Genomic DNA, 48191 nt, shown 5'->3' on the forward strand with positions numbered 1-48191 from the left:
CTACGGAACCAGAATTACTACTCCCTACTTCCTATTCCCAGTTAAGTGTTCCCTGTTCCCTAAAACCAAGGAATTTTGTATCTCACCAGTATGGGAATTGCTATAATATACCCTAAATATTGACAAAAATTTCCTTTAATATACCCCATTGGCGATTATTTTAAATACTTGTAATATTTAACTTTATCTATATCTAGCAACTATTCAGCTATATCGGAATCATATCTGAGTTTTTTGATAAATTAAGCAAGGTTTTTTTGAGAATAGTTATATTAACTGAAGAGCCACTTATTTATGCTAAAAATTATCTCAAATATATCAATAATAATTTATTATTTCAAGACAATACGAGCCTAATTATAATAACTGCGAATAACCCAGTTCCTACCCAGGAGGCAAGCTAAAAGCTAACTACTGTTAGCTCCGCATTCCGCAGGAAATACTTACCTTATCTATAATAATTCTGATGTTTTTTCGGAAAATATTTATTGATTAGTACATATCTGTGGTAATTTAAAATTAATCAAGACTTACGCACTAGAACCCAGAAACCCGGTTTTTTTTGAAGATGTCTATTGTTCAAACCAATTATTTTTCCTAGCAACCGAGTTTCTTTGCGTAAGTCCTATTAATATTAGGTACTATGGGGGGATTTAGAAATTATGGCTCTACAACTGCGTGTTTATGTCCCACCCCATCCATTGGTAAAGCATTGGTTGGGTGTAGCTCGTGATGTTAATACACCCTCAGCACTGTTTCGCTCTGCAATTACAGAATTAGGTAGATGGTTAACTTATGAAGCGATTCGAGATTGGTTGCCTGTGGTAGAAACAACAGTACAGACTCCTTTAGGTGAATGTTCTGCCACTTTTGTCAATCCTCAAGCTCCCATAGTAGTAATACCTATCCTCCGAGCTGGTCTGGGATTATTAGAAGGCGCTCAAACTGTTTTACCCTTGGCATCTATCTATCATTTGGGTATGATCAGGAATGAAGAAACTCTTGAAGCTAGTTGTTATTTGAATAAGTTACCCCCCCAATTTGACCCTAATGTTCGGGTTTTGATTTGCGACCCAATGTTAGCTACTGGTGGCACAATTATGCAGGCAATGGCTGAATTAACTCAGCGTGGAGTTGACCCCACTGCTGTAAGAATCATTTCTGTAGTAGCTGCTAAACCTGCTCTACAAAAACTAGGTACTGCTTATCCGAGCTTGGCTATTTATACAGCAACTATTGATGAGATTGTAAATGATGTTGGTTATATTGTACCAGGCCTTGGTGATGCGGGCGACCGAATTTTTGGTACTTAGGACTTGGTAAAAATAACGTGAAAAATTTTTGTCTCGAAGCTAGATTTCATATCATGTCCGTTAGTATGGTTTGTGTAAACTCTTGGGAAATATCTACCTAAGTTTAAGTAAGTTTTTTTCTCCTTTGAAGCCTTAATCCCTCTCTCCTAGATAATTAAAGCCTTCTTCGTCAACCTTAGTGTATAATTTTGAAATTTTATTAGTAATATGTTATGTTTTAGTAAAAAAAAATACTATAATAACTATAAAGACTTACGCATACAAACCCACTAAACCTTGTTTTCTTGTAGATTTCTATTCTTAAAACTAAAGATTTCTCCTATAAACTGGATTTTTGTGGGTAAGTCCTCAAGTAAATAGAATCTAAATAATTAGCTGTTTGCTAAATATGAGTAATAAAAATGGTTTTGCAAGTGGTTTGATGGCAGGTGTAGCAGTTGGTGGCCTGGTAGGTGGATTATTCGGAATTTTAATCGGAGCAAGGATATCTGATGATACTGATGTAGCAGAAAATTTATTGGATAGCCAAGATTCTGAAAAAGAAAAATCCACCCAAGAAACAGAAGCTATAGAAGAGACTCGCCAAAGTTTGGAGGGTAAAATAGCACAGTTGAATCAAGCAATTGATGAAGTTCGCCAGCAAATAGGCGCTGTAAATGGATCTTTGGAAAAGACAGATCGCTAGCTCTGTGAGTGAAGAATGAGTATATTGTGTAGATTTTAGAGATAGCTCTGGGTCGCTAAATAGGACAAAGCTATGCTAAACTCTAATTATATAACTTATTGGTTGTTTGTAGTTTCAGAATAATAATATTTATGAATGCTTCCATAGGACTATTAGCCCAGACATTATCAACTTTTGTGAGCTTCTATTTGGTTTTGATGTTCATTAGGATTTTGTTAAGTTGGTTCCCTAATGTTAATTGGTATGACCCACCATTTTCCGTATTGAGTCAGTTGACAGATCCTTATCTCAATATATTTCGTTCTATTATTCCACCCCTGGGAGGTATTGACTTTTCTCCCATAATTGCTATCTTTGCTCTCCAGTTTGTAGCTCAAATTTTAACTGGATTATTAGGTAGTCTGGCTGTTTATTAAAATCCATTACATTAAAAAACTTTGGGGCAGATTGAGAAATAGGTATTTATTCCTATAACTATATCTGCCTTTAAATATTAAAATCCCTCAAACTCTTCAATAGTTTGCTCCCACCGAACTTTACTAGGAAAGCCAGATGATTTAAACTGCTTAAGTTTTAAGGGAGTAGGTAGATTTGCTGGTATAGAAACTCTAATTTCAAAATCAGTCGTAGTAAGTGCTGGAACTTCTGGAATTGAACCAAGTCTGGTACGATTTTGCATGACGTTATTGTTATTAGCATCATAAATACGTCCATACACATCAGCATCATACACATTTTTACCAGAAGCATTTTGGGCTTTTCCACTGATGATAAAGCAGTTAGCTCCCATACTAGAACCACTGCTGATAATTCCTGTTGATAGACTGGGGGGACAATCTTTGTAGTCTATATTATATAGTTTAATTGGAATTAATGCCCAAGCAGGGCTACTCCACAACCAAGTTACTATGGCAATTAAGCCGCAGATAATAATATTAGTTGACATCCTTCCTCGCCTAAAGGAACGGGGATTCCTTCCGGCGAGCCGAAGATCCTCGGTGGGTTGACGTTTCACAGGCTGCTGCTCACTATACGCAAGTCTTAGGCTTGCCTCCACGTCCATTTTTTTTCTCGGACTGCCCGTCTGCGACCAATAACAAAAATATAACATATCTATATCTATAAAAAAAAACAACTAAAAAGTCGCCCGCTTATAGGCGAGGATTTAAACCCAATTTTTCGGTAAGAATCACGATCGCATATAAGTGACATCCTCAGATTGAATAGTAATTAGAACAAACCACCCCATCGCTTTTTTGAGGGTTCTTACTTGGTTAACAACAAAACCGTCAGGTATTGGACGATGTAGGTTGATTTGGACAATTCCCAGTTTTGGGAGTTTGACTTGCCATCCTGTAATTAGATTGACTGTGAATTGAGGAAACAACATGGACTTTATTTGTCCGTACTTTTTGAACAGGGGAAATCCATAACCTCTTTTTTAGAAAAAGTCCCAAGCATCATGCAATCTTCGGATAGTTGTCTGCAATACCTGAGAAGGAAGCGCAGCTAGTCGTACGAAACTCTTTCTTAGCCTTGGAGAGGTTGTTTTGCTGTTCCTGATATCCAGGGAATGGATAATCAGCACTTATGATATATTCACACTCCAAACTACACCTATCTATTGGACATTTTCACCGAAGCAATCTAATCCTTGAGTTCTCCAAGAGCATAATTATAAACATAATAACAAGTTTCGAGCCATTCATTCAATAACTCGACCTGTTGGGTGGTTGGGATAAATTCGATAAGTGTAGTTGAGGGTGAGCATAGCTAGAATGATACCATAAAAGGGAATTACAGTAAATGCTGATTTGACCAAGAAATAAGGTCCATAGCCTCCTCTTTCAAGGGGAAAAAAGTCGTCGTTTAGGCTATCCCCGACATGAAAAGCAGAGCTTTCAGTAGTAGGTTTTTTTACCGAATAATTAAGGTTTAAAGCTTCTCCTTTAAAGGAGAAATAAGCAGTCGAGGGATGGCGAGGAAACCTCGCTAGCCTCCAATCGACCAAGAGAGCGGTCGGAAAGCGGAGCATGAAGTAGGATGGGATGGGTAGGAGACCTCGACATATCCAATCTCCCCTTGATCAGAAAAAATTTTCACGCTCCGCGTCAATCCAATCCGTTTTAGGGAGAGGTAATTATCCATTAATGAACCACAATTTTAGTCTATACAAGCCACTACGCTTATTGCAACTACAAGTTTTGCACTTTTGAGCAGAGCTAATAATTAATTATTAATTAACTATATGACAGAATCTAATAAGACTCCTCAACCCCAACCCAACCAAAATTTCCCACCTACAAGCTTCGTGGTAGGTATTGGCGCATTAGCAGGTGGACTTCAAGCCATCGAAGCCTTTTTTAGTAGTTTGCTACCTGAGCCTGGTGCGACCTTTATCGTGGTGCAGCACCTATCGCCAGACTATCGCAGTTTAATGGTAGAGCTGCTACAGCGACGCACTACACTGCCAGTTTACCCGATCGAGAACGGCATGGCCATTGTCCAGAATAGCATATATGTGCTGCCCCCAGGGTTCGTGGTCAGGTTACAGGGACAACAATTGTGGTTAGAAGAGCGTCAGGAGAAACAAATTGATTATCCTATTGACTATTTCTTTTTGAGTCTAGCTCAGGAACGAGGCGATCGCTGTATCAGTATTTTGCTATCTGGTACGGGGCACGACGGTACTGAGGGCCTCAAAGCTATTAGCAGGGCGGGGGGTGTAGCCCTCGTACAGTCCCAGGATACAACCCAATTCGGGGCTATCCCCAGTAGCTCCCTCAGTTCAGGGCTGGTGGATGAAATCCTCTCTCCAGAAGAATTAGCTCAGGCAGTGTGTGATATAATTAGTTACACCCGTACCCAGGAATCTCTGACTAGAAATTCTACAACGCTACTGCTTCCTGAGCAACTGACCGAAATTCTAGATATTTTGCAAAAGCAGGAAAATATTGACTTTTCCTTGTACAAACCAGGGACTCTGAACCGTCGTATCATCCATCGGTTACTGCTCTCTAAAGTCAATACAATTTCTGAATACATCACTTACCTGAATGAGAATGTAGAAGAAGTTAAAAATCTGCGACAAGATTTGCTGATTGGAGCTACCCGTTTCTTCCGCGATCCTGAGATGTGGTATTTGCTGCAAACAGAAGTGCTACCCTCCCTACTGGAAACCTTGGAGCCAGGCAACCCCCTCCGGCTTTGGGTGACCGGATGTTCCACTGGGGAAGAAGCCTATTCTCTAGCCATTGTTGTTGATGAGGTAATGCAGAATATGGAGGAAAAACATCCGGTAAAGCTGTTTGCTACTGATATCGACCAGGAGGCTTTGGCTATTGCTTCTCAAGGGATTTATAGTGACAATATTGTTCAAGATATAGGAACAGAACGGCTGGAATCTTACTTTGTTGCTGAAGGTTCAACTTATCGGATCAAAAAGTCTATTCGTTCCCAGGTCGTTTTTGCCTCCCATGATTTGACGAAAAATCCAGGCTTTTCTCAGATGCACCTTGTTAGTTGCCGTAATTTACTAATTTATATGCAATCTGTTTTGCAGGAACAGGTGCTAATGCTGCTGCACTTCTCCCTAGCAAGAAGCGGGGTTTTAATCCTTGGACCTGCGGAAAATTTGGGAATCATACCCCACGCATTTGATTCCATTAACCAGCAGTGGAAAATCTTCCGTAAACGCGAGGATGTTCAACTACCGGTCAGTCGGATCGTCAAATCTGCTACTATTCAGCCTGTGACCATGTACAAACCAGTAAAATCAGGGCGACCTATTTACGAAACCTGGCTGAAATCTGTTTTTAAGCTGCGCTTTGGCGAGCAACCAGTCACTTGTGTGGTAGTCAATCAAAATCATCAGATTATGCATATATTGATTAACACTGCTAGGTTCCTGGAACTTCCCCTGGGAGAAATCAGTACAAATATATTAGATATTGTGCCACCAAACATCAAGATACCCTTGAGTACGGCTTTGCATCGTGTGAAGCGGGATCGGCAGTCGGTAGTCTACAACGACATCCAGGTATCGGAGTTGGAGTCTCAGCAAAGGATTAATCTTTGGGTAGGGAAAGTGGAGGAGGATGATACCAGCTCGGAAATTCAGATAATTGTGCTGTTGGAACTGGTGACCCCCACTGAGTCTATGGCAGCCTCGACAGATTTAGATTTTGATCCTAATTCAGCTATGTCTATGCAAATTCGAGAGCTGGAATTTGAACTGCAGCAGACTCGCGAAAATCTGCAAACCACCATTGAAGAGCTAGAAACTGCTAACGAAGAACAACAGGCGACTAATGAAGAACTGGTGGCTTCCAATGAAGAACTACAAAGCACCAACGAAGAACTGCAATCAGTTAATGAAGAACTCTACACCGTTAATGCTGAAAATCAGGAACGCATTGAAGAGCTGACCGAACTCAGCGCCGATATTGATAATCTACTGCAGAGTACCGATATTGGTGTTGTGTTTCTAGACGCGGATTTTAATATCCGTAAATATACGCCTGCTGCTGCCAAAGTATTTAACTTTCGTGTGGGGGATATCGGCAGACCCCTGACCGAACTGGTGAATTACCTGGATATCAATAATTTAATATCTCTAGTTCAGCAAGTCGCCAAAACTCAAAATTCTCAAGAAATAGAAGCTACCAATCTCAACACAGAAGATAGCTTACTACTAAGGATTTTGCCTTATTTGCGGGAAGATGGCACAAGCAATGGTGTCGTACTCACCTTGGTTATCGTTAATGACCTGAAGAATCTTCAAAACGATCTGCAACGTCAAGCATTTTTTGATACATTAACCGAGTTAGCTAATAGAGCCTTTTTCTTGGAAACTCTCAAATTGTCGATCGCTCGTATCAGTCGCGATACTTCTTATCAATTTGCTCTGCTATACCTAGATATAGATGCCTTTAAAGAAGTAAACGATACCCTAGGCCATGCTGCTGGCGACCAACTGCTGGTGGAAGTCGCGCGACGCCTCAATAATACTGTTCGCCCAGGGGATATTATATCTCGCTTAGGGGGAGATGAGTTTGCCATTTTGCTAGCAAAAACTGCTAGTTCAAAAGTAGTAATGGAGGTGGCATCTCGCATTCAATCAGCGATCGCTGCACCCCTAACTATTGGCAATTCCCAATTATCCATCACCGTCAGTATTGGTATTGCCTTTTATTCTCCAGACCATCAGTGGCAGAGTGACACAGTTATCTTAGAAAATGCCGACATAGCAATGTACGAGGCTAAACACCAAGGACCGGGAAATATAGCGCTCTTTCATCCTTCCATGCGGTCTAAACGGGAAAGCCAAGCAGAACTGAAGGCAAGCTTATACCAGGCGTTAGAGCAGGAAGAGTTTGTCCTGTATTATCAACCGTTGATAGATTTTTCGAGTCAGTCGTTGAAGGGGTTTGAAGCCTTGATACGTTGGCAGCATCCTCAGCGAGGATTACTTGCTCCCATAGAATTTTTACCCGTTGTTGCAACTTCCCATCTTATGCCAGCATTAGAAAGTTGGATTTTTAAGGAAGCTTGCCATCAGATGAGTCAATGGAATCAGGAATTTGATTTCAACAAAGCATTTCGGATGAATATCAATATTTCCCCTGATTTTCTCCTGCACCCGAACTTCATCAATAACGTAAATTTAGCCATTAGTGAATCAGGTGTCAACCCCGAGCAAATTTGCCTTGAATTGACAGAAAGCTCCTTTATCGGCCATAGCAGTGATGTTGAGACCTTACTATTAAGTATCAAGAGACTAGGGATAAGTATTGCTCTTGATGATTTTGGCACTGGGTATTCATCCCTGTCCTACCTACATCGTCTTCCCATAGATAAGATTAAAATTGACCAGTCTTTTGTGCAGTCTTTCGATTCAAGTTCGTCCCTAGTGGGTATCACTAGGGGAATTATCAGTTTAGCACGCCAGCTCGAACTTAATGTAACTGCTGAGGGGGTCGAAACCTTAGAACAATTCAGACAAGTGAAAGAATTCGGTTGTGACAATGGTCAAGGGTACTTTTTTTCTCACCCCGTTCCGGCGACAGAAGCGAAGCAATTAATAGAAAATCCAGAGTTTTGGGAAAATTTATTTTAGCAGAAAGAGAGCCCCCCCAATGATATAATGCAGATTCATTAGCTATGTCGGTCTAGTAAAAATTTTGCACTATTGTTGTTGGGTTTCCGTTCCTCAACCCAACCTACTGGCGCGTCAAGCTTAATTTGTTGGGTAAGTTTCAGCAACCCGGAAGACCTCTCCCCCGACCCCTCTCCTGCAAGGAGAGGGGGGAAATATTCTCCCCCTTCCCTTTTAGGGAAGGGGGTTGGGGGGTTAGGTTTTTTTACCCACATTTTCAAGCTAGACGCGCTACTACGCTGACTAATTTTTTATTTACTCAAACCTAAATGTTCACACAAAGAATCACGCATAACATCCACAGGTACAGACTGTTGTAACCATAATTCTAAAGCAGTAGCCCCTTGTTGAACCAACATTTCTAAACCATCAATAGCGATCGCTCCCCTCACCTGAGCTTGCCGAATAAATTTAGTTGGGTTAGGAATATAAATTAAATCATAGACTATTGCTCCAGGAGACAAGTTGTCAAAAATAGCTTCATCCACTGGAGACTCCTGAATATTGGGGTACATTCCTATAGGAGTCGTATTCACTAACAAATCTGCCTGTGCAATTAAGCTTGACAATTCATCCCACTTATGTATTTTCAGATTTACTGGCAGAGGAGAATTAACCCAACTTTGCTGAAAAGCAGTTAATTTATCTTCCGAACGACCAACAACATGAATCTCTGCAAAACTTAACTGAGCGCAACCCGCCACAACTGCACGAGAAGCACCACCATTACCCAAAATTACCGCAACTTTTTGATGCCAATTCCAATTATAGGTTTGTAGTGGAGCAAGAAATCCTGCTACATCTGTATTCGTCCCTACCCATCCTTTATTTGTTCGATAAACAGTATTAACAGCTCCCACTACCTGAGCAATATCCGACACTTCTGATAAAAGTGGTATTATTGCTTGTTTATGAGGAATAGTAATATTAAAACCATGAACGCCAATAGCAGAAAATCCAGCAATAGCTGTGTTTAAATCTTCCGGTTTAATTGGAAAAGGTAGGTAAACATAATCAATTAAACTTTGTTGATCTTGTTGATTATTTATTGCTTGAATTGCAGCATTGTGCATAAGCGGAGACAGAGAATGTTCAACAGGATAACCAATGACTCCTAATAATTTTGTTTTACCTGTAATCATAATAAAATAGGGAGTAGGGAGTAGGGACTAGCGGAGTAGTGGAGTAGGGGAGATTGAATGGGGAAATATTTTTCCAACTATTCCCTGTTCCCTATTCCCTATTCCCTGCTATAAGAAAAAATACGCCTGAGTCATCCCAGACGTATTCACAATAGAATTCTCAACAGTCGTGCTATCGTCAGACAAATACAAAGATTCTTTGACAACTGATAACTGATAACTGATAACTGAAGAAAGAATTGCTATAGAGCATTAGCACCACCTACAACCTCAAGCAGTTCTTGAGTAATAGCAGCTTGCCGAGCTTTATTATAAGAAAGAGTTAATGTACCAGCTAATTCACTAGCATTATCACTAGCATTACTCATTGCAGTCATCCGACATGCTAACTCACTAGCAGATGACTCTTGCCATGCTCTCAATAACTGGTTAGTCAAAAATAATGGCAAGAGAGCCTCTAAAATTTGAGTTGGCTCTTGCTCAAAAATCATGTCGCGGGGTAAACTTTTAGTAGGTACAGAGACAGTTTCTCGTGATACTTCAAACTCACCACCTTTAGTAGTTAAACGGAAGATTTCATCATCCTGAACTTCTAAACCTTGAGGATCGAGAGGTAAGAGAGTTTGAACTACAGGTTTAGAGCTAATTAGTGAGATAAACTTAGTATAAATTAACTCTACTCTATCTATTGATCCTGAGAGAAAAGCAGCAAGCATCTCATCAGAAACCCCTGAAGCGTTCTCAGCGGTTGGGATTTTTTCAGGGTTATCATAAGTATTTAAAATTGGAGCTTCTCTACGTTGGAAATATTGAATTGCTTTACGCCCTACCAATATATATTTATAATCAATTCCTTGTTGTGTGAGTTCACGCGCCCTAGTTTCTGCCCGTTTAATAATACTGCTATTATAACTACCACACAGACCACGATTTCCAGAAATTACTAATAACCCGACTGTTTTGACTTCTCTTTGTTGGAGTAGAGGTAAATCTACACTTTCAAACTGTAAACGTTCGGCAAGTCCATATAAAACTCGGGCAAGGCGGTCGGCGAAAGGACGAGTAGCAATTACTTGCTCTTGGGCACGACGCACTTTAGCTGCTGCCACTAGACGCATTGCTTCTGTAATCTTTTTCGTGTTTTTGATCGACTTGATACGATCGCGAATAGCTTTTAAATTAGGCATTGTTTTTAAATAAGGAAGAAGGAAGGAAGAAGGAAGGAGGAAGGAAGAAGGAAAAACCTTGACTTTTTCTTCTAGGTCAACTAGATTCAACTTTCTTTATTCCGTAAATCCATCTTAATTTAAGACCTAAGCAGAAACCGGGTTATCAACAAAATTTCCTGAGAGTGAAAAACAATAATTAGGGAAATAAACCCGGTTTCATGTTTGGGTGCGTAAGTCCTATTATTAATAAATAATCAGTGGCTAATTGTCTGTTTACTATTAACAACTAACCACTAACTATCTATGCTTCGGAGCAACTAATTTACTAAGCTGACACCAAAAATGTCTGCTTATATTCAGTGATACCCTCTTTTAAGAGAGTTTGTGCTTCATCGGTAAGTACCTTTTCAGTTTTGATGATTTCACCGAATTTAGGCTTACTGTTGTTCAAGTAATCTAGTAAACCAGAAATAAATCTAGTCACCTTTTCAAGGGGAATATCATCCAAGTAACCATTAATACCAGAATAAATCACTGCTACCTGGTTATCAAGTGGGCGAGGTGAGTTTTGATCTTGTTTCAAAATCTCCCGCAAGCGCTGACCTCGTGCGAGTTGGTTTTGGGTAGCTTTATCCAGGTCAGAAGCAAACTGAGAAAATGCTTCTAATTCAGCAAACTGAGCTAGTTCTAGCTTAATTTTACCAGCAACTTTTTTAATTGCTTTAGTTTGAGCCGCAGAACCCACCCTGGATACAGAAATACCAGCATTCACCGCCGGACGGAAACCTGAGTTAAATAGGTCACTAGATAAGAAAATTTGACCGTCAGTAATAGAAATTACATTAGTGGGGATGTAAGCTGAAACGTCACCTGCTTGAGTTTCAATAATTGGTAGGGCAGTCATACTACCTGCACCGAGTTTGTCACTGAGTTTAGCAGCTCTTTCTAGGAGACGGGAGTGGAGATAAAATACGTCTCCTGGATATGCTTCACGACCTGGTGGACGACGTAGTAGTAAGGATACCTGACGATAAGCTTGAGCTTGCTTCGAGAGGTCATCATAGATTACCAAAGTTGCTTTGCCTTTGTACATAAAGTATTCGGCAATAGAAGCACCAGTATAAGGAGCTAAGTATTGTAGAGTTGCAGGGTCACTAGCATTAGCAGCTACTACAACCGTATAATCCAGTGCACCTTTTTCTTCTAGAGTACCTACTACCTGAGCTACTGTGGAAGCTTTTTGACCAATAGCTACATATACACAAACAACATCTTCACCTTTTTGGTTAATGATAGTATCAATGGCGATCGCTGTTTTACCTGTTTGTCTATCACCGATAATCAGTTCTCGCTGACCTCTACCAATAGGAATCATGGAGTCAATCGCCGTAATACCTGTTTGCATTGGTTCATGAACAGAACGGCGATCGATAATTCCTGGAGCTGGTGATTCCAACAGGCGACTGTCAGTAGTTTGAATATCTCCTTTACCGTCAATTGCGCGACCGAGGCCATCAACCACTCGGCCAATCAACCCATCTCCTACTGGCACCTGGGCAATTCTACCTGTAGCGGTTACAGCAGAGCCTTCTTGAATTTCCCTGCCTTCACCCATTAATACTGCACCTACGTTATCCTCTTCTAGGTTTTGGGCAATACCTACAGTACCATCTGCGAACTCTACCAGTTCTCCAGCCATTACTTTGTCTAGCCCATAAATACGGGCAATACCATCACCTACTTGAAGAACAGTACCAACATTAGATACTTTTACATCTTGCTCATACTGTTCTATCTGGTCGCGAATAATTTGGCTAATTTCGTCAGGTCTGATTGATACCATTTTCTTTTTCTGTTGTCAAGTTGTTTTACAAAAATTGAGCGAGTATTATTAGGACATTCTCGCTCCTCTCAAAAATACTCACAGCAAGAATCTAATTTCTGAATTGAGAATTCTGAATTCTTAATTCTGCTATACTGCTTTAAGGCTAATACCAATTCGACGCAGTTGTCCTTGTAGACTAGAGTCAATTATCTGAGAACCTATTTTGATAATGACACCACCCAATAAATTTGGGTCTATTTTAGTTTCGATTTCTACTTCCCTTGCACCAGTCATTGATTTGACTCGTTCGCAGACTGTATTTTTTTGGTCTTCGTTTAATTCTACTGTCGAGGTCACTTCTGCTAAAACAGTTTGATTCAGTTCCCGCAATAATGCTAGGTATTGTTTCCCAATCTGTTCTAAAAAAATAATCCGACCTCTATCAATTAGCAGCATTAAAAAATTACGCATAAAGGGATCTACCTGCTCTCCCACCATGCGTTGTACCACTGCTTTTTTATCATCTGGCTTAATAACTGGATTTCCCATAAATTGCTTCAATTCTGGGGATTCATCCATAATATTAATCAGGCCACGCACATCTTCAGCAAATCTCTCAGTCAACTCTTTTGATTTAGCCAAGGACATTAGAGCTGCTGCGTAGGGTTCTACAATTTCACCAGCAATTACACTCATAATTGACCTCCTAATAGCCCCATGCTACGATCTATTAATTGTTGCTGGGCATTCTCATCTAAAGTTTCTTTGAGCCGAGTTTCTACTTGTGCCAATGCTTTAGATGCCACAATTGAGCGCAGTTGAGCAATTGCCCTATCCCTTTCAGAATCCATTTCTTGGTTAGCAGTAGCTTTCATCCGTTCCACATCTTGTTCGGCCTGCAGTGCAATTCTTTCCTTGACTTCCTGCGCCCTTGTTTCAGCAGTAGCCAGAATTTTTTCTGCTTCTGCTTGAGCTTGGGTCAAATTTTGTTGTTGCTCTGCTAATGCTGCTGCTGCTTCTTGTTGACGCTGTTCTGCTTCTTTGATGGCCTGTTCAATAGTAGCGCGTCTTTCCTTGAGAATTTTCCCGATAAACCCTGGCGCAAAATACAGCAAAACTGCAATTAGAATTCCTAAATTAATCAAGTTTGTGTCTAAAAGATCCAGGTTTAGACCAAAACCTTCTTCTGCACTAGCTTCTGTGGCTAGCAATAAAACATTTAGCATGATATTTTGTGATAGTTAGCCGATACGATTTTGCTAACATTTGTTAACAATGCACAATAGAAGTATCTACTGAGGGGGTATATCCCAATGTTTGTGAAAAATTCTCACAAACCCTTTCATTATTTGCTGCCTCCATCGGCATCTTCAAAAAAGAAGATTATTGGCTATCTGACCAATTCTGGTCCTAATAGTTTTTCTAGAATTTGGCGACTGAGAGAGTCTACCTGTTCTTCTAACTGTTGTAAAGCTGTTTGCTTTTGCTGTTCTATTTCTTGAGCTGCTTGTTCTCTTTTCGCTTGTGCTTCTTGTTGAGCTTCAGCAACTTTTGTGGCTGCTATTTTCTGAGCTTCTGCTTGAGCTGTAGCAATAACTGCCTGAGATTTTTTACGGGTTTCTGCTAACTCTTGCTCGTATTGTTCGGCTAATTGTTTAGCCTTTGCCAAACGTTCTTCTGCTTTTAGTTGATTGTCGCGAATATAATCTGCACGAGAATCTATAGCTTTACCCAGAGGCTTATAAAAAATTTTGTCCAAGACAAAAGCCAGAAGTAGAAATTGAATTGCCATTAAGGGTAGAGTTGCGTTTATGTCAAACAAACCACCCTTTTCTGCTACTTCTTCAACAGCTAGTAAAATTGTCCAATTTATCATTTTCTCTAATCTTTGGTGGTTCCCATAGCTTTTGATTTTAGATTTTCGAGATCCAAAATCTAAAATCCGTTCTACTAAACTTACCCAAACTTACTCAAAACATCGGAATTGAGATTTGGAGCTAGTTTCCTGCTTAACGCAAGAATCACTGACCGCAGTCTGTAACCTTTTTATCTCGACAGGCTTAAAATCGGTGGGAACTCCACCTACTGATACACATAGTTTTCCTTTGTTCACAGATGACTAAGTTCGGGACGGATTGATTCTATCTGTCCTTCAGTTTCCCATAGTCTTGACTACTCTCCGGACTAAAGTCACGGGGATTCTAAGTTGATACTACGCAACAGCGATTTATCCGTGTTGCTCCGTCTTTTCTTAGCTGACCAAAGATACACTCTCTGGGGACAAGTCAAAGTGCCCCTACACAGTCGGCTTAAGTCTAAACTTAGCTTTCTGCTTACTTTTGTTCGGATTAAAATCCGACTCCTCGCCTTTCATCCATCGCTTAAAAGACGATGGCTTTCATGCTACCGTGTTATTTAGGTAATTGTTTTTGTTAACACTCCTAGCAGTTCTGCAGCTTAAAATACCGCTAACAAGTTAGACATCAAGCTAGTATATCACAATAAATATCTAGTTATGTCTAACTTTGTCTAATTATTTTAATACTGCCGATTAACCCTAATTTCTATAGATCGGGGTTTTTATGCAAAGGGGTTAGCAAATAATAACACCAGTGATACCACTAGACCGTAAATTGTTAAAGCTTCCATAAATGCCAAGCTCAACAGTAATGTGCCTCGAATTTTTCCTTCTGCTTCTGGCTGACGGGCAATACCTTCTACAGCTTGACCTGCTGCATTTCCTTGACCAATTCCAGGACCAATAGCACCTAAACCTACAGCTAAAGCAGCAGCAACAACGGAAGCAGCAGCAATCAATGGATCCATAATAATTCTCTTTCCTTTGTTTAACTTAAAGTACAAACTTGACGATTAGAAATATATTGATTACACTGTAGTGCAATCAACTACACAATGGTCACTCTTTTAGATGAATTTATGTGATGATTGAAGTGGAGTATGAAACTGAACCAGTTCAAATTTCTTGCTTTTATCTCACATCACTGATCAACTCTGAATTTTACTTTTGACATCTCCAGGGGTTCTGACACCCTGGATTCTTCTTTTTGTAGGGACTTTTTACTCTACCATCTTCAATCTATATGAATCTGGTAACTTTTTATCCCACTAACAGCTTAGAATACCAGATTTTGAGTTTTTTTTTAGCAAGTTTTTTTTCTACTGCCTACTTATTCTCTTAATCGTGATGTTCACCGTGTTCTTCTAATGCTTCTCCGATGTAGTTAGCAGCTAGGGTAGCAAAAATTAGTGCCTGAATAGCACTTAAGAATAGACCCAAAACCATTAGTGGTAGAGGGATAAACAGAGGTACTAGCAGAACTAACACTCCTACTACCAATTCATCCGCGAGAATATTACCAAATAAACGGAAACTTAGGGATAGAGGTTTGGTAAAATCTTCTATGATCTTAAATGGGACCATAAAAGGTACTGGCTGGGCATAACCGGCAAAATATCCTAATCCTTTTTTACTGATACCTGCATAAAAATATGCTATGGAAGTCAGTAGTGCCAATGCCACTGTTGTATTAATGTCACTTGTAGGGGCAGCTAGTTCTCCTGAAGGTAGTTCTATTACTTTCCAAGGAACTAGCGCTCCTGACCAATTTGACACAAATATAAATAAGAACAATGTACCAACAAATGGTACCCAAGGGCGATAATCTTTTTCACCTATCTGGTCTTTAGTTAGGCTGCGGATAAATTCCAGGACAGACTCCATGAAATTTTGCATCCCACTAGGAATTCGCTGCACATTGAGTGAGGATAAAAAAGCAGCCAAAAGTATCAGGGCAATCACAAACCAGGATGTGAGTATAATTTGCCCATGTATTTTGAGACTACCTAGCTCCCAGTAAAAATGCTGGCCAACTTCCAATTCAGCCAGAGGTAAAAAGTTAATAGTGTTTAAAACATCTAGCATTTTGGTTCTCAGGCTTCCCGATTTATGTCAAAGTGTGGATTAACTAGCTATCAGCTTTTAGCATTCAGCTCTCAGCTTGTAGGGGCGAATGGCCATTCGCCCCTACTGGGTTAAAATCCCCTGCAACTGTTGTGCAGGATCGTTTAGGAGAGGTTTAAATCGCCTTCTAAACTTTAAAGAAATAATCTTGCTGACTGCTGACTGCTGACTGCTGACTGCTAACTGCTGACTGCTGACCGCTTTTTTTTGATATACCTATGAGTTAGGCATCAGCGATGTTCGCAGTACATATATTATTAGGGCTGCTTTGTAAGTCAGAAATCCTAGGAAAATCGGTAAAATTTTTAGCTCATTTAACTGAGTTGCTACTATAATCAACCCAATAAACATAGCTAGTCTTGTTTTACTCAGACCTCCTTTTTCTCTGCCAATACGTTCAACATCTTTAGCCAACATTCTTAAGTAAACCACACTTGTCGCTGCTCCTATCAAATAATTAAGAGCTATGTTTAGGGAGTAAAAAACCCAGACAAAGATAAATATTATACCTGTAATTGTCAAGGTGATTACATATAATTCCTGTTGCAGTGTGTAATACTCTTGTATTGAAGGATCTGGTTCTGGTAATACAGTACCAACTTCTGAAGTATTATTTTCAACAGTTATGGGTTCTGGTGATGTATCAGATGAATTCACAAAACTTTAGATACTAATCACAAGTTGTAGGCTTTTTTTATATGCCAAGAGTCATAATACCATCTTGGAGCAAACTTATTGAATATATTATTTATTAGCACAGGAGTCAGAACTCAGAAGCCAGAAGTCTAGATAGAATTAACCTAATCAGGGTTTGCGCTCAAAAGTCTTATGGGTGAGGGGAGGAGACAACCTACCCCTCACCCCTCCCAGGAGGGGAAGACAGGAGACAGGAGACAAGAGACAGGAGACATGGATAATTTAGAGGAGTTAGTCGAATATTTTATCCCTCAATTTTTCTGCAATTATTCTCCTGTCAACCCTAACTTTCTGGTTGCTCAAGCTGAAAAAGCCAGACTTTTTTGAGTAAAAAAAAGCCTAAAACCTTTAGGAGTCAATGCTTTTATATTTAATCAGCAAGCCCTAATCAAATTTGGCCTAAGTCCTATTAGTACAATTTGTAGTGGCGAATGACTTTCGACCCTACTAGATATAGTGGTTATCCGTAAGTCCTGAATCTGTAAGAGCGCCTTGGAGTAGCTCTATTAAATTCACCAGAAATTCTTGCATTGTTTCTGCCTTGAAGTAATCTGTGTTGTAATCGAAATCAAAATGAAGACGATCGAGTTCAGGAATTACATTTAGGCCCATTGCATATCTTGCGGAGGTTACGGGCTGAGGAATAATCTGAGCTTGTAGATCGACTAAATCAATGGCCATCGTCATATCAAGGTTAAACGTAACTTGGATCTGGTTTTGCTGTTTTTCCTGGGGAAGTTGGCCTAATATTCGAGCAAAGGGCACATTTTGATGCTTGAATGCTTGGCTAAGGGCAGCTTTAGTTCGTTGTACTTGCTGGTTCCAGGTTGAATTCTCATCAGTTTTCAGGTAGATGGGAATGAAATGTGAACAGTAGCCCACCAAATGTTCAGCCAGATGTGTTGGACGGCCACTTACAGAAATTCCAATCATAATAGTATTTTGCTGGCAAAACTGGGTCATCTGGTGAGCATAGGCTCCCAGGAGTGTGTGAAATAGGGTAGCATTCCAGGCCATCGAACGTTGTTTAAGAGCAAGGGTTAAGTCAGATGGTATCTGTATACTAATGCGGGAACCTTGGTAGGTGCGTTGTTTTGGCTCGGAATAATCCAGAGGTAAACGTAAAGGAGATACCGTCCTGAGATGTTCGCTCCAAAATAGTTCGGATGTCTTGAAGGTATCGCTTTGGGTATCTTGGTTATACCATTGCAAATAATCTGTGAATTGTTGAATTGGCGGAATATCTAGACAACCAGAATAAATCTTACTAATTTCCTCCAAAATCGCAACCAGAGACCATCCATCAGAAACTAAATGATGAATACAGATATTAAATGCGTATCTCTCTGGAGAAAGTTTGACAATTGTTGCTCGAACTAAAGGTTCTTGATAAAGATCGAATGGTTGTTGACTTTCTGCTAAAAGCCACTTATTTAGGGCTTCATCTGGAGCATCTTCAGATGAATAATCTAGCAAAGGAATTTCAATATCCAGGACTGGCGTCACAATTTGATGGAATCCATCGCTGCCGATGGATGTCCTCAGAGCATCGTGCCGATGGATAACAGTCTGCAACGCATTCCGTAACCTATCAATAGCTAGTCTTCCCCTCAACTCAAATGTAATTGATTCATTATAGGCAGTCGAACCACGTTTATCCTGGGCAATTTCAACTAGGCGTTGCTGTTCTTCTGTTAGGGGATAAGTGCGTTTTTTTTTTGAGCAACTGGTTTTGGCGACGTTTGTGATGGAAAATATCCAACTGAACGTAGCTCTTCAACGCTTTCTTTAACCACAGTAATAATGCGTTCAATATCTTCTTCAGTATGAGCTGCTGAAAGAAAACAGACCCGACCTTCCCAAACGTAAACCCCTTTGTGAATCAATAGGTAAAACAAGAGATCGATTTCGATAGGAAGGTACAGTTCACTAAACATACTTTGGAACTCAATTCTAAAAATCGACGAAAACCGATCGGCCCGCAGCATGATTCCCTCGGTTTGAAAATAGTGATTCAAGGCTTGAGCAAGTCGCGCTGTAGAATCATTCAATTTTGCTTGTAACGCCCCACCTTGTTCCTTAATATGGAGAAGAACTGCTTTTGCTGCTGACATTGCTAGAGGATGTTTGCAAAAAGTGCCGGCAAAATAAGTAGGTTCCGTTTCGGGATAAGATTCGTCTCCATAGTTCCAAGTACCCCCGTCAATCCGATCCATATACTTAGCTTGTCCGGCTACAACCCCAATTGGCATTCCACCGCCAACTGCTTTTCCGTATGTTGCAATATCGGCTTCAATGCCAAAATATTCCTGAGCACCACCAGGTGCAGCCCGAAATCCCATAATTACTTCATCAAAGATCAGGATAATATCTTCTGAGTGGGTTAGGGCGCGTAGATCGTGCAAAAACTCTTTAGGTGCAAGGTTTAACAGTCGGCTTTGAACAGGTTCTACCAGCACTGCAGCCAGTTCATGGCGATGTTGTCGAATAACCTCTAGACTCTCTGCTTTGCCATAGTCTAGCACAATGACATCTTTGACCATATTGGGTGATGTTCCTGGAAACATGGGTTGACCATAAGGCGTGCCATCGGTTTCTGCGGGAATAGCTAACGTGCCATCAAAGTGACCATGATAAGCCCCTTTAAACTTGACAATTTTATCCTTGCCAGAAGCAGCTCGAGCAATTCGCACTGCGGTCATTACAGCTTCTGTTCCAGAATTACAGAAAGTCACTCGTTCTTTGCTCGTCACCTCAGTGAATAGTTTGGCAACTTCTCCAGCTAATGGTGTTTGGGGACCCATTTGTACGCCATTGCTTAGGGTGTAGCGAACCGGATTCATAATGAAATCTGGATTATGGCCTAGCAGATGAACTCCAAAGCCCATCGTGATATCAATGTATTCATTGCCATCAAGATCCCAAATGTGGGAACCTTCGGCACGCTCTGCAACAATTGGATAGAATATCTCCTTGAGTCGGGGACGAAGCCCTCGAATCGATCGCCGATCTGCCAGGTAATTGCGATAAGCAGCAGCATTTTCTTTCGATCCTTTGGTGCGTTGGCAGTAGGATTGCACCAAATTGTCGATAAATAATTGTTGTTCGGCTGTTGGTGGCTTGCCAGCTTTGCCTTTTGCCCCCCAAAATGAGAATGGAGCGGGTGCCGAGCCATTTTTTTCCGTGGGTTTTGGTTTAGGAGCCTCTACTAGCTTGGGTGGCTCCGTTGCCTGAACGAAGGATTGCTGTTGTTGAGAAGGGGTGGCGACGGGAACCATAGCCACACTAGGTTTTCCCTGGATGGCTTCCAATTGTTTTGTCATTACCAGTAGTTGCTGCTGAATAATGCGCTCCAGGGCTGTTGAGTTGCCGTTTTCAGTTGGTGCAAGAGAAACCATTGCTTCTGGTTGAGTTTCTAGTGTAACAGTCGGTTCAGATTCTTGGGCAGGTTGCTGAGGAGGAACCTTTCCATTGGTTGATGTGGTTGTATGTGGTAGAGAGGCAGTTTGTTGTGATACTTCCTGGCTCAAGAATTCAATAAGTTGTTGCAGGTTGGTTAACTCATCCAGGAATTGGTGGATGGCTAGGGTAATTCCATAATCTTTTTCAATGCGGGCAATGACATTCAACAAGGTGAGTGAATCTAGTCCTAGAGTAAGGAATGATGTTTCACGATCGATGGCATTGCTATCCATTCGCATCATGGTTGCAATCATTTCTGTTATTTTTCGCCCGATCCGATCTGAAATCGCAGATAGTGGAGTTGTGCTAGAGGAATGTGTGGAAATCATAGTTGTTTTTGGCCAGTAAGGTTGACGTTGAAAAGCGTAAGTAGGTAAGGGAATTTTCTGTCGATTTTCATTGATATGAAAGGCATTCCAATCTATTGAAATACCTCTGGTATAGAGGATACCAAGGCTATCTAAAACATCACCATAACCCTTTTGCGATCCTTCTAGAGTTGGAATCCAGGTTAATTCTGGAAATTCTCGTTTTCCCAAACCACAGAGGATTGGCTTGGGTCCAATTTCCAGAAATAGCTCTAGTCCAGAATCTACAATACTTTTTAATCCATCATAAAAGCGAACAGTTCCTCGAATATGGTCTGTCCAATAAGTGGCATCTAGGGCTAGATCTGCATCCCAAATATTACCGGTTAAGTTAGAAATGAAGGGGATTTGGGGTTGATGGAAGTCAAACTGAGAGGCAAATCGTTCAAATGTGTCGAGCATGGGTTCCATCAGTGAGGAATGAAACCCGTGGGAGACGACTAATTCTCTGTAATTAACATTCCCTGCTTCTAAACGCTGGATAATTTGTGTTAAGGATTCCTGTTTACCTGAAATCACCAGAGATTTTTGCCCATTAATTGCAGCAATGGAAACATCTGTGTAATCCCGTATATAATCCATAACCACATCTTGGGGGGCAAAAATGCTAATCATGCTCCCCGACTCTGGAAGTTCTTGCATCAGACGTCCACGTTCAGCAACTAATATCAACCCTTCTTCTAACTCGAAAACTCCAGCTACCCAGGCAGCGACAAATTCACCTACGCTATGACCCATCACCATGCTAGGTTGAATACCCCAAGACAAGAATAATGCAGCTATTCCACATTCTAGAGCATAGAGTCCTGGTTGAGCAAACTCAGTTTTGTTAAGGGAGGTGTCTCCATCTTTGGCGAACACAATATCCAGCAGAGAGCGTCCGCGATGACCTAAAAATGCTGCTTCACAACGCTTTAGTATATCCTTAAATACAGGTTCGGTTTCATACAATTTGCGACCCATACCGGCAAATTGTGAACCTTGTCCTGTAAACAGGAATGCCAGTTTACCAGAAGCAGGAATGCTCGAAAGTAGGACGGGGTTACGCTTCAATTCCCGAATCATCTCGCTAAGATCGGCTGCAACATAAGCCGCTCGAACATTAAAGTCTTGGCGACCTATATGGGTGGTGTATGCAGCATCAGGTAGGGAGATATGGGGATGGGTTTGCCAGAAGTGAGTATACTTAGCAGCAAGTTCGACAACGGCATCCTCAGATTTCCCAGAAAGAGTTAGTAATACTCTAGGTCTGCTACTAGGTCGAGTTTTCGCCTCAACCGTTGGCGCTTCAGCCACGATGGCGTGGGCATTAGTCCCACCAATACCAAAGGCAGAAACACCGGCAATACGGGGATTGCCATTGGTCATCCAAGGACTAAATTTGGTGTTGACAAAGAAAGGACTCTGTTCAAAATCAATTGCCGGGTTGGGAGATTGGAAGTGGAGACTCGGTGGAATTTGTTGTTTTTCCAAAGCCAGAACTGTTTTAATTAATCCGGCAACACCAGCGGCTGAAATCAGGTGTCCAATATTGCTCTTGACCGAGCCGATGGCACAATAACCAGACCGTTCGGTCTGAGTCCGAAATGCTTGGGTAAGTGCTCTAATTTCAATTGGATCTCCCATCTCCGTTGCCGTTCCGTGGGCTTCCACATAGGAAATAGAGTCTGATGAAACTCCAGCGACTTTCATAGCATCAGCGATTACAGCAGCCTGTCCCTGTACTGATGGGGCAGTAAACCCAACTTTCTCGGCACCATCATTATTAATTGCCGATCCTTTGACAACAGCTCGAATTGGATCGCCATCTTCTAATGCTTGACTCAAACGTTTGAGGACGACTACGCCCACTCCGCTTCCGAAAGTGGTGCCTTTAGCGTTGGCATCAAAGGGGCGACAATGGCCATCCGGAGAGAAAATCATGCCTTCCTGGTAGAGATAACCAACCTGGTCAGGATGAACGATGGAAGTCCCGCCTACTAAGGCTATATCGCAATCGCCGTTGCGGATACTTTGACACGCTAGGTGCAGGGCAACCAGGGATGTAGAACAGGCGGTTTGGACGTTGATACTAGGACCATTCAGGTTTAATTGGTAAGAGACTCTGGTTGGTAGGTAGTCCTTATCGTTGCCAAGCATGACTTGAAAGTTGTCTACTGATGAAAAGAAGTCGCCCCTATGGGATAAGACCTGATGCAAGTAAGAGCTAATTGCGGCTCCGGCAAATAGACCTATGGTTGCTGTGGTTTGGGAAGGAATGGTGCCAGCACTTTCGAGGGCTTCCCAAGCACATTCCAAGAATAGGCGTTGTTGTGGGTCTATGACTTCGGCTTCAAATGCGGGAATGCCAAAGAAATTAGCATCAAAATTCTGGATATCTTTGAGAATTGGGTTGGCTTTGATGTAATTTGGATTGCTTAATAATTCTCGATCGACACCACTTTCTAGTAACTCTTCATCTGTAAAGAATGTAATAGACTCGACCCCTGTTTGCAAGTTTTGCCAAAATGTTTCTGGATTATCTGCACCAGGAAATCGGCAGCTAAGTCCAATGAGAGCAATATCTGTTTCGGCAACCTGTGCTGTCAGCAGAGGGTTAGTAGATTTGTTGTTTATTGCTTTTCCAGAATCTCGGTGGGTTTGTTTCGGGAAATCTGCTTCAGAATCCTTTTGAATTTGATTTGTTTCCTCAGAGAGATTTGAATTTTTTCGATCTCGTAAATATCTGGCTTGCGCTTGAATTGTTGGGTATTCAAAGAGATCGACTCGATCGATGATGATATTAGAGCTTTCAAAGCGATCTTGAATTTTGCCATGGAGTAGGGTTAAAAGAATAGAACTTCCCCCTAGCTCAAAGAAGTTATCTGTGATTCCTACATCTTCAATTTGTAGAGTTTCAGCCCAAATCTCCACGAGAAGACGTTCTTCATCTGTTTTGGGTGGTTGAAAACGGTTGGTGAGTACAGGGCGTTTGATATCTGGTTCCGGAAGTTGTTTGCGGTCTATTTTGCCATTGAGAGTTTGCGGAAAGGAGTCTAGAAATACAAATGCTTTGGGAATCATATAGTCGGGTAAAAATTCCCGTAGATGGTTCCGCAAACGAGGCTCTAGTTGTCGCCCTAAACTCAGTAATATCGGACAATTAGCTATTTTCTTGACCGAAGATACTGAGTTTGGTTCTGGAAAAATCGGAACTGCCTGGTTATCCTTGAGAAAAACCACATCAAATACACCGTTTTCATCACTATTTGCCCAACTAACGTAAACGCGATAGTTGTATGTTTCACCTAAATCGAAACAATCTGCTGGTTTAATGGCACGATCGCTGTCTGGAACAATTAGGGAATTTTGAACCGCTGCTAAAGCTAGAACTGTTGCTTGCTGCTGAAGTATCTGTGTTAAGAGAGTTTTAGTCCAGTTTTCTTGCTGCCAATGTTTCCACTCAACGGTCTGAGTTGAACGGGAATTCATTGAAATAATTACATCATAGCGATAGCAGGTAAATTCGTTTTCAAAGTGCCCCGCTTTTGGCAGGATCTGGACTTCAGAAATGGCGGGAATTGCTTTTTTCAAAGCTAAAAACCATTCCGGACTAATTACCAACTCTTCTTCTTTGCTCATGGACTGCTGGATTTGTTTGTCGCTAACCGTTTCCGATGTCGCCGTTGCCAACAGTCGTTTGTGAAAGTGATTCAAGAGCAGAAGGTTACGAACATCCCCAATAAAAATAGAGCCATGAGTAGAAAGCAATGTAATTAACTGTTTAATGACATTTTCCAGGTAATCAATACTTGGAAAATATTGCACCACTGAATTTATGATTATGACATCAAAAGTTCCAGACTCCAGATTTGGTAGATTGTGGGCAGAACGATGATGTAATTCTACCTTGGAGGATAACTCCGAGTCCCGATCTAGCTGTTTTCGGATATAGGATAATGCTGCCGGAGAAATATCGGTTCCCACATAACGTCTAATGTTTTCGGCAAGACCAAAAAGCAGGATGCCAGTTCCACAGCCAACTTCTAAGACATGGGTGGGATTCAGCGCTCGAATGCGCTTTAGAGTGTTTTGACCCCATTCCCGCATTTCTACTTCAGGCATCGGTTTGCCAGTGAAACTATTGTTGTAGCCACTGTAATTAAAGGTAGGATCGTAAACTGCCGATTCATCGCTGTGTGCGTTAGTCCAAACCTGTTCCCAAAGTCCAACCATGTCGGGTGTAGCGTTTAATTTAGGAACTATGTATGCAACCAATCTGGAGTCATCTGAACTATAGGATTTCACCGTAACCAGGGATTGTTGTATCCCTTCATATTCGTCAATGTGGGCTTCAATTTCACCCGTTTCAATGCGAAATCCATTTACCTTCACTTGATGATCGATGCGACCTAGGAAATGTAATTTTCCAGACTCATCAATACGACCCATATCACCAGTACGATAAATGCGTTCCCCTGCAATTTGCGAATCCACAAATTTTTCCGCATTCAACTGGGGGCGGTCTTTATAACCCAAGGCTAAACCTTTGCCACCAATACCAATCTCGTTATTATCCAGAATGTAGATGCGAGTGTTGTGAATGGGTGTTCCAATTGATATTTGAGTATCTGTAACCCTAGCCAGGGTTGACCAAATTGTGGTTTCAGTTGGACCATACATATTCCAAATTCCCCCACATTTGTCAATCATTCGTTTGGCTAATGCTGGTGGAAATGCTTCTCCTCCAACTAAGACTTTTAGAGTAGGATGTCCTTGCCACCCGACATTGAGCATCATTTGCCAGGTTGTCGGTGTTGCCTGCATAATCGATATCTCACCACTTTCGGTAAGTTGATTGAGAATTTTGCCATTCCGTGCTTCCTTGCGCATTAGCAAGCGAATACTCGCACCAGTAATTAACGGGAGATAGATTTCCAGACCAGATATATCAAAGGAAATGGTGGTAACAGCAAGTAAGCGATCGCTAGCCTTAATCCCTGGTGAAATCTGCATAGATAGTAAGAAGTTCACCAAAGCGCTATGAGGTACCATCACCCCTTTTGGGTTCCCAGTGGAGCCAGATGTATAGATTAGATAAACGGGAGCTTCTGGTAAGGGCGTTACCTCTGGGGAATCAATTGGTAGTGTAGTAAGTTGTTCATATAATGTATCTAACTTTAGAACTTCCACATTAAGCGTTGGAATCGCGGAGACCAACTTTGTGGTTGATACAATATACTCAATCCCAGCATCACTTATCATAAATTTCAACCTTTCTGCTGGAAAGCTTGGATCTAGGGGAACATAAGTAGCTCCAGATTTCATAATACCTAGTAATCCAATCGCCATTTCCAAACTGCGATCTATGCAAATTCCAACGAATTTACCACGCCCCAATCCTCTAGATTGCAAGAAATGGGCTAGTTGATTCGATCGTACTCTCAATTCCGAATAGCTTAGTCGATTGTCACCCTGACACAAAGCTGTGGCGTGAGGATTAAGTTCAGCTTGCCGATCGATTAGCTGTGAAGTGCTGTTATTGTTCTCAGGAATAAATGGACCTGAAAGATAAGGGATATCAGTCTTTTTCAAGTTAGATGCAAATCTAGACATGGGTTAGTTATTTAAAAATTCTTGAGAATCTATGCAATTATTGAGTAACTTGATAGGCAAGGTAATAGACGAGGATGTTCTGGGCATATTCTGAATGTCCAGGAAGGTAAGCCATTGGCTGAGAAATGTATTTTTGCTGCCATAATCCTTGGGATTCCATAGTATTATATTCTTTTGCGTGACCCCCATCTTCAAATAAATCAACCCGTTGTGAAAATATCACCCATCCCCCTGGACGGGTTACACGGCAAAATTCCAGTAAAGGGAAGTGATTTGGAAAATAGGTGAGCACTCCAATACAGTAGGTGGCATCAAAAGTGTTGTCTGGCCATGAAAGCGGTTCTTGCAGGTTGGCTTTAACCAGTTCGCGATATACCTGGCGCTGAGTCGCCTTATCGAGGGATTTTTGGGAAATATCAACACCCATGATATTAGTAAACCCCTGATTATACAGAGATTCTCCAGTAAGTCCTGTACCACAACCAGCATCTAAAATCAAGTCTTCAAGTGAGAAAAACTGTTTGGCTAACTCAACACCAATTCGGGGACCATCATACGCCCATTTCTTGATCAGATCGTCGTAATCATCTGCTAAAAAGTCATAATCGGCCTCTACTTTCGAGGCATTTACAGGAGGAGTATGTGCCCAATTAGAACTAATACTTTGGGTATCTTGACTCATAGTTTTATAGATTTAGGTTAATTTTGAACAAGCCGTAAGTGATATAACAGTCGAAGCAAAAGGCGTGGATAGCTCAAAAGCTGAAAACTTATACCGCTTCACTGAATTGAGAATTGAGAAAGCCAGATTTGATAGGCTAAAAACTTTTATCAAACAACAGTTTCAGGCAATTATTTGACATTGAAAGTTTGAAACTATTTGTGACCAAAAAATAAGGTCTCAAGCCTCCCCTTTCAAGGGGATGAAAAAAACAGGTTCAATATTTCAAGCCTCTGACTTTCCTGCGGAATGCTTCGCAAACAGGCAGAGGTACTGATAACTGATAACTGAAATGACATCCTTAAAGTGAATTGGTATTAGACAACGCAAGATTTTTCCTTCTTCCTTCTGCTATACCTAAAATTAGATCGGGACTTACGCAAAATAAATTACACACTATCTGTAAGGGCGAACGGCTGTTCGCCTATATATAGTGATTCTGCGTAAGCTCTGTAGATATCACTTAGTGGGACTTAGACATTTTTTGGCATAAAAACTGCTTCAAAGTCAGTCTAGACAAGGGAATTACGTCAAAACCCTAAAAATGGCTGAAACCCGTGCTTATAAACGAGTTATATCTTTTCGACGTAAAAGCCTCTCCCTATCTATCTTTAAGGCTATTTTCTACTGCTATTTTGTTTAAGTCCCGTTAGATATTATTGTTGTGTAGATATTTCGGTTAGTCTATATAGCTATGGTTTTTTTGGGCATGACTAATTACATGAGTGTTCGTATCATACACCCACTTTATTATTTTCTATAGACCATAAGTTGTATGTTTAATAATTGTTTAACATAATCAGGACTTACGCAAATTATTAAATAATACGCTATCTATAGAACCCCTAAACGGATCTATTTAGAGATGGGGAGACGCGGGGACAAGGGGATGGGGAGATGGGAAGATTCGGAGATGGGGTCCTATCTACCTTTTTCCCCTATTCTATTTCTCTGATATCATGTCCGTAAAGAGGGAGTAGGGGGAAAGAATTAATTTATGGTTCTTAATTTTTACCTTTCCCCTATTGACATCCTCCCGACGTTGCGCTGACGCGACAACGCGGGATTCTCTAACATCACTGATAGGGGCTTTCTGCTTAAGTACGCACCTGCCTCCGAGGCCGAACCTCTTTCTGGTCTTACGGTCGCTCCACAGACTGAAACTGCTAGCCCAGCAGCTTAGTTTGACTTACCATAGCACACTATTGTAAAAACCGCAATATTGATTGGTTTTCCCATCTCTCAGCTCCCCTGCGGGAGAGCGCGGGTCTTCAACCAACGTTGAGATAAAAAATCAAATCATACACTATCAGCTAAGCCAGGAGTGAGTAAAATCAAAAGTTTGGATTGAAGCGATCGCAAAGTTTCTAGCCCCACTGATACATTTGTTAATATTTCTCCGACTGTGGGTTGAGATTGGCTGTTTGTCCCATTATCACAAGCTTGCAAAAATTCATATTCTTCTGTTGACAAATTTACCAATTTATAGTCACCATCAAATATATTTTCACTCGGCCATCCCTGGATACAAGGACTTAATTCAGGTATTGCTGCGCTGAGAAAGCGATCATCAGACCAATCAACTTTCTTTAGAGGTGGTCTTCCTAAGAAAAATTCGTAATGGCTAATTTGAGGGTCTAATAACTCAATCAAACGATAACGTTCTTGGTCATTTAAATCAATTACTCTGTCTATCAATTCAGGAGATTTTCCTAGAAGTCGTTTTATATCCCAGTATTCCGAATTGGAAAATCCGAGAAACTCTAAACCAGATGCTTGTATTAACTCAAACAGGGTATCTATATTGTAGTCAATCTCCTGGGGATGGACATACATATCGGCAAAACACTCGTCTCGTTGATTTTCAAAAGACCATCTTTCCTTTTCATATTTGACAAGACGGTTATTCTCTGGTAGAGAGGCAAAAACTTGACGTCCGATTTTTACTCCATCTTTATAGTTGCCACGTTCATTACCTTGAAGGATAGCGATCGCCTGCTGCATCAAACTAATTTCCCAACGCCCCAACTCTGCATAGACAAAAATGTGCATAATTCCACCAGGGGCTAACTTCAAAGCTAGATTTTGTATACCTCGAATTGGGTCAGGTAAATGGTGCAGTACCCCTACACAATTAATAAAGTCAAATTCTCCCTCTAGTTGGCCAACATCATATATGCTGAGATGATGAAATTCTACTCGCGAAGCTCCCGAACGGCTACACCTTTCCTTTGCTACTTGTAGGGCGCCACTACTTAAATCTATTCCGACTACAGATGCTTGAGAGTTGAGGTGGACCAAATAATCTGTACTAGAACCTGTACCACACCCTGCATCTAAAATTCTAATATTTTGCTTTTCGGGTTTTTGACCAGTGCAAAAACTATAAGCTACTGGCCAACTCCAGCGCCAGTTGTATCCAGGAGGTGCTTCATCTACTAAAGGGTCTGGAGGAAATGGAAAAGTATCATAGAGTCCCTCAACGGCAGAACTAATATCAAGTTTATCTTTCATCTTGTTTTGGGTTTAATAGTTGCAAATAATATTTGCTCAAAATTATAGTGCTATATTTGTAATTCTTTAAATGTAAATGGATAAATTGGCAAGTTATTGTTAGTGTTGCTGTGTTAATTTTGAAAAAGGTTATTACAAAGATACAATAATTATGTCAATTTTTAATATCAAGTTATATAGCAATCCTATTTCAGTTGTAATATTTTGGTGGTAGTTAGGATTCAGGATTCATGAGTCATAATTTTCAAGGTTTTCCGTTAAAATTAACTATTCTTAAAAATTTTCACAAATCATTTAGGATTGCTATAGGTACTATGAGAAATTCTTTCTCGCCTTTAGTACAAGACAGGAAAAAAACTCAAAGTTAAAGTATAGAAACTATTGTGAACAAGTTGAAAAATGCAGATTTATTTATTCCTGATGATCAAAGAGATTCTGAACAGTAGGATTCTCGTAAACAATCTCTATTTATAGAATTTTTACTGAATAATCTTACAATACCAGCTTTCTTTTTTTGTGAAGGTGAAGACTTGAGTTATGAGGTAGTCGATGCTCAACAACGTCTTAGCACTATTTGGAAATTTTATAAAGATTATTTGACTATGAGTGCCAATGATAAGGTTTTTTATATAGCACCTTAATCAATCTTATATAGTGGTCATTTCAGTTATCAGTTATCAGTACCGACCGCTGAACCAGGAGGCTTGAAAATAAGGAATATTCTTTTTTTATCCCCTAAAGGAGGAAGCTTGAAATTCAATTTTTTTCGGTCAACAGATAATGCTTTAGATATTTACTGTGCACAACTTAAATACCAAGACTTAAATAAAAATGACACATTATTTGTTTCATCTTTCGATGAGATTCAAAATCCCTACTTTAAAGAATTTGCTAAATGGATAGAGATGATTTTAAGTAGAAAATCACTAGGAATTGCTGTTAATAAATATAAACAGTTAGCTTTGTTTATTGCTGGAGCAGTTGAGTTATTTATATCATATCAAATCCGTTTAATTCGGTATAAAAAAATGTTCTATCTTCAACCATTACCAAATATTTCTTCATCTCTGCGTCTCTCTACCTCCCCACACTCCCCATACTCCCCACCCTCTTTATCTAATTACACCAATGCTACCGGATTTGATATCACCAGAAGAATTATCTGATGAACAATGGAATTTAACTGGGAATTTTATCAGAAGTTCTAGAAAAGTTGTTCATTAATGGATAATGGATAATTGATAATTGATAATTACAAGAAGGTTAAAACCGTTCGGGAATTGAATATAAGGAAATTCAAGAGCATTTTTTTTCCCCTTGAAAGGGTCGGCAAAGAAAGCTGAATTATTTAATTAATAATTATTAATTATTAATGATTCGGTAAAGAATTATTAGGTGGCGATAATTATCGAGAACCAAAGGGGCTATGGAGTGGAAAAAGTGGGCAATTTCAACAGTGCGATACAACGGTTGAAATTGTTATAAATATTTTTAAAAAGTAGAATTTTTATGAGAGAAATTCCTGAAGGTTTAAAGCTATGTAATCCAAAGGCAATAAATTTTCCTATTAGTTGGAAATAAGCTTATTTCGTAAGCATTCAGCGGTCAGCTATTAGCTAGCCTTCTGCGGAGGAACTTCGTTAACAGCTTTATTACTTTTTTATTACTTTTAAGGGAGGAAAAAGTAATTGAGATATTTCAAAGAATTAAAAGTTACTGTAAAAGTCCATTAGTCAACCTTAATAGTTTATCGAATCACATAGTTCATTTTCATTGCTGATAGCTGACCGCTAATAGCTGAATGCTTACCTTATTTCAGATTACATTTTAATTCATAATTATCAGGATATATTTGCCAGATTTGCAAAAGGTGATAAAGGTTTCAAAGAACTGAACGCTGACCATATTTACCCTGTTAGGAAAGGTGGTTTAACAACTTGGAATAATCTACAACTTTTTTGTATTTATTTTAATAGTAAAAAAAAGTAACAAGTTAAAGTAGCAAAAGTTATACATATTTAAGTTTTAAGCATTATGTAGCAATATGAAATAACTCACAAAAAAAATAGATAAAAAATCTGAAACTATTACCCCTGTTGCCTATTACTTGTCACCTAATTCCAATAGTTTTTTCACAACTGTGGGGAAGGCTGCTATATCATATAGCGTTTTTGTGTAAGTCCGATCAAAAGAAATATTAGTCAGTGTATGCAATATAGACTTCTGTCTTATAAATTAAGACTTTTGATTAAAGCTCTTATGGCCTAATATTCCTATCACCAAGCCCTACTTAACAAAATTTATTATTTTTTCTAAGATAAAAGACCATAAATCTATAAAATAAAATTTTGTAAGCTTTTTTAATAACAGCAAGGAGTTAGCTTAAAACATTTTACCTTGAATATAGATAAGTAAAAGCTAGAAAGTAAAAATAGCTAAAATACCTACTTTCTTGAGCCTTAATATTTCTATCAAATTACTGTTACAAAAACCTAAATTTAATAGTAATAGTAAAGCAATGATACCAATAAATGAGGCATCTTGGGCGAGGCAATATCTAAATATCAAACTCAACCTAGTTGTGAAAAACGTTCTAGCATCATACCTATCAAAAAAAGGTATAAATTGAAAATGCTAATGCAGAAAATATCAAAATCAAAAATTTGATGTCAACCTACAGTATTTTAACTGTAGAATTTCAGCCAATATGGTGTTATTTAAAGGGTATTGTGGGAAACATATAAACCTTATTTAGGTACATAAAACCCCCTAAATAACCCATAAACTCTGGAATAGTACAGGACTGGAGTATAAATAAAGTTGGCTGTAAAAGTATTAAAACCAAATAAATGATAAACTATTTATTGGATTTTAATATCAGCTTTTGTGGCAGAAAATTTCTTAAGGGAAACCTTAAGAAATTCACCTATTTCCTATAAGGAATGGGTGTTTGAAATATCATAAAAATTCAAGTTAAACAGTCTGAATAGAAGCTGTAAAAACTTAAAATAGGGAGCGACAAAAATAGAATGACTGTCAAAGCAAGTGGTGGAAGTTCAGTAGCACGTCCGCAACTATATCAAACCGTACCAGCATCAACTATTTCTCAAGCGGAACAACAAGACCGCTTTCTGGAAAAAGGTGAACTAGATGAACTGACAACCTTTTTCAGTTCCGGAGCCAAACGTTTAGAAATTGCTCAGATACTGACTAATAATTCAGAAAGAATTGTTTCTTCTGCCGCCAATACTATTTTTACTGGTGGTTCTCCTATGGCCTTCTTGGAAAAGCCAGATGAACCAGAAATGGCCATGAGTGCTGTTGGCGCTACAACAACTTCAGTTTCTGAAGGCATGAAACTAGGTACTGTTACTTATGTAGAGGACAAGGGTAAAAGTAACCTATTTCAAGGTGTGCGGTCGCTGTTCACTAATTTAGGTGCGGGTAGTGCTGGCCCTATACCTGCTGGCTTCCGACCAATTCCTGTGTCTAAGTATGGCCCCGCTAATATGACCAAATCCTTGCGGGACTTATCCTGGTTCTTACGCTACACTACTTATGCTATTGTGGCCGGAGATCCTAATATTCTCTCAGTCAACGTTCGTGGCTTAAGAGAAATCATTGAGAATGCTTGTTCCACTGCAGCTACTATTGTAGCTCTCCAACAGATGCGACAAGCTTCAATTAAATATTTTCAAGATCCGGAAGCAAAGAACATAGTTGCCCAATACTTTGATGTGGTTTTGACTGAATTTCGTGGGTCAACACCTTCTAATAAGCAACGCCAGGGTCAAAGTTCAGATCAACAAGGGCTAGAATTACCACAAATTTACTTCAATGCTGCGGAAAAGCGACAAAAATTTGTAATGAAGCCTGGTCTATCTAACTTTGAAAAACAGGATGTCATTAAAGCAGCTTATCGCCAGTTATTTGAACGGGACATTACCAGAGCTTACAGCTTGAATATTTCTTATCTGGAATCTCAGGCCAAAAACTGCGAAATCTCCATGAAGGAGTTTATCCGTCGTTTAGGTAAATCTCCTCTGTACCGGAAAGAGTTCTATGAAGGATTTGTCAATAGCCGTGTAGTGGAACTGGCAAGTCGTCACTTCTTGGGTCGGGGTTTAAGTTCACCAGAAGAGTTTAGCAAATACTTTAACATTGTTACTAAAGGTGGTTTGTCCGCTTTGGTAGATGCAATTGTGGACTCTCAAGAATACTCCGATTATTTTGGGGAGGAGACAGTACCATATCTGCGTGGTTTAGGTCAAGAGGCTCAGGAATGTCGGAACTGGGGAGTACAACTTGACTTATTTAACTACAGTGCCCCTTTCCGGAAAGTACCTCAGTTTGTTACTTTATTTGCTGATTATAATCAGCCGTTGCCAGACCAGCACGTTTATGGTCAGGGTAATGACCCATTAGAAATTCAGTTTGGGGCAATCTTCCCGAAAGAAACTCGCAACCCCAAAAACCGTCCTGCACCTTTTGGTAAAGATACTCGTCGGATTTTAATTCGTCAGGGTGCTGGTATTGATAGCCAAATTAGTAACCCTGGTGCAAGAGCTAAAAATCCTGGTTCTCTTGGCCCGAAGGTCTTCAAGCTAGATCAACTGCCTGGAGGTTATGTTGGTAGTGGTTTCAGTAACTCTGGTGGTAGCAACGGTGCTAGCATTAAGTTCTCTGAAAGTTCTACTCAAAAGATTATCGCAGCAGCTTATCGCCAGGTATTTGGTCGGGATGTTTACGATAGTCAACGCCTGAACAGTGCTGAAAACAAACTTGAAAACGGTGACATTACTGTTCGCGAGTTTATTCGTACTTTGGCGAAGTCTGATGCTTTCCGCAATACTTACTGGAGTTCCTTATATGTATGTAAGGCAGTTGAGTACATTCATCGGCGGTTATTAGGTCGTCCGACTTATGGACGTAAGGAAATTAATTCTTACTTTGATATTTGTGCTAAGAAAGGTTTCTATGCTCTAGTTGATGCCATTATCGATAGTCAAGAATATAACGAAGCTTTTGGCGAAGATACTATTCCTTACGAACGCTACTTAACTCCTGCTGGTTTGTCTTTGCGAAATACAAGGGTAGGTAGTATTGGCGATAAAAATCTGCAAGTTGAGAAGGAAGTTACACCAAGATTTGTTGAGTTGGGAACTCCTGTGGAAGTTCGCAGCGAACCTGATGTTGAGTTCCGAGTTATTCAAGGTGTTAACAAGCAACGGGAGCAGTCTAAGGTATTTAAATTGACAAGTACCGAAGATAAGCAACAGTTGAAACTGCTTGTTGCTGCTGCTTACCGTCAGATTTTTGAGCGGGATATCGATCCTTATGTCGTTAAGACTGAGTTCTCTTCTCTGGAAAGTAAGTTAGGAAATAATGAAATAAACCTCAAGGAATTCATTGAGGGATTAGGTTGTTCTCAACTTTATGTTAAGGAGTTCTACACACCCTATCCTAATACTAAGGTGATTGAACTTGGTACTAAGCATTTCTTAGGTCGCGCTCCTCGCAATCAAGTTGAGATTCGTAAGTATAATCAGATTCTGGCAACTTCAGGTATTAAGGGTTTTATCGGCGCTATGGTAAATAGTGTTGAATACATTGAGATGTTTGGGGAGGATACTGTTCCTTATCGTCGTTTCCCAACTCTCCCTGCTGCTAACTTCCCGAATACTGAAAGGCTGTATAATCAGTTGACTAAGCAGAATGAGGATTTAGTTATACCTAGTTTTGAGCCGGTAGCTACAATAGATCGCAGTTAGGCCATTAGTTATTTTTGACTTTTAATTGCTATTGTTCCCCTGTTATAGATTTTTATAGCAGGGGAGTTTTATAGCAACTCAAAAGTCAACAGTCAAAAGTCAAAAATTAGAAGGAGCGAAATCAGAAGTAATAATTGAGTAAGTTTGAGTATTTATAAATGTCCTAACCTATTTGTGTGCTGCTATATATAGCCTATCTGCTAGATGCTACAAAACCAGCAACAATACCTAGAACAAGGGCAATCACTAGAAAAACTAAGGCAATAATTAACAACCAATATTGTAGTCGGTATAATTTTCGCAGTTCACCTAAAGCTCCCATCAGGTTAACAATATCATTTCCTTCAGTATCAACAATAAGTTTAAAAGAAGAAGCAGCTTTCAAAGTCCAAACACCAATAAGTATATCAACAACTGCCTGGATGATAACACCTGGGTTTAAACCCAACAAACCAATGATGACGGCGAGAATTCCTCCAGCAATTAGAAAGTAGCTGACAAAGCGCATTTTATTGGACAAGTCGAGAATTAGTTCGTTTTGAGAACCATCGAATTCGTACTGTTTATCTTCCATTTTTTCTCCTTGGAGTAATTAAAGCTTATTGACATACTCCCGACGCTGCTCTACGAGACAGGGTGGGACTTTCCGCCGGGAAAGTTAAATTTAAGTCAATTTAATTATGCAACATTGTCACATACTTTGATATTAAAAATTTTTGTTTGTAGTTGCGCTTTAGCGCTCCTATATCTAGGTCATATCAAATCCGGTAGTATCGGTACAATTCATGCATAGTTGGGGTTTTAGTTGAGCGATCGAACCCTACTTGGAGTTTTTACTAATAGACCTCTCCAAAAATCAAAAGTAAAATCAATTATCATCCTTTTGTTATCAATTATTTCTCCGTGTTTCCTGTTCCCTTTTTTCTGGAGATGTCTAATACTGATGGTAGGATCTCCCAACTCATTTGAGTTTTATTATGCTATCGTGTCAAATTATTTATCGGCATCTTTTAAGCTTATTAGTAAACCAGCTATACTAGATGTCATATAAAGATCAAACTAAGCTTGTATTTATGGAAGGGTTGAAAATAGTAGCGATCGCTTCTGAACGCCAAAAGTTATACCAATTCACTTCTTTCAAACTTTAGATGTAAAATTATTTCCTGAAATTACTTTAACCTCAGAGTTTTGAGCCGATAGAATATTACTTTTGACTTTTGTACGGGTGCGTACTGACTTTTGACTTCCGTGAAATGGTTAACCTCTGGGAAACAGACCTCACGATTTTAATCGCCTGTCAAAGCGGGTTAGGAGACGTGCAAACGGCAGAAGGAAGTAGGAGAGTGTGGGGATATGGGGAGATTGAAGTATAAATATGCTGGTGCATTGTCATTATGTTTGTTAGGAGGCGCGACAGTGGGAGCATATTACTCCCGTACCTCGTATTTTTTGACTACTTTGCTGGCATTGTTAGTACGCGCCAGACAATAAAACCTGCAAATAAAACATAACCTGCAACTCCTACCCAGTCTTGCCAACTTCCAGATAATTGACTTTCCATAATTTAATTTCCTATCGGTTTTTTCTTAGATTATAATGATTTTTCCTAAAAAAACAAGAAACTAATATTATCAGAACTTATATCAAGTAACATTAATTAAGCGCAGTATAGGGACGTTGCATGCAACTTCCCTACAAGGTTGGGGAAAGATTGTTTATCTCAACGTTGGTTGAAGACCCGCGCTCTCACGTTTCAGCTGTCGCCGACATGAAAGGCGGAGCAAGTGCGGCAGCTATTAGGGGAGCGTCGTATGGGAAAACCAATCAATGTTGCGGTATTTACGACTTTTGTGCTATAGTGAAAAAATATGGCTGCTAGGCTAGCAGTGGAGCGCGCCAGTCGCTCATGGGGGAGAGCGTCAAGAACGCGCTGTCAAGTCTTTAGGAGCGACTGTAAGACTGGAAAGAGGTTCGGCCTCGGAGGCAGGTGCGTACTTAAGCAGAAAGCCCCTATCAGTGATGTTAGGGAATCCCGCGTTGCCCTTGTAAGCGCAACGTCGGGAGGATGTCAATATAGTTATTTAACATGGAAAAACAGAGGCGGGTTCATTTAATCAAATTTTGATACCATTAATTTAACACGGAACCCGCCCCTACTATTGGAACATTTTAGGTGTGGTGTGTCACGCCACTAGATACTTAAGGACTCAAAACCTGTAAAATACTTCCCACCGCCACTACCCCATCACTATCAACAGTTGCTAATACCCCCGTGTGAGCGTGACCATATTTTTCTTTGAGCACCGATAATAATGGAACATCGCGATCGCCAGTTTCTGGATCAACTTCAATATTCATACACCGCCCAATCTTAGCAGTAACAGTAATCTCAGCTTCACCTAAACACAACTTTTTCCCCACAAAATCAAATTCTGACCAAGCATCAATTCCTCCCACAACCACATTAGGACGAAATCTCCGCACATCTAATACCTGACCAGTCTTTGCTGCCAAATCATCCATAGTTGCTTGACTAATAATAGAAATATGTACGGGTTCCCTGTCAGGGTAACGACTGTTTTTCCCATCCCCCACTAACTGCAAAGGTGCTTTATGAGGATGTTGCGCTCCTTTATTGGGTTCCAGAGTAGTCAAATAATCTGTAAAAAAAGCACTTAGGCGATCGCGACCATCACATAAACTTGTATTCTCCCTGACCAACTGAACCCCTTGGTGTCGCACAGTCAAAACATCTGTTTCTGGGTCAAAATCGCAATCTAAAGCAGCTAAACCAGGCCAGTCATTCTGCACAGCAAAATGCTTTTTCCTCATCCAAGGTATTACTTTTGCTGGGGTCGGGTTGTCAGAGTCAAGAAACATCAAAGCAAAAGCGCGATCGCCTCTAATACCATGACCCGCATTTAGGAAAAGACTCTGACAAATTTGAGGAGTTAACCCCTTAACTGGATGGATAAATAACTGTTTAACTGTTGCTAATTTCATTTTATGTTTCTTAAACGATCTCTGGATAATGAGTGATAAAAAAGTTTTTGTTTGTAGTTGGGCTTTTTTAGCCCATGAAATACCTATCTTAGGGGTAGAGCAAAACTACGAGCTTTAATTATAACTATTTAACTGGGCATATTATTAGATAATAATGGGAAATTTGAAAAAATTATAGCAAATCTGGTTTAAAGTTACCTCATCAGGACTTACGCATGAGGTACGAAAAATTACGATTTAAGATTGCTTCCCTGTCGGTCGCAATGACCAAAATACGTTGTACTGCGTAAGTCCTACTCATAATAAATAGACATCTGTTGGGTTGCGCTGGCGCTTAACCCAACCTACTAGCTCGTCTAGCTTAAAAATATGGCTAAAGAGCGAGTCTGAGGAAGACCTCTCCCCCAACCCCTCTCCTGCAAGGAGAGGGAAGAAACTCCCCCTTCCCTTGCAGGGAATGGGGTCAGGGCGTTAGGTTTTACGCACAATTTTAGTCTAGATGCGCTACTACTATACTTTAAAATATATCTCACTACCTAACACTAAAGAAAATTGAATTATCATTCTGACTATTATTTACATAAAGAGTGGAAATTAACTAAATTAGGACTATTAATTTTCCCTTTATTACCAACTATGGGAATATTAACTCTAGTTTTTGCAGTTATTAGCACTCTTATAAAAAAATGGCGCAATATTATTACGAGTTCCCAAAATATAGCTTTAGCTTGTCTAGGTCTCTGGTTAGCGATCGCTACATTTTTTGCCTGGAACCGCCAAGAAGCATTTTTAGGATTAGCTAATTTATTACCCTTTTTTGCGGTGTTTGCTGGTTTTAGTGCCTTAATTAAAACTCCGGCACAACTACGACAACTTTCTTGGGTAATGGTAATTTCTTCAGTACCTGTCATAATTTTAGGTTTCGGGCAATTATTTTGGGGTTGGTCTGGTATCGTACATTTACAGATTATTTTTGGTTGGATACTTGCACCACAGGGCAACCCCCCTGGGCGAATGGCTTCAGTATTTATGTATGCTAATATTTTGGCAATTTATCTGAGTGTTGTTTTTATTCTAGGGTTGGGGTTGTGGATTGAAAAATGGAAATCTTTATACTCAGTTACCTTTAAAAATATTATTCGGTCATTGCGACTGCAACGGAATGGAAGGAAGCAATCTCATCAACTCCAAACTACTACAACAGAATACAATTTAAGACCAGAAGCAAATTTTGGTAAAAGTTTAAGTCTGAGCAAGATTTTTCAGAGCAGTTCCCATCAAAAATTTATTTTGATCACAGTTACAATAATTGGTAATGGCGTTGCATTAATCTTGACAAATTCACGCAATGCTTGGGGACTAGTTGTTTTTGCTGGTCTAGCTTATGCTATTTATCTGAGTTGGAACTGGTTGGTAGGATTAGTAATGACAGCAGTGGCAACTGTCTTCGGAGCTGCTTTTGCTCCTGCACCTTTAAGCAAATTGTTACGAGTTATTGTTCCGGAATACTTTTGGGCGCGACTCACAGACCGAAATTTTGACCGACCTGTAGCTATTTTACGAACTACCCAATGGCAGTTTGCTGGGAATATGACTAGGGAAAAGCCGTTGTTTGGTTGGGGTTTGCGGAATTTTACTCCTCTGTATGAAGCACAGATGCAAACATGGCTTGGTCATCCTCATAATTTGTTTTTGATGTTGACGGCAGAAACTGGAATTCCTGCTACTTTGTTTTTGTTTGGTTGGGTAGGTTGGATATTGGGGAAGGCAGTCTTGTTATTAATTAATTGGTCTGATATTAATTCTAGAGAAGACCGTTTAATCTTTTTTAGTTATTTAGTGGCTTTTGCTGCCTGCACTATATTTAATATGTTTGATGTGACGTTGTTTGATTTACGAGTTAACACAATTGGATGGTTGCTTTTAGCTGCCATTTGCGGAGTCAGTCGCTTCCCTGAAGTCTCAAGTCAGAAGTAATATCATTGGGTAGTCTACTCGCGTAATGGTATATTTGGATTAACAACGCTACCGCAAGGGAGCAAGATGCTCCCACGATCCTTCCCCTTGACCCAAATAATTACAATAGACCACGATTACAATGCACCACCACCTATCATTGCGATCTAGAGCTGATATCTGAATGCTATACTAAAAAATTCAGCGCACATAAGAAGCACCATTAATATCAATAGTTGCTCCTGTGGTATGAGGTGATAAACCAGATGCTAAAAAAGCTACTACATTGGCAACGTCTTCTGGTGTTGCCAACTTACCCAAGGGAATATCACGGGTAGCAAATTCTTCCCCTACTTCTTGCAGATAACTTTCTACTCTCTCAGTACGGACAAACCCTGGTGCAACCGCATAAGCTAAAATATTATCCTTCGCAAAACCACGAGCAATAGTACGAGTTAGAGAAATAACACCACCTTTGCTAGCAGCATAGTGAATATGTTCGGGGTCATCTCCCCGAAAAGCAGCACGACTAGCAATATTAATAATAGTACCACCCTTGCGAGTCTGAAAATGACGAATTGCTTCTCGAGATAGATCGGCAACTGCGACTAAATTTACTTGCAAAGTTTGTTGCCAAGCATTAGTCCAAACATCTATTTCATCATCTACGCTAGCACCGATAAAAACACCAGCATTATTTACCAAAATATCTATATTATTTTTCCAGGCGATCGCCTCTTGCCACAATTTCACAGCAGCATTTTTATCGGCTAAATTTGCCTTTAATAAATAACATTTATCTTGACCAATTTTCTCGGCTATCGCTTCTGCTGCTTGCTGTTTATGATAGTAGTGTAAAATCACATTAGCTCCAGCTTTTGCCAGAGTTTGTACTGTAGCAGCACCAATTCCACTAGATGCACCAGTGATTAAAATAACTTTTCCACTTAAATTTATCATTTTTTCTTCTTTCTTCTTACTGGAATAACACAACTGAAATATTTCATTATCTGATTGGTGAGTGGTTCATTTCATCTGGATAGTAAACCTGATTAATTTAATGCGAAATCAGCCCCTACGCTTTGCAACCTTTTAGGTGTATCACGCTACTACTGTCTACCCAATTAGAGGTTAATCTTTATATTTATAAAATCATTTATATCCAATTTTTAAATGGGATATCAGCAAGAAAAACATAGATAAAACACATAAACTTTTCCAAATAAATAACCACCAAGGATGCCTCCAAGCTTCAGTTTGTACTTCTACAATATCAGACAAGCTAAATAGCAAAAATGTGAATGTTGCTACTATTCTATGTAATCTTACTAAGTCAAAATTTTTAATCGCAGATATAGCAAAAGCACCTGCAAAAATGAACCAAATTCCTGCTTCAATATAGTTACCTTTCCTATAGAAAGTTTCTAATATTTCTGCTTGCTGAAAAGAGTCACTATTTTGAAGTTTTAACCATAATCCTATAAATATTCCTCCTAAGAAAATTAATAAAATACATAATCTGATAATTACATTTTTATTGATAAATTTTCTCTAGAAAAAAAACAAAGTTTTATCAAGATTAGAGCAGTTTCGGAGTTAGTGAGGTAGAAAGTTTGATCGCTGTAGTAAATAGGGAAGGTCAATAGGGAAGAGAAATTAGTCTTCAACTGTACCTCACCATCCGCGCAAAGTGCTGTAAATAAATTTTTTTTCTCACAGGGGATTTCATTTCAATGAGGTATTATTGCAGGTAATATACCTACTCTGTAGGAACCTTAACCTGCAAATTTCCTACCTATTCCCTAAAACAAATGAAAAAAAAATTGCTGGTATTAAAAGAATGTATTTGCAATAAATAAAGAAAGAAACTATCAGAAAAATTAATTAATGTTTATGCAACCTAATTCCTAAAAAAACATCATAGAGAAAACTCCAAAAGTTTTTCCCTTGCAAGAGTCCCAAAGATTGAGGAGAACCTTTAACATCTAAAAGTGGTTTCATTACTTCATAAGCAGGTTTGTAATTATACCAAGGTATAGAAGGCCATAAATGGTGAATCAAATGGTAGTTCTGCCCACCAATTAGGATATTGAGAATGGCACTTGGATAAACTCTAGCATTGTGCCAGCGATCGCGCTCCTCAAAAGGACGGTGAGGCAAATAATCAAAAAACAACCCTAAAGCAATACCCACGACTAAAGCAGGGGAAAACCAGAAATTTAAAATATAGTCCACAAACCCATAATATATAGATAACCCTACAATAATGAAGACTATCAAACGGCTGAAAAACCATTCCCATAGCTCAAACTTTCGCCACAATCGTCTTTTAAAAAAGAAGATTTCATGGTAGAAAAAACGAGCTGCAATTAGCCACAGAGGGCCACCAGTAGAAACAAAATGATCTGGGTCATTTTCTGGATCGTTAACGTGGGCGTGATGCTGTAGATGTACTCTTGTAAATACTGGAAAGGCAAAACCTAAAAGTAGGGCGCTGCCATGACCTAAAATAGCATTAACTAAGCGGTCTTTATGGGCTGAATTATGGGACGCATCGTGAATAACTGTTCCTGCTATATGTAAGGCTAGTACATTCATTAAAAAGCAGCACCATCCAGGAAAGTACCAGCAAAAGTGACCACAGGTTGATAAAACAACTATTCCTAAAGCACTCAAAAACATGAGTAAGTTAGTATTTAAGCCTCCAGAAGGGCCAAGTAACTCTCTTGGGACTGTTGTTTGCAGTCCTGCCTCTAACATTGTTATTTTCACTCCTTAATATTAATTAACACTTCTTCTGGTAGCATACGATACATACAACTTTTTGTAAAGATATATGAAACAATATAAAGTAAATAGGATAATTAGCATTTTTGTCAAGGGAGAAAATAAAAAAAAGTTAGGGGAGATCCCCATAGCTTTAATCAAGATCCCAAAACTTAATTAGAGAAAATCCAGGTTTTTGGTTAGTAAATAATATAAGAGTAAAAAGTAATCCTTAAATAGTTAAATTGAAATCTGTTGATTATGCTAGTCTAATATATCAAGATTACCCATGAGCATAATAACCAATAAACTAGATAGAACTGTAACTTTGTCCAGAAGTTAATCAACTATCTTTAAATTTAAACTCCGCCCTTAAGGGCGAGGTCTGATTAAAAAAATCTAAATTTTTGTTTTTTGAATAAGTTAAGTGTTTATAGAGTAATTACTATATACAAATAATTAAAAATCAAGATATTTATCCTACTTAATCTACCAAAACCCTAAACTCATGGAACTACAAAACTGTCTGCGTCGAACCAAAATAGTAGCAACCATTGGCCCGGCCACCACTAAGCCCGATGTACTTCGAGAGCTAATCAAAGCAGGTGCTACAACCCTACGACTAAACTTTTCTCATGGAACCCATGAAGATCATCAACGCAGCATTCGGCTCATCCGACAAACCTCTTTTGAGCTAAATCAACCGGTAGCCATTCTACAAGACCTTCAAGGACCAAAAATTAGATTAGGAAAATTTGAAACAGGCTCAATTTCTTTAGAGCGTGGAGAGCCGTTTATTTTGACGAGTCACTTGATGCCAGGAACTCAAGAAATTTCCTCTGTAACTTATGAACTTCTTGCAGATGAAGTGCCAGAAGGAGCAAGAATTCTCCTCGATGATGGCAAAGTAGAAATGTTGGTTGAGAAAGTAGATAAAGCAGAGAAACAGCTACATTGTCGGGTTGTAGTTGGTGGTACTCTTTCTAATAATAAAGGTGTTAACTTTCCGGGGGTTTATCTGTCAGTTAAAGCACTGACAGATAAAGACAGAAAAGATTTAATGTTTGGTCTCGACCAAGGAGTAGACTGGGTAGCACTTAGTTTTGTCCGTAACCCCCAGGATGTTTTAGAGATTAAACAACTAATTGCTAATGCTGGGAAAAAAGTGCCTGTAATTGCCAAAATAGAAAAGCACGAAGCGATCGAACAAATGGAAGAAATTTTGGCTTTGTGTAATGGAGTTATGGTTGCTCGTGGTGACTTGGGGGTGGAGCTACCAGCAGAGGATGTACCGCTTCTGCAAAAACGATTAATTTCTACTTCTAACCGGATGGGAATTCCTGTAATTACTGCGACCCAAATGTTAGATAGTATGGTGAACAACCCCCGCGCTACCCGTGCCGAAATTTCTGACGTGGCAAATGCAATTATTGATGGTACAGATGCAGTAATGTTATCAAATGAGACAGCAGTAGGTAACTATCCTGTGGAAGCTGTCGCCACAATGGCAACCATCGCCAGACGCATTGAGCAGGAAGTTATTACTTGCAATGTTTCTAACATGAATGATACAGGTCATTCTATTCCTAATGCTATTAGTCAAGCTGTTGCTCAAATTGCCCAACAGTTAGATGCAGCAGCTATTATGAGTCTGACAAAAACAGGTGCAACTGCACGAAATGTATCTAAGTTTCGACCAAGAACTCCTATTTTAGCAGTAACTCCCCATGTTGATGTGGCGCGACAGTTACAACTTGTTTGGGGAGTAAGACCACTATTAGTATTAGATTTACCTTCTGCAGGTCAGACTTTCCAATCAGCAGTTAATGTGGCTCAGGAAAAGGAGTTATTGGTTGATGGAGATTTAGTAGTGATGACTGCAGGGACTTTGCAAGGTGTAGCAGGTTCAACAGATTTAATTAAAGTTGAGGTAGTAACCGCAGTTTTGGGTCAAGGTACTGGAGTTGGTCAGGGTTCTGTGAGCGGTCGCGCTCGGGTTGCTCGTAGTGCGACAGAGGTTCGGGATTTTAATCAAGGAGAAATTTTGGTCGTTAATCAGACAAATGCTGAGTTTGTGGAGGCAATGCGAAAAGCTTCTGGAGTGGTGACGGAAGAGGATAGTGTTACGAGTCATGCTGCAATTATTGGTTTGCGGTTGGGGTTGCCAGTGATAGTGGGAGTGAAGAATGCTACCAATGTAGTGCGGGATGGAACAATTTTGACGTTGGATACTCAAAGAGGTGTGGTTTACTCTGGAGCTAGTCGAAGGTAGGACGTTCATTTGAGTTATCACTTAGGCTCCTAGGTCCGAACTGCTTTTTTCATCCTTTAAGACTTATGGTATAAGAATGAGACTTATACTATAATTCGGATAATTAGTTATAAAAAAGTCTTTGTTTGTAGTTGGGCTTTAGCCCTAAATATATGTTTGGCGCTTTAGCGCAACTACGAACCTAATTATAATATCTAGTGGTCTGTCAATTTTGAAATGATGGGTTGAGATAAGACAAGGAAGGAAAGTAGACAAGACAGAAAATCTAATAGCTTATCCCTCAAATCAATCTTGACAGACCACTAGTAGGATATTTCCTGATATTCAATTCCCGTAAGGTTTTAAGCAGAAGTAATTATCAATTATCCATTATCCATTAATGAATCACTCCCACTCACCCTGCAAAGTAAACGCCCCCCAATAATACGGACTCATTCCCTGTTGCCACATCTCTAACTGTGCTGCCCGCAACGCCTCCACAGGTGATAATTTCTGGTCTAACATTCCTTGATAAAACTGCGACATTAAATCTGCTGTTCTAGAATCATTAACAACCCACAAGGAACCTACTACCCGTTTTGCCCCTGCATACATGAAAACTTTTGTCAAACCTACCAAACCTTCTCCTTTAATATCCTTTCCTTTTGCTGTTTGACACGCACTCAATACAACTAATTCGGCTGGTAACTTAAGGTTCAAAATGTCATTTAGTCGCAGGAAACCATTTTGCCAGTTACCATTTTTATCTACTAACGACATGACCACGCCTGATAATTCTGGTTGCTTACCATTAGCAAAACCGTGAGTGGCAAAATGTACAATCTGATATTGACCTAATTCCTGACTGGTTGCTATTTCTCTGTTGGCCTGAAAATCAAAAGCTTGAGTGCGTTCCGACTCTGGTATTAAAGCCATAATTGCTTCTGCTTCAGTGCGAGTACCTGGAAGTCTATCCCATTTTATACCTGCGTCTCTGGCGGCTCTATCTAACTGTTGTGCCTCTAGGGGAAAAGCACGACTGCGGTTTTCTGATGTAGATATTGTGGTAGTTTTTCCTGTGACTCTTACATCTTCCGGGCTAAATACTGGGTCAGCAATAATAGCCACTTTTTTTGGGGCAAGTTTCCGAGATTTTGTGCCATTGCGGATGTTGGCAATAGTAGTAGCTGAAGGGAGATTTACTATTTCATGGTTGACTATTAAAGGTTGATAACCATCACTTTCTCCATCGGTATTTGGTATTGATAAGGCGGAAAAGGGAATTTCTTGTAAGAAGCGATCGGCAACTATTAATAGACGTTTTTTGTTTAATTTATCGGCAACTGGTTCGATCATAATTTCTGTCAGCTCATCAGCAGCACTATCAATTGTTTTTATGTCATCATTTACCATGGGAATTGTAATTCTCATCATCAACTCTGTAGCAACAGTTTTAATTTTGGCTTGGGGTGGGAGTTGATAACTGTTGATGCTGTCTTTGGTAACTGCCCATAAATAGCTCCTTTTTTTTCCCAGAGAATATTGTAGGAGTAAGGTATCATTATCTAATACCTGTTGTTGAACTTCATTGAGAGTGAGGGGTTGAGGTTGAGTTAGGGCATCATAATTTGGGCTTGCGATCCGAATTTTGACCCGTAAATGATTGTATTCATCTATGAGTTGGTCTCTTATTTTTTCTATGTTAGCTTTTTGTTCGGGGGTGTATTCTCCACTGAGGAGTTTAATGCGTTGGGTTTCGATGGCATTGAGTTTTTGTTGGAGTTTTCTTTCTGCGGTGGCTAGTTGGGGATCTATTCCTTGGCGGATATTGACCCTTGCTTCATTGAGGAATTCGAGGAAGGTACGGGCACGACTACGTTCGCTGGCATGGAATGCTTTGGCATCATAACCTTGGTTTGGTTCTTGTTGGTGTAGTTGCATGAGTAAGTCGATGTAAAATTCATATCTATCCTGAACGGTGGCGAAGTAGGAGGCGCGAAGTTCGATACTAGCAACTTTAGTGCGGAGGTCTTCGATTATTTCTAAGGATTTTTCTATGAAAGTTAGGCTTTCAGTGAGTTTACCTTCGTCTCGTTTTAGTCTAGCGATATTATAAAGAGTAATTGCTTCCCCACCCCGATCGCCTACTTGCTGAGATAGATGTAATGCTTGCTGCAAATAATCGAATGCAATTTGTTTTTCTCCTAAGCTATCGTAGACACCGCCAATATTATTGATAATGATGGCTTCCCCACCCAGATATCCTACTTGCCGATATATAGGTAAAGCTTTCTGGTAGAACTTGAGTGCAATTTGTCTTTCTCCTAAGCGATCGTATACACCTCCAATATTATTGATAATGATGGCTTCCCCACCCAGATATCCTACTTGCCGAAGTATAGGTAAAGCTTTCTGGTAGAACTTGAGTGCAATTTGTCTTTCTCCTAAGCGATCGTAGACACCGCCAATATTATTGAGAGTGTTTGCTTCTCCACTTCGATCGCCTACTTGCCGAAGTATAGGTAAAGCTTTCTGGTAGTAATTGAGAGCAATTTGTTTTTCTCCTAAGCTATCGTAGACAAGGCCAATGTTATTAAGAGTGTTTGCTTCTCCACTTCGATCGCCTACTTGCCGAAGTATAGGTAAAGTTTGATTGTAGTAATTGAGAGCAATTTGTTTTTCTCCTAAGCTATCGTAGACACCGCCAATATTATTGAGAGTGGTTGCTTCCCTACCCCGATCTCCTACTTGCCGATATATAGGTAAAGCTTGATTATAAAAATTGAGAGCAATTTGTTTTTCTCCTAAGCTATCG

General features: G+C 39.8%; 30 protein-coding genes. 9 read left to right on the forward strand and 21 right to left on the reverse strand.

What is annotated here, in order from left to right:
- Positions 1-662 precede the first annotated feature (662 nt).
- The 3 genes from upp (at position 663) to ACP6PM_RS18390 (ending at position 2414) form a co-directional block, all read left to right on the forward strand.
- On the forward strand, positions 663-1313 hold the full coding sequence (upp, locus tag ACP6PM_RS18380; RefSeq protein ID WP_426587115.1) for a uracil phosphoribosyltransferase: 651 nt from the start codon (positions 663-665) through the stop codon (positions 1311-1313).
- 388 nt (positions 1314-1701) lie between these two features.
- Positions 1702-1998 carry a ssl2009 family thylakoid membrane protein gene (locus ACP6PM_RS18385; protein ID WP_426587117.1) on the forward strand — a complete coding sequence of 99 codons (297 nt, stop codon included), beginning with the start codon at positions 1702-1704 and terminating at the stop codon, positions 1996-1998.
- Between the two features lie 131 nt (positions 1999-2129).
- Positions 2130-2414, forward strand: coding sequence for a YggT family protein (locus ACP6PM_RS18390; protein WP_426587119.1), 285 nt, complete (start codon positions 2130-2132; stop codon positions 2412-2414).
- Between the two features lie 77 nt (positions 2415-2491).
- Here the strand turns inward: ACP6PM_RS18390 and ACP6PM_RS18395 are convergent, their stop codons facing one another.
- From ACP6PM_RS18395 to ACP6PM_RS18405, 3 genes are all read right to left on the reverse strand, one after another.
- Complete coding sequence (locus ACP6PM_RS18395) at positions 2492-2944, reverse strand: hypothetical protein (protein ID WP_426587121.1); 453 nt, start codon at positions 2942-2944, stop codon at positions 2492-2494.
- A 243-nt stretch (positions 2945-3187) separates the two neighbouring features.
- On the reverse strand, positions 3188-3388 hold the full coding sequence (locus ACP6PM_RS18400; protein ID WP_426587123.1) for a hypothetical protein: 201 nt from the start codon (positions 3386-3388) through the stop codon (positions 3188-3190).
- 257 nt (positions 3389-3645) lie between these two features.
- On the reverse strand, positions 3646-3711 hold the full coding sequence (locus tag ACP6PM_RS18405) for a hypothetical protein (protein ID WP_426587166.1): 66 nt from the start codon (positions 3709-3711) through the stop codon (positions 3646-3648).
- Between the two features lie 535 nt (positions 3712-4246).
- On the opposite strand from ACP6PM_RS18405, the gene ACP6PM_RS18410 reads away from it, so the two are divergent.
- The gene (locus ACP6PM_RS18410; protein ID WP_426587125.1) at positions 4247-8116 is read left to right on the forward strand and encodes an EAL domain-containing protein; all 3870 of its coding nucleotides are present in this window, start codon (positions 4247-4249) and stop codon (positions 8114-8116) included.
- A 290-nt stretch (positions 8117-8406) separates the two neighbouring features.
- Here the strand turns inward: ACP6PM_RS18410 and ACP6PM_RS18415 are convergent, their stop codons facing one another.
- From ACP6PM_RS18415 to ACP6PM_RS18475, 13 genes are all read right to left on the reverse strand, one after another.
- On the reverse strand, positions 8407-9297 hold the full coding sequence (locus tag ACP6PM_RS18415; RefSeq protein ID WP_426587127.1) for a shikimate dehydrogenase: 891 nt from the start codon (positions 9295-9297) through the stop codon (positions 8407-8409).
- 242 nt (positions 9298-9539) lie between these two features.
- Positions 9540-10484, reverse strand: coding sequence for a F0F1 ATP synthase subunit gamma (locus ACP6PM_RS18420; RefSeq protein ID WP_426587129.1), 945 nt, complete (start codon positions 10482-10484; stop codon positions 9540-9542).
- 307 nt (positions 10485-10791) lie between these two features.
- Entirely contained in the window at positions 10792-12309 is a 1518-nt protein-coding gene (gene atpA / locus ACP6PM_RS18425) for a F0F1 ATP synthase subunit alpha (RefSeq protein WP_426587131.1), read from the reverse strand.
- A 129-nt stretch (positions 12310-12438) separates the two neighbouring features.
- Positions 12439-12987: an ATP synthase F1 subunit delta gene (gene atpH, locus ACP6PM_RS18430; protein ID WP_426587133.1), complete on the reverse strand. Its 549-nt coding sequence runs from the start codon at positions 12985-12987 to the stop codon at positions 12439-12441.
- Entirely contained in the window at positions 12984-13517 is a 534-nt protein-coding gene (locus ACP6PM_RS18435) for a F0F1 ATP synthase subunit B (protein ID WP_426587135.1), read from the reverse strand. Before ACP6PM_RS18435 ends, atpH begins: the two co-directional genes overlap by 4 nt.
- 164 nt (positions 13518-13681) lie before the next feature.
- Positions 13682-14167, reverse strand: a complete 486-nt coding sequence (locus tag ACP6PM_RS18440) for a F0F1 ATP synthase subunit B' (RefSeq protein ID WP_426587137.1) — start codon at positions 14165-14167, stop codon at positions 13682-13684.
- Between the two features lie 704 nt (positions 14168-14871).
- Positions 14872-15117 (reverse strand): ATP synthase F0 subunit C, encoded by a 246-nt coding sequence (atpE, locus tag ACP6PM_RS18445; RefSeq protein WP_011611801.1) that lies wholly within the window; start codon positions 15115-15117, stop codon positions 14872-14874.
- A gap of 370 nt (positions 15118-15487) precedes the next feature.
- Positions 15488-16234: a F0F1 ATP synthase subunit A gene (gene atpB, locus ACP6PM_RS18450; RefSeq protein WP_426587139.1), complete on the reverse strand. Its 747-nt coding sequence runs from the start codon at positions 16232-16234 to the stop codon at positions 15488-15490.
- Between the two features lie 255 nt (positions 16235-16489).
- A complete protein-coding gene (locus ACP6PM_RS18455) occupies positions 16490-16930 on the reverse strand; it encodes an ATP synthase subunit I (RefSeq protein WP_426587141.1) in 441 nt (146 codons plus the stop codon).
- A 486-nt stretch (positions 16931-17416) separates the two neighbouring features.
- Positions 17417-18727, reverse strand: a complete 1311-nt coding sequence (locus ACP6PM_RS18460; RefSeq protein WP_426587168.1) for a condensation domain-containing protein — start codon at positions 18725-18727, stop codon at positions 17417-17419.
- On the reverse strand, positions 18664-26394 hold the full coding sequence (locus ACP6PM_RS18465; RefSeq protein WP_426587143.1) for an amino acid adenylation domain-containing protein: 7731 nt from the start codon (positions 26392-26394) through the stop codon (positions 18664-18666). Before ACP6PM_RS18465 ends, ACP6PM_RS18460 begins: the two co-directional genes overlap by 64 nt.
- A 37-nt stretch (positions 26395-26431) precedes the next feature.
- Positions 26432-27076, reverse strand: a complete 645-nt coding sequence (locus ACP6PM_RS18470; RefSeq protein WP_426587145.1) for a class I SAM-dependent DNA methyltransferase — start codon at positions 27074-27076, stop codon at positions 26432-26434.
- 1338 nt (positions 27077-28414) lie between these two features.
- The gene (locus ACP6PM_RS18475; RefSeq protein WP_426587147.1) at positions 28415-29629 is read right to left on the reverse strand and encodes a class I SAM-dependent methyltransferase; all 1215 of its coding nucleotides are present in this window, start codon (positions 29627-29629) and stop codon (positions 28415-28417) included.
- Positions 29630-30378: 749 nt separating this feature from the next.
- On the opposite strand from ACP6PM_RS18475, the gene ACP6PM_RS18480 reads away from it, so the two are divergent.
- The 3 genes from ACP6PM_RS18480 to ACP6PM_RS18490 all read left to right on the forward strand — a co-directional run bounded on the left by ACP6PM_RS18480 (position 30379) and on the right by ACP6PM_RS18490 (position 35400).
- Positions 30379-30795 (forward strand): hypothetical protein, encoded by a 417-nt coding sequence (locus ACP6PM_RS18480; protein WP_426587149.1) that lies wholly within the window; start codon positions 30379-30381, stop codon positions 30793-30795.
- 682 nt (positions 30796-31477) lie between these two features.
- On the forward strand, positions 31478-31618 hold the full coding sequence (locus ACP6PM_RS18485) for an HNH endonuclease (protein ID WP_426587170.1): 141 nt from the start codon (positions 31478-31480) through the stop codon (positions 31616-31618).
- A 1040-nt stretch (positions 31619-32658) separates the two neighbouring features.
- Complete coding sequence (locus ACP6PM_RS18490) at positions 32659-35400, forward strand: phycobilisome rod-core linker polypeptide (protein ID WP_426587151.1); 2742 nt, start codon at positions 32659-32661, stop codon at positions 35398-35400.
- Between the two features lie 193 nt (positions 35401-35593).
- On the opposite strand, the gene ACP6PM_RS18495 is transcribed toward ACP6PM_RS18490, so the two are convergent.
- Both ACP6PM_RS18495 and ACP6PM_RS18500 read right to left on the reverse strand, forming a co-directional pair.
- Positions 35594-35974 (reverse strand): hypothetical protein, encoded by a 381-nt coding sequence (locus ACP6PM_RS18495; RefSeq protein ID WP_426587152.1) that lies wholly within the window; start codon positions 35972-35974, stop codon positions 35594-35596.
- Between the two features lie 1625 nt (positions 35975-37599).
- Complete coding sequence (locus tag ACP6PM_RS18500; RefSeq protein WP_426587154.1) at positions 37600-38403, reverse strand: MOSC domain-containing protein; 804 nt, start codon at positions 38401-38403, stop codon at positions 37600-37602.
- A 552-nt stretch (positions 38404-38955) separates the two neighbouring features.
- On the opposite strand from ACP6PM_RS18500, the gene ACP6PM_RS18505 reads away from it, so the two are divergent.
- Positions 38956-40380, forward strand: coding sequence for an O-antigen ligase family protein (locus ACP6PM_RS18505; protein WP_426587156.1), 1425 nt, complete (start codon positions 38956-38958; stop codon positions 40378-40380).
- 180 nt (positions 40381-40560) lie between these two features.
- On the opposite strand, the gene ACP6PM_RS18510 is transcribed toward ACP6PM_RS18505, so the two are convergent.
- Both ACP6PM_RS18510 and crtR read right to left on the reverse strand, forming a co-directional pair.
- A complete protein-coding gene (locus tag ACP6PM_RS18510) occupies positions 40561-41319 on the reverse strand; it encodes an SDR family NAD(P)-dependent oxidoreductase (RefSeq protein WP_426587158.1) in 759 nt (252 codons plus the stop codon).
- A 924-nt stretch (positions 41320-42243) separates the two neighbouring features.
- On the reverse strand, positions 42244-43119 hold the full coding sequence (gene crtR, locus ACP6PM_RS18515; protein WP_426587160.1) for a beta-carotene hydroxylase: 876 nt from the start codon (positions 43117-43119) through the stop codon (positions 42244-42246).
- 514 nt (positions 43120-43633) lie between these two features.
- Between crtR and pyk the strand changes: the two genes are divergently transcribed.
- On the forward strand, positions 43634-45397 hold the full coding sequence (pyk, locus tag ACP6PM_RS18520) for a pyruvate kinase (protein ID WP_426587162.1): 1764 nt from the start codon (positions 43634-43636) through the stop codon (positions 45395-45397).
- 384 nt (positions 45398-45781) lie between these two features.
- Here pyk and ACP6PM_RS18525 read toward each other — a convergent pair.
- A partial coding sequence (locus ACP6PM_RS18525) for a CHAT domain-containing protein (protein WP_426587164.1) occupies positions 45782-48191 on the reverse strand: 2410 nt, incomplete at its 5' end.

The sequence above is a fragment of the Dapis brunnea BLCC-M229 genome, from assembly GCF_050015995.1.
In the GTDB taxonomy this organism is placed as follows: Bacteria; Cyanobacteriota; Cyanobacteriia; order Cyanobacteriales; family Microcoleaceae; genus Trichodesmium.

Excerpts from the sequence above, each read along its gene's own strand:
- upp (WP_426587115.1), top strand. The coding sequence starts at position 663 with ATGGCTCTACAACTGCGTGTTTATGTCCCACCCCATCCATTGGTAAAG.
- ACP6PM_RS18385 (WP_426587117.1), top strand. The coding sequence starts at position 1,702 with ATGAGTAATAAAAATGGTTTTGCAAGTGGTTTGATGGCAGGTGTAGCA.
- ACP6PM_RS18390 (WP_426587119.1), top strand. The coding sequence starts at position 2,130 with ATGAATGCTTCCATAGGACTATTAGCCCAGACATTATCAACTTTTGTG.
- ACP6PM_RS18395 (WP_426587121.1), bottom strand. The coding sequence starts at position 2,944 with ATGTCAACTAATATTATTATCTGCGGCTTAATTGCCATAGTAACTTGG.
- ACP6PM_RS18400 (WP_426587123.1), bottom strand. The coding sequence starts at position 3,388 with ATGTTGTTTCCTCAATTCACAGTCAATCTAATTACAGGATGGCAAGTC.
- ACP6PM_RS18410 (WP_426587125.1), top strand. The coding sequence starts at position 4,247 with ATGACAGAATCTAATAAGACTCCTCAACCCCAACCCAACCAAAATTTC.
- ACP6PM_RS18415 (WP_426587127.1), bottom strand. The coding sequence starts at position 9,297 with ATGATTACAGGTAAAACAAAATTATTAGGAGTCATTGGTTATCCTGTT.
- ACP6PM_RS18420 (WP_426587129.1), bottom strand. The coding sequence starts at position 10,484 with ATGCCTAATTTAAAAGCTATTCGCGATCGTATCAAGTCGATCAAAAAC.
- atpA (WP_426587131.1), bottom strand. The coding sequence starts at position 12,309 with ATGGTATCAATCAGACCTGACGAAATTAGCCAAATTATTCGCGACCAG.
- atpH (WP_426587133.1), bottom strand. The coding sequence starts at position 12,987 with ATGAGTGTAATTGCTGGTGAAATTGTAGAACCCTACGCAGCAGCTCTA.
- ACP6PM_RS18435 (WP_426587135.1), bottom strand. The coding sequence starts at position 13,517 with ATGCTAAATGTTTTATTGCTAGCCACAGAAGCTAGTGCAGAAGAAGGT.
- ACP6PM_RS18440 (WP_426587137.1), bottom strand. The coding sequence starts at position 14,167 with ATGATAAATTGGACAATTTTACTAGCTGTTGAAGAAGTAGCAGAAAAG.
- atpE (WP_011611801.1), bottom strand. The coding sequence starts at position 15,117 with ATGGATCCATTGATTGCTGCTGCTTCCGTTGTTGCTGCTGCTTTAGCT.
- atpB (WP_426587139.1), bottom strand. The coding sequence starts at position 16,234 with ATGCTAGATGTTTTAAACACTATTAACTTTTTACCTCTGGCTGAATTG.
- ACP6PM_RS18465 (WP_426587143.1), bottom strand. The coding sequence starts at position 26,394 with ATGTCTAGATTTGCATCTAACTTGAAAAAGACTGATATCCCTTATCTT.
- ACP6PM_RS18470 (WP_426587145.1), bottom strand. The coding sequence starts at position 27,076 with ATGAGTCAAGATACCCAAAGTATTAGTTCTAATTGGGCACATACTCCT.
- ACP6PM_RS18475 (WP_426587147.1), bottom strand. The coding sequence starts at position 29,629 with ATGAAAGATAAACTTGATATTAGTTCTGCCGTTGAGGGACTCTATGAT.
- ACP6PM_RS18490 (WP_426587151.1), top strand. The coding sequence starts at position 32,659 with ATGACTGTCAAAGCAAGTGGTGGAAGTTCAGTAGCACGTCCGCAACTA.
- ACP6PM_RS18495 (WP_426587152.1), bottom strand. The coding sequence starts at position 35,974 with ATGGAAGATAAACAGTACGAATTCGATGGTTCTCAAAACGAACTAATT.
- ACP6PM_RS18500 (WP_426587154.1), bottom strand. The coding sequence starts at position 38,403 with ATGAAATTAGCAACAGTTAAACAGTTATTTATCCATCCAGTTAAGGGG.
- ACP6PM_RS18510 (WP_426587158.1), bottom strand. The coding sequence starts at position 41,319 with ATGATAAATTTAAGTGGAAAAGTTATTTTAATCACTGGTGCATCTAGT.
- crtR (WP_426587160.1), bottom strand. The coding sequence starts at position 43,119 with ATGTTAGAGGCAGGACTGCAAACAACAGTCCCAAGAGAGTTACTTGGC.
- pyk (WP_426587162.1), top strand. The coding sequence starts at position 43,634 with ATGGAACTACAAAACTGTCTGCGTCGAACCAAAATAGTAGCAACCATT.